This is a genomic window from Micrococcus sp. Alg238-R198 (genome assembly GCF_900537135.1).
Lineage (GTDB): Bacteria > Actinomycetota > Actinomycetes > Actinomycetales > Micrococcaceae > Micrococcus > Micrococcus luteus.
Genome location: NZ_UNRH01000004.1, coordinates 111,596 through 169,266, shown reverse-complemented (window position 1 = coordinate 169,266; position 57,671 = coordinate 111,596). Strand labels below are relative to the sequence as shown.

Sequence of the window (57,671 nt, the reverse complement as noted above, 5' to 3'; positions counted from 1 at the left end):
GGCGACGGCCGCCTGATCATCACCTGGGACGGCGAGGTCATCGTCGACGTGGACCCGCGCACCGTGGCCCACGACGGCCCGGTCTACGAGCGCCCGTACGCGCGTCCGGCCTGGCAGGACGAGCTCCAGGCGGACACGTTCCGCTCCTCCGAGGCCGGTCAGGACCTGCCCGCCACGGGCGAGGAGCTGCGCGCCGCCGTCGTGGAGCTGATGAGCTCCCCGAACCTGGCGGACACCTCTTGGATCACCCGCCAGTACGACCGCTACGTCCGCGGCAACACCGCCCTGGCGGCCCCGGACGACGCGGGCGTGGTGCGCGTGGACGAGGAGACCGGCATGGGCGTGGCCCTGGCCACGGACTGCAACGACCGGTTCACCTACCTGGACCCGTACACGGGCGCGCAGGCCTCCCTGGCCGAGGCGTACCGCAACGTCACCACCGCCGGGGCCGTGCCCCTGGCCGTCTCCGACTGCCTGAACTTCGGCTCCCCCGAGGACCCGGACGTGATGTGGCAGTTCGCGGAGGCCGTGCGCGGCCTGGCGGACGGCTGCCAGACCCTCGGCATCCCGGTGACTGGCGGCAACGTGTCCCTGTACAACCAGACGGGCAGCACCCCGATCCACCCCACCCCCACGGTGGCGGTGCTCGGCCAGCTCGACGACGTCCTGCGCCGCACCGCGTCCGGCTTCGCCCCGGACGCGGACGGTCAGGCGATCTACCTGCTAGGCGAGACCGGGGACGAGCTGGACGGCTCCGAGTTCGCGCGCCTGCGCGGCCACCTCGGCGGCCTGCCCCCGAAGGTCGACCTGAAGAAGGAGCGCCTGCTCGGCGAGCTGCTGGTCAACATGTCCCGGGACGGCATGATCGACGCCGCCCACGACGTCTCCGGCGGCGGCCTCGCGGCCACCCTGTCCGAGATGGTGCTGCGCTTCGGCGTGGGCGCCCGCGTGGTGCTGGACGAGGTGCTGCGCCGCGACGGCGTGGACCTGTTCACCGCACTGTTCTCCGAGACGCAGGCGCGCGCCGTCGTGGCCGTGCCCCGCACCGAGGAGGTCCGGTTCACCGACATGACCACGGCCCGCGGCTACGCGGCCGTGCGCATCGGCGTGGTGGACGCCGACTCCGCGGCCCTCGAGGTCCAGGACGCCTTCACCCTGCCGATCACGGAGCTGCGCGAGGCCTGGGAGGCCACCCTGCCGAAGCACTTCGGCTGACCCCGTGGCCCCACGGGCCCCGGCACGACGACGGCCGCTCACCCCCGGGGGTGAGCGGCCGTCGTCGTGGGACGGGACGGCGGGGACGAACGCCCCCCGACCCTCGCACGGCCGTGCGCCTCAACCGTTGACGCGGCGGGCTCCGGTGACCAGAGTGATCTCAGGACAGCGCGCCAGCGCGCCGCCCGGCCCGTCCAAGAGGGTCGACGCGGTCCCGACACACGAAGGAGACCACCCATGCGCCTCATCACCCTGGGCCTCGGCGCCGCACTCGGCTACCTGCTCGGCTCCGCCGAGGGCCGCAAGAACCTCGAGAAGATGACCCAGAACGCCCAGAAGCTCTGGAACGACCCCAATACCCAGGAGAAGGTCGGCCAGGTCCAGGAGACCGCCCAGCAGAAGTTCGCTGAGGTGAAGAAGTCCGATCCGGTGCAGAAGGCCACGACGAAGGTGGAGGATGCCATGCAGGGCAACGACAAGAAGAACGACGTCCGCGACGACCGCGTGACCGAGTCCAACAACGACAACATCACCTCGGCGGCCCGCCACGGTGCCGAGCCGGACACCATCTCGGACCCGTCCACCCCGCTGGGTGACGAGGGTCCGCTGACGCGCTGACCCGCGCAGACACGGCGGCCCGCCTCCCCTCGGGGAGGCGGGCCGCCGTCGTCGTGGGCCGGGTCAGCCGTCCTGCTTCAGGACCTCGTCGGCCGGCGGGGCCTGCACCGGATCCACCTCGCCCATCTCGGAGAGGGTCACCACGGCCTTCGTGCCGGCGGACTCGGTCTCCACGGTGAGCAGGCGGCCGTCCTCCTTGGACACCGTGAACGCGGTCAGCGCCACGCCCTCCTGCGGGCCCGAGACGGGCTCGTCCAGCACGTAGCGGATCGCGTCCTGACCGCTGCGGCGGATGCCGTCCGCGTCCGCCTCGACGTCGTCCAGGCCGCCCGACTCCGGCAGGGAGCCCAGCAGCGAGCTCACCATCGCGCCCATGCCGGTGGCGCGGGGATCGCTCTCGTACGGGGTGGCGGTCCAGCGCTCCACATAGGCGGGGCGGTCCTCGCCGCTCGCGCCGGCGCGCTCCACCGTGAATCGGGAGTACGCGGTGCCGTCCACGATCCGGGACTCGTCCCGGGTGATCAGGCCGTCGTCCTGGTACACGGACACGTACCGCATGGACGAGCCGTCCACGGGACCGGAGATGTCCACCGAGTCCGGGACCGCGCGGCCGTTGGTCGGGGCCTCGGACCGCAGCTCGGTGACCATGCGGACGGAGTCGGCCTCCTCGAGCTGGGTGCGGGCGCGGTCCCAGGCGCCGGGGGCGTCGTCGCCCGAGGCGCAGCCGGTCAGCAGCAGGGCGGCCGCCCCGACGGCGGCGAGGGACAGGCCGCGGCGGGTGCGGCGGGTCTGGGTCTGGCGCTGCCTCACTCGGCCACCTCCTCCGGCGCCTCGGCCGGCTCGATCTGGTTCCAGTCGCTCAGGGCGTACTGCTGGGTGGCCCGGCCGTCGTCGACGGTGAGCGCGACCAGCTCGCCGTCGTCGTCCACCGTGAAGGAGTGCACCCGGGTGGCGTCGCCCTCGGCCATTGCGGCGTCGGCGACCTCCTCGGGCACGGCATAGCGGTAGGCCGTGCCGCCGTCCCAGTCGACCTCCTCGGCGCGCACCTGGGCGCCGTCGAGGGCGTCCGCCGCGGGGAGGCCCACCTGGTCGAGGAGGGACTTCAGGGGCGGCTCCTGCCCCTCGCCGGCCGAGACACGGCGCCACTGTGGGTCGGAGTACATCATCTGGACGTCGTCCGGGACGTCGGACCCGTCCACGTCGACCCGCACGAACACGTCCTCGCCGACCTGGCGCGACTCCATGGTGATGTGCGAGTCGCGGCCGACCTGCATGACGCCCTTCGACTCGGCGTCGCCGCCGTCGAGCCGGCCGGCGATGTCCCAGCGGACCGACTGCGGGCCCTGACGGCCGGTGGTGTAGGCGGTCTCGAGTCGGACGGTCTCGGCCTCGTCCAACTGGGTGCGGGCCTGATGCCAGGCCTCCCCCGCCGACTGCGGCTCGGATGCGCACCCGGCCAAGGCCAGGGCGCCCACGACGCCGAGCCCGGCCGCGCGGACGGCACGTCTGCGCTGCATGTTCTCCTCCTGGGGCTGCTGCCGGCCGAGGCAGGGCGCCGCGGCCACTGGCGTCACCCTACCGGCGGCGCAGGGCGAAGGATGCGCCGTGGTGGTTCTGCGGCAGGTGGTCGCCGCGGCCGAAGAGCTTGTGGCGCAGCGTGCCGTCCGTGTACGCGGTCTTGTAGCGGCCGAGCTTCTGCAGCTCCGGCACCACGAACTCCACGACGTCCTCGAAGGTGCCCGGGGTGATGTGGTAGGCGAGGTTGAAGCCGTCCACGTCGGTCTCGTCGGCCCACTCGACGAGCTGGCGGGCCGCGGACTCGCCGCCGCCCACGATCACGGGGCCGAAGCCGCCGATGCCCACCCACTCGGCGAGCTTGCGCACGGTCCACTCCTCGTCCGTTCCGGAGGCCTTCTGGAAGGTCTCCACGGTGGACTGGATGGCGTTCGACTTCACGTCCCCGATCGGCTCGTCCAGGTCGTACTGGGACAGGTCGATGCCCATCCAGCCGGACATGAGCACGAGGCCGCCCAGCGGGTCCACATACTGCGCCAGGTCGTTGTACTTGGCCCGCGCGTCCTCGTCGGTGGCCCCGGTGACGATCGTCTGCATCGCGAAGATCTTCACGTCGTACGGGTCACGGCCGGCGTCCACCAGGGACTGGCGGATCTTCTTCACGGTGGCGGCCGCCAGCTCCTTCGTGGGGGAGTTGATGAACACGGCCTCGGCGTGCTTGCCGGCGAAGGCGCGGCCGCGCGTCGAGGCGCCGGCCTGGTAGATCACGGGGGTGCGCTGCACGGACGGCTCGGTGACGGCGTGGCCGGGCACGGTGAAGTACCGGCCCTCGTGGGCGATGTCGTGGACCTTGGCCGGGTCCGCGAACACGCCGGACTCCTTGTCGTAGACGACGGCGTCGTCCTCCCACGAGCCCTCGAGGAGCTTGTAGACGACGTCGAGGTACTCGTCGGCGTGCTCGTAGCGCTCGTCGTGCTCCATCTGGTCGTCCTGGCCCATGTTCTGGGCGGCGGAGGGCAGGTAACCGGTGACCACGTTCCAGCCCACGCGGCCGCCCGTGAGGTGGTCGAGCGTGGCGAGGCGGCGGGCGAACGGGTAGGGGTGCTCGTAGGCGGTGCCGGCGGTGACGCCGAAGCCGAGGTGCTCGGTGACCGCGGCCATCGCGGAGACGAGCAGGAACGGGTCGTTCACGGGGGTCTGCGCGCCGGTCCTGATGGCGGCCTCGGAGGTGCCGCCGTACACGGAGTACGGGCCGAGGACGTCGGCGATGAACAGGCCGTCGAACAGGCCCTTCTCCAGCGTCTGCGCCAGGTGCGTCCAGTAGCCCAGGGTGTTGTAGTCGCGGGCGTGGTCGTCGGGGTGACGCCAGAGCCCCGGGGACTGGTGGGCGACGCAGTTCATGTCGAATGCGTTGAAGAGGATCTCGCGGTGCTCGTCCGGGCGGGTGGGTGCTCCGGCCCCGGCGTTCTCGGCGGTGCTCATGGGTCTCCTTTCCAGGGCCGCCCGGTCGCAGGGGCGCGGCCGGGCGGGCGACGGTCCCGCACCATGCAACGCCGACGCGGCCGGCGGTGGAAGTGGGTCCGGCCCAGGGGTTCATGACGGCCCCGCCGGGCCCGGCCACGCGTCCGGCGCCCGGTTCGTGACATGCCCTGACCATGACGGAGGACACGTCCGTGGGTGGCGGCCCTGCGGCGACTCAGCGGCACCCCAGCGCTGAGCCAGCGGCGCACCAGCGCTGAGCCAGAGAAATCTGCTGCATCCACCCCGCGGAGACGACCGAAACGTCTGGCTCAGCGCTGGCCCAGCCCGGCCCCGGGTGCTGGACCGGCCCGGCACGCGGGCGGCGGTGGGCCTGGCCGCGCCCGCCGTCCTCCTGGTGCTGTGGTGGGCGGTGACGGCCGCCGGGCTGCTCTCCGCGGTGCAGCTGCCCTCCCCCGGCGCGGTGCTGAGCGCCGGCGTCAACCTGCTGGAGCGGGGCGACCTGTGGCTGCACGTGGGGATCTCCACCCAGCGCGTGCTGTTGGGCTTCCTGCTCGGCGCCGCACTCGGGCTGGCCGTGGGGTCCGCGCTCGGGCTGTCCCGGTGGGCGGACGCGCTGTTCGCCCCGCTGATCGGGGCGCTGCGCGCGGTGCCCTCGCTGGCCTGGGTGCCGCTGCTGATCCTCTGGATGCAGATCGGCGAGGAGTCCAAGGTCACCCTCATCGCGATCGGCGCGTTCTTCCCGGTGTTCACCACCGTCTACGCCGCCCTGCGCCACGTGGACCCGCACCTGGTGGAGGCCGGTCGGGCCTTCGGCTACCACGGGCTGTCCCTGCTGCGGACGGTGCAGCTGCCCGCCGTGGTGCCGGCCGTGTTCTCCGGCCTGCGGCTGGCCCTGGCCCAGGCCTGGCTGTTCCTGGTGGCCGCGGAGCTGATCGCCTCCTCGATGGGCCTGGGCTTCCTGCTCACCGACTCGCAGAACAACGGAAGCACGGACCGCCTGATCCTGGCGATCATCCTGCTCGCCGTGCTCGGCAAGCTCACCGACTGGCTGCTCGGCCTGCTGGAGCGCCGGGCCCTGCGCCGCTGGGCCTGAGCCCGGCACGTCCGGCCGCCCGGTCGTCGGGTCAGTCCCCCTCGGGGACCTCGCCGGCCGACGTGTAGGCGGTCGGCGGGGTGCCGTTCACGAGCCAGTCGCCGGCCATGCGCACCTTGAACGCCGCCGGGTCGTGGGTGGCGAGGGTGCGGGCGTTGCGCCAGTGCCGGTCGAGCCGCAGCGTGGCCGACGTCGCCGACGCGCCGAGCGTGTCGAAGATGCGGGTGCACACCTCGAGGACGGCCTCCGGCACCACGGCCTGGGCCCGGTACGCGGCCGCCATCGCCTCGGCGGACGCCGCCACGACGTCGGCCTCCGCCGGGCCGGCCCCGTCGGCGCCGTCCTGCCCCTCGTCGAGCAGCCGCCCGATCTCGCGCACCATCAGCTCGGCCGCGGCCTGCCGCCCGGCCAGCTGCCCCATGATCTCGAGGAGCTGCGGGTCGTCCTTGGGCAGCGCGGCCGTGCCGGTGTTGAAGGTGCGGCGCCGCTGCCGCAGCAGCTGCGTGCCCTCCGTGAGCGCCGCCCGACCGATCCCGGCCTGCAGCGCCAGCAGGGTCGCCTCCATGAGCACGGGCACCGGTCCGTCCTGCCGCGGCACCTCGAGCAGCTCCTCGGCCGCGGCGTCGTCGAGCACCACGGACCCGGTGGCGGTCAGGCGCTGGCCGAACCCGTCCCAGTCGTCCTTGATGCCCACGCGCGGCTGACGCACGCGCACGACGGCGACGGCCCGGTCCGGCTCGCGGACCGCGCCCCCGGCCCGCTTGGAGTTCCGGCGGGAGACGAGGTCCGCCCCCTCGATGCCCACGGTCGCGGCGGTCCACGTCGCGAAGGCCGAGCCGGTCGCGTAGTACTTCTGCCCCCGCACGACCCAGGTGCCGCCCTCGTCCCGGCTGGCCAGGGTGGCGGCGCGGCCCGGCGCGGCCCCGCCGGCGCGTTCGGCCAGGGCGGAGCCGGCCCAGTCCCCCGCGACGATGTGCCGCAGCCACCGGTCCCGGCGGGCGGGCGCCTGGTCCATGGCCGTGGCGATGAACACGAGGTGGGAGCGCCAGACGTGCGCGGTGTTCACGTCCCGGGCGGCCAGGTCCATGAGCAGGCGCAGCACGGTCTCGCTGCCGCCGCCCTCGCCGCCCGCGTCCACGGGGACGCCGACCTTGCCGAACCCGGCGGCCTGCAGCTCCCCGAGGGCGGCGAACGGCAGGTGCCGACCCGCCTCGCGGGCCCGCTCGCCGTGGGCGACGGAGTCGAAGGCGTCGGCGTACCGGGCGGCGAGGGTGGCGTAGGTGGTCATGGCCCTACTCTGACACGCGCGGGCGGGCCGGCGGCCGGGGCGACCCGGCCGTGGGACGGGGTCCACACCGGCCGCCGTCGCCCTGGCCCGCGCCGGACGCCCGCGGGGCCCCGGCGGGCCGAGCATGACCGCCGGTGACGACGGCGGGCGCGGCGCCGTCGTCGGCGTCCCTACCCTGGTCGGACCCGCCGACCAGGAGGACCGCCGCCCATGACGCCCACCGAGGACCCCGCCCGCCCCGACCCGGCCGAGGAGGGCGCCTCCGGGACCGTCCGCGGACCGAACGACGGCGTGCCCGCCGCGGCCCTCGCGACGCTGCCCGGCCCCCTGCCGCAGGCGCTCGTCGACGCCGCCGACCCGGACGTCCACCCCGGCCGCCCGGCGGACCGGCTGCACGGCGGGCGCGGCGACGGCCGTCCGGTGGCCGAGGCGGACCGGCTCGCGTTCTGGGAGGCGGCCGGCCGACGTCTGAGCTGGGAGCGACCCTTCACCCGGACGCACTCCCTCACCGCCCCGGACCCGGCCGCCGAGCGCGGCCCGGAGATCCGCTGGTACGAGGACGGCACCCTGAACGTGGCCGTGAACTGCGTGGACCGGCACGTGGCGGCGGGGCGCGAGGAGAAGGTCGCCCTGTACTTCGAGGGCGAGCCCGGCGACCGCCGCGCCGTCACCTACGCGCAGCTGCAGCGCGAGGTCGCCCAGGCCGCGAACGCCCTCGAGGAGCTGGGCATCGGGGCGGGCGACCGCGTCGTCGTGTACCTGCCCGTGCTCGTCGAGACGATCGTCATCACGCTGGCGTGCGCGCGGATCGGCGCCGTGCACTCGCTCGTGTTCGGCGGGTTCTCGGCGGAGGCGCTGCGGTTCCGCGTGGAGGACACGGGCGCCAAGCTGCTCGTCACCACCGACGGCCAGTTCCGCCGCGGCACCGCCGTCCCCGTGAAGGCCAACGCGGACGAGGCCGTGTCCGGGGACAACGCGATCGAGCACGTCCTCGTCCTGGACCGCACGGGCCACCGGGACATCCCGTGGACCGAGGGCCGGGACCTGTGGTGGCACGACGTCGTGGACCGCCAGCCGGACACCCACACCCCGCGCGCCTTCGACGCGGAGCACCCGCTGTTCATCATGTACACCTCCGGCACCACGGGACAGCCCAAGGGGCTCGTGCACACCTCCGGCGGGTACCTCGCCGCGGCCTCGTGGACACACGACTTCCTGTTCTCCCACCCGGACCCGGCACGGCGCGACGACGACGTCCACTGGTGCACCGCGGACCTGGCCTGGGTCACCGCGCACACCTACGAGATCTACGGTCCGCTCTCGAACGGGGTCACGCAGGTGATCTACGAGGGCGTGCCGAACGCCCCGCACCCGGGCCGGCACTTCGAGGTGATCGAGCGCTACCGGGTGACGAGCTACTACACGGCGCCCACCCTGATCCGCTCGCTCAAGGGCTGGCATCCGGACGGGATCCCGGCGCACGCGGACGGCGGCCCGGACCTGTCCTCGATCCGCCTGATCGGCACCGTGGGCGAGTCCGTGAACCCGGAGGCCTGGACGTGGGCGCGGACCCAGATCGGCCGGGACACCCCGGACCTGCCGATGGTGGACACGTGGTGGCAGTCCGAGACGGGCGCCACCGTGCTCTCCCCCCGCCCCACGGACACGGCCTTCAAGCCGGGCTGCGGCTCCCGGCCCCTGCCGGGGGTGGACGTGGCCGTGGTCGACGACGACGGCACCCCCACGCCCGAGGGCCTGCAGGGTCGGATCGTGGTCACCCGCACCTCGCCGTCGATGGCCCGGACCGTGTGGCAGAACCCGGCCCGCTACTTCCACTCGTACTGGGAGGACTACGCGGACCAGGGCGAGGCGGGCTGGTTCCTCGCCGGCGACGGCGCCAAGCGGGACGAGGACGGCGACGTCTGGATCCTCGGGCGCGTGGACGACGTCATCAACATCTCCGGGCACCGGCTGAGCACCATCGAGATCGAGTCCGCCCTCGTGGCGCACCCGGAGGTGATCGAGGCGGGGGTGTGCCCCGTGCCGCACGAGACCACCGGGCACGCGGCCGTCGCCTTCGTGGTGGCGCACGAGAGCTGGCTGGCCGGCGACGACGGCCCCGGCGCCTCCGCCGCCGACCGTGCCGAGGAGCTGCGGCGGCATGTGGGGCGGGTGATCGGGCCGGTGGCCAAGCCCGCCGAGGTGGTCTTCGTCCCCGACGTGCCCAAGACCCGTTCGGGCAAGATCATGCGGCGGCTGCTGACGCAGCTGCACCAGGGCACCGCGCTCGGAGACACCACGAGCCTGCAGAACGAGCCGTGCGTCGGGCAGATCGCCGAGGTGCTCCGGGCCGGCCGCCGCGCTCAGGACGCCGGCCCCGGCGCCGTCCGCAGCGCCAGCTCGGCCAGCACCTGAGCGGCCCGCGGCACCACGGCGTCGTCGAACACGGCCTGCGGGGAGTGGTTGACCGGGGCCTCGTCCGGGTCCATGCCCTCCGGGACCGCCCCGAGCAGGACGTAGGCGCCGGGCACCCGCTGGAGGACCTCGGAGAAGTCCTCGCTGCCGGGCTCGGGCTCGGGCAGCTCCCGGTAGGCGTCGGCCCCGTAGAGGTCCTCCACGACCCCGCGGACGAAGGCCACCGCGTCCGGATCGTTGGCCGTCACCGGGAACGCGCAGTCCGTCCGGACCTGCGCGCTCATGCCGTGCGCCGCGGCGATCCCATGCACCAGGCGCTCCACGGCCGAGAGCAGCCGGGCGCGGGCGTCCGCGGAGAAGGTCCGCAGGGTGAGGGCGAGGGTGGCGCTGTCCGGGATGATGTTGGCCGCCGTGCCCGCGCTCAGGTGCCCGACGGTCGCGACCACCGGGTCGAAGGCGTCGAACTGCCGGGTGACCACGGACTGCAGCGCCAGCACCATCTCGGCGGCCACGGGCACCGGATCCTGGGCCAGGTGCGGCACCGAGCCGTGCCCGCCTCGACCGTGCACCGTCACCACCAGGTCGTCGCAGCCGGCCTGGATCGCCCCCGGGCGGCTGAGCAGGACGCCGCGCGGGTACGTGCCCGAGGAGACATGGATCGCGTAGGCGGCGTCCACCGGTCGCCCGGCCGCCTCCAGCAGCCCCTCCTGGATCATGTGCAGGGCGCCGCCGCCGGTCTCCTCCCCGGGCTGGAACATGGCCACCACGTCGGCGGTGAGCTCCCCGCGACGGCGCACCAGCCACGCCAGCGCGCCGTAGAGGCCGGCGGTGTGCAGGTCGTGGCCGCAGGCGTGCATGGTGCCCGGCACGGCGGGGGCGTACTCCAGCCCGGTCTCCTCCGTGACGGGCAGGGCGTCCATGTCCCCCCGCAGCAGCACGACCGGCCGCCGGGCCCCCTCCGGCAGCGGGGCCCCGCCGCGCAACACCACGACGACGGAGCTCAGCGCCCGGCCCACGCTCGTCTCCAGCGCGGGGCGACCGGTGGCGGCATCCTCCCCCGCCTCAGCGCGCAGGGCCTCAAGCCGCTCGAGGACGGCGGCCTGGGTGCGGGGCAGGTGCAGGTCCAGCTCCGGATGTCCGTGGAGGAGGCGGCGGAAGGCGATCGCCTCCCGGGCGATGTCCTCCGGCAGGTCCGGGGCGAGGGCGTTCGCGGGCGGGGTGGGGGCGGTGCGGTCCATCAAGACATCATGCCGTGGCGGCCCGCCGGCCCACCCGGATCGCGCAGCGGGTCAGCCGGCCAGCTCCTGCAGCTCGGGCAGGTCGAAGACGTCCTCCGAGGCGGGGGCCTCGTGCGCCTCGACCGCGTTCCACTCGGTGAAGGTGGCGTCCGCGGCGGGCCGGAGGCGCAGCCGCGGATGTGCCGAACCTGTGCGGGTCGGCCGCCGGTGGCGCCGTCCTCGAAGATCTGCCCCACCGGGGTCTGCTTCTCCGCCTGGAACACATCCTCGGCACGGCCGTAGGCCCAGTACGCGCTCACCGACAGCTGTCGCCGGTCCACGCCGCGCACGTCCGTGAGGTACGCCCGGACGCGCTTGACCTGCTCCCGCTCGCCGTGCACGAACGCGTGCACCCGTCCGTCCCGCCACGCCGCGCCCCCGACGGCGGCGGCGAACCTCGTCGTCTCCGGGGTGAAGGGGCCGCCGCGGTGCAGCCAGCGCACCTCGACGCCGGCCGGCGCGGTCAGGGGCACCTCGTCCCCGGCGTCGGTCACCTCGATCAGCGCGACGCCGGCCGCCGCGGCGTCCGTGGCGGCGAGGTCCTCGAGGGCGGCGGCGATCGCCGGCAGCGCGGCCTCGTCGCCGGCGAGCAGGTGCCAGTCGGCGGTGGGGTCGGGCCGGTAGGCGCCGCCGGGACCCAGGAACGCGACCTGCTGCCCCACCGGCTCGGACGCCGCCCACGCCCCGGCCAGGCCACCGTCGTGCCCGGGGGCGGCGCCGCCGTCGGACGCACCGTGGACCACGAAGTCGACATCCATGGTGCGGGCGGCCGCGTCCATGTGGCGCACCGTGTAGGTGCGGCGGACCGGCAGCTGCTCCGGGGCGAGGCGCTCGCGGAGGGCGTCCAGGTCGTACGGGGGCTCGAGGCCGAGCGCGGGGTCGGCGAAGAGCAGCTTCACGTACTGGTCCGTGGCGCCCTTCTCCGCCCAGCGGGCATGGACGGCGTCGAACTGCTCACCGCCGAGGGTCAGGCGCACGAGGTGCGGGGTGAGCCGGCGGGCGGCCACCACGGTGAGGACGGTCTGGGGCCGGGCCATGCGGGCCTCCTGGGGTCGGGGCGGGGTCTGCGCGGGTACGCGTCCCCCACTCTCCCACGACGAGACGGATTAGCGCACGTCAGCGTGACGTTTTCCCGTGGCGTCGGGGTCAGCGGAACCGGGCCCCCCGGTGGCCCTCCGGCAGCAGCGGTCCCGCGCCGGCCGGGGCCGGAATGGCGCGGCGCGCCCCTAGGCTGAGCCCGTGCGTCTCGTCCTGCTCGTCCTGCTCTCGCTGCTGAGCCAGCAGCTCGGCGCGTCCGTGGCGGGCCTGCTGTTCGACGACGTCGGCGCGTCCGCCATGGTCGCCCTGCGCGTGGTGTTCTCCGCGGCCGTGCTGCTGCTCGTCACCCGGCCGAGCCGCGCCGCCCTCGCCGGCCTGGGCCCCCGGGGGTGGGCCGCCGTCGTCGGGCTGGGCGCGGCCATGACCGGCATGAACCTGGCCATCTACGAGGCGTTCGCGCGGATCCCGCAGGGCGTGGCCGTGACGTTCGAGGTGCTCGGGCCGCTGGCGCTGTCCGTGGCGGCGAGGCCGTCGTGGCGGTCGGCGGCGTGGGCGGCCCTCGCGCTCGCCGGGATCGGGGTGCTCGGCCGGGAGGGGTTCAGCGCGGGCGGCGGGATCGGCGGGGCGGGACTGGACCCGGTGGGGGTGGCGCTCGCGCTGGCCGCGGCGGCGTGCTGGGCGGGGTACATCCTGCTCTCCCGGCGCGCGGGGACCCATCTGCCGGGGGTGCAGGGGCTGGCCCTGGCGACGGCGGCCGGGTCCCTCGTGGCGCTGCCGGTCGGCGTCGCGACGGCGGGGGCGGCCCTGCTCTCTCCCGTGGTGCTGGGCGTGGGGCTGGCCGTGGCGCTGCTGTCCACGGCGGTGCCGTACGGGATCGACCTGCAGGTGCTGCGCCGCATGCCGACCGCGCTGTTCTCCCTGCTGACGTGCCTGTCGCCGATCGCGGCGGCGCTGACCGCGTGGGCCGTGCGCGGGCAGGAGCTCACCCCGCTGGACCTGGCGGGGATGCTGCTGGTGATCGCGGCGTGCGCGGCCGCCGTCTGGACGAGCCGGTCACCGGGTGTGGCGGGCGGGGGCCGAGGCTAGCCTGGGTCGATGCCCCACCCGTCCCGTCCCACCCCCGACGACGTCCCCGCCGCCGAGCGCGCCGCCCTGCGCCGTGGCCGGCTGCGTCCGTGGCTGCCGTTCCTGCTCGCGGCCGTGCTGTGCCTGGCGCTGCTGGGGTGGGCCCTCGTCGCCCTGCCGGGCCTGCCGGAGCGCGTGCCCACGCACTGGGGCGTCGACGGGCGGCCGGATGCGTGGGAGGACACCTCGTTCGGCACGGTGGCGGCGGGGCCGCTGATCGGCCTCGGCATGACGGGTTTCCTGGCGCTGGTCTCCGCTATGGTCACCGCCCTCACCCCCACGGATCCGGGACTGTCCCCGTGGCGGCGCGTGCGCCAGGCGGGAGTGCACCGCGGGGTCCAGGAGTGCCTCGGGTGGTCGTGCGTGCTCATCGTGCTGGTGCTGGCCCCGACAACGGCCGAGGTGCTCGCCGCCGGGGCGTGGACGATGCCGTGGTGGATCCTGCCCCTCACGCTGACCGTGCTCATGGTGGGCGTCTTCCCGGCGATGCGGGCCAGCATGCGGCGGTGGACGCGCTGGTCGGACCGCGTCGCCGCGGCCCTCGGGCACCGGCCCACGGCCGCGGAACGCGCCGAGGACGAGGTGTGGACGCCCCTGGGGCTCAAGCGCGACCCCGAGGACCCGGCCGTCTTCCCCGCCAAACGCCCCGGCTACGGCGTGGGCGTGACGATCAACCTCGCCACGCCGGTGGGCCGGTGGCTGGTGCGCGGATTCGTGGCGGTGTTCATCATCGGCCTGCCGCTGGCGCTCTGGCTCGGCGCGTTCGCCGCGCGGTGAGGCGGACCGTGTCCGACGACGTCGCCGTCCGCCTGCTCCTGATCGCCGACACCCACATCCCGCGGCGTGCCCGCGCCCTGCCCGCGCAGGTGTGGGCCGGGGTGGCGCGGGCCGACGTCGTGCTCCACGCCGGCGACTGGGTGACCGAGGACGTGCTCGACGACCTCGACGCACGGGCCGCCCGGCTGGTGGGCGTGTGGGGCAACAACGACGGGCCGGGGCTGCGGGCGCGGCTGCCCGAGGTGGCGCGCGTGGAGATCGGCGGGGTGCGGATCGCGATGGTCCACGAGACGGGCCCGGCGGCCGGCCGCGAGCGCCGCATGGCCGCGGCGTTCCCGGACGCGGACGTGCTGGTGTTCGGGCACAGCCACATCCCGTGGGACACCGTGGCCGGGCCGGAGACCGCGAACCCGGGCCTGCGGCTGCTGAACCCCGGCTCCTGCACGGACCGGCGACGGCAGCCGGTGTGCACGCTCATGCGCGCGGTGGTGCGGGGCGGGCGGCTCGAGGACGTGGAGCTGGTGCCCGTGGACCGCACGCCGTGACCGACGGGCCGGCCGCTCCCCCCTGCAACGCTGGTTGAGTTATCACGGGTCCAGGCGGCTTGCACCCGTGATAACTCAACCCGCGTCGCGCCGGTGCCACCATGACCGGCGGGTCGGCCGCTCCTGCACAGCCACCACGACGACGGCGGCCCTCCCCAGGGCGCGTCGGTCCGGTCCGTCGCAGGGCCCGGGGGCGGCAGGCTCACCCCATGACCGCGCGCACGCCCCTGCCGTCCACCCTCGCCGCGGGCGCCTTCACGACGGCCGAGCTGCACGCCGCCGGCCTGCCGTGGCGCCGCACCCTCGCGGCAGACCTCGCCCGGATCTGCCGCGGCGTGCACACCGCGGGCGTCCCCGACCCGTGCGCCCCGGACGGCGCGGCCGCGCTGGTCCGCCTCACGGGCGGGGTGGTCTCCCACGTCTCTGCCGCCCTCTGGCACGGACTGCCGCTGCCGCCCCGCCTCACGCGGCCAGCCGGACTGCACCTGACCTTCGACCGGTCCGCGCGCACGCACCGGACCGACCTGGGCGGCGTCGTCAGCCACCGGGTGCGACTGCCCTCCGACCACGTGCTCGAGCTTCCCGACGGCCAGCGCGTCACGACGGCGGCGCGCACCTGGTTCGACCTCGCCGGGATGCTCCGCCCCCACGAGGTGGACTGGCTCATCGCGGCCGGCGACCACCTGGTGCGTCCGCCGTGGACGCCGACGGGCCGGGCGCACCCCGTGGCCACCGTGCCCGGGCTGTCGGAGGTGCTCGCCCGCTGCCGTGGCCGGCCGGGTGTCCGTCTCGCACGTGCCGCGCTGGCCGAGGTGCGCGTCGGGGCCGACTCCCCGCCCGAGACCTTCCTCCGGCTCGCGCTGATCCGGGCCGGGCTGCCGGAGCCGGAGCTGCAGGTCGCCGTCGACCCGGCCGACCCGGCCTCGCCCGTCGTGGACCTCGGGTACCGGGGGCGCGCCTGGCCCTCCAGTACGACGGCGCCGGCCACCGCACGGCTCAGCAGCAGGCGAGGGACGCCCGTCGGGACGCGTACTGCCTCGAGCGGGAATGGACGACCCTGCGCTGCACCTGGGAGGACCAGCGCGCTGGGTTCGGGCGGATCGTGGGGCTGGTCCGGCGTCGGCTCGCCCGCACGCGCTGATCCGCCCCCGCGGCCAACACGGGTTGAGTTGTCACGGGTCCCGTCCAACGCGGGTTGAGTTGTCACGGGTCCAGGCCCGCGTAACCGGTGATAACTCAACCCGCGTTGCACGGCACCGGCCGGCCCCGCGTGACGCTCTGCGACGCGCCCACCCTGCCCCCGGCGCACCTCGCCCGGGACAATGGGACGGACTGTCCCGAAGCCTCCATCGAAAGGACCCCCGTGGCTGACCACGAGTTCGGCTTCCGCACCCAGGCGCTGCACGCGGGCGCCGTCCCGGACGCCGTCCACGGCTCCCGCGCGGTGCCGATCCACCAGACCAGCTCCTTCGTGTTCGAGTCCGCCGAGGACGCCGCCAATCTCTTCGCGCTGCAGAAGTACGGCAACATCTACTCGCGGATCGGCAACCCCACGGTCGCCGCGTTCGAGGAGCGGGTCGCCACGCTCGAGGGCGGGATCGGGGCCGTCGCGACGGCGTCCGGCATGGCCGCCGAGTTCGTCACCTTCGCGGCCCTCGCCGGGGCCGGCGACCACATCGTGGCGTCCTCGAAGCTCTACGGCGGCACGATCACCCAGCTGGACGTCTCCCTGCGCCGGTTCGGCGTCGAGACCACGTTCGTGGACTCCGCCGAGGCCGCGGACTTCGAGGCCGCCCTCCAGCCCAACACCAAGGCCGTCTACACGGAGATCGTCGCCAACCCCTCCGGTGACGTCGTGGACCTGCCGGGCCTGGCCGACGTCGCCCACCGGCACGGCGTGCCGCTCGTCGTGGACGCGACCCTCACCCCGCCCTACCTGATCCGGCCGATCGAACACGGCGCGGACATCGTCATCCATTCGGCCACGAAGTTCCTCGGCGGGCAGGGCACCACGCTCGGCGGCGTCGTGGTGGAGTCCGGCCGCTTCCCGTGGGACAACGGCAAGTTCCCGTCCATGACCGAGCCCGTGCCCTCGTACGGCGGCGTCTCCTGGTGGGGCAACTTCGGCGAGTACGGTTTCCTCACCAAGCTCCGCTCGGAGCAGCTGCGCGACTTCGGCCCGTCGCTGGCCCCGCAGTCGGCGTTCCAGCTGCTGCTCGGCGTCGAGACGCTGGCCCCGCGCATGGACGCCCACCTGGCGAATGCGCAGGCCGTGGCGCAGTGGCTGGACGAGGACCCGCGCGTCTCCTGGGTCCGCTACGCCGGCCTGCCCGACCACCCGCACCACGCCCGCGCGCAGCAGCTGCTGCCCCGGGGCGTCGGCTCGGTGTTCAGCTTCGGCGTGGCCCCGGCAGCCACGGACACCGACGACGGCGCCTCCGGCCCGGAGGCCGGGCGCGCGACGGCGTCGCGCTTCATCTCCGCGCTGCAGCTGGCCTCCCACCTGGCCAACATCGGCGACGCGAAGACGCTGGTGCTGCACCCCGCCACGACGACCCATCAGCAGCTCACCGCCGAGCAGCTCGTGGCCGCGGGCATCCCGGCGGACCTCATCCGCATCTCGGTGGGCATCGAGGACCTCGAGGACATCCTCTGGGACCTGGACCAGGCCCTGACCGAGGCCACCGGCCGCGCCCGCGACGGCGCCGTCGTCCCCGCAGAGCAGGAGGCCTGAGCCATGAGCACCACCCACCCCGAGCGCACCTGGACCGGCCCCGGCGCCCCCGAGCGCCTGGCGATCCTGCGGCGCACCCGGTCGATCGCGATCGTCGGCGCCTCGGACAAGCCGGCCCGTGCGTCGTACTTCGTGGCCACGTACCTGCTGAGCTCGACCACGTACGACGTCTACTTCGTCAATCCCGTGCTCGCCGCGGCCGGCAAGGAGATCCTCGGCCACCGCGTGTACGCCTCGCTGGACGACCTGCCCGTCACCCCGGACCTCGTGGAGGTGTTCCGCAAGTCCTCCGACGCCCCCGAGGTGGTGGCGGACGCCGCCCGCGTGGGCGCCCGGACCGTGTGGCTGCAGCTGGGCATCTGGAACGAGGACGCCGCGCGTCAGGCCGAGGCCGCGGGCCTGGAGGTCGTGATGGACCGCTGTGTGAAGATCGAGCACGCCCGCTTCCACGGCGGGCTCAACCTCGCCGGCTTCGTCACCGGCGTGATCAGCTCGCGGCGCCAGGAACTGGACCGCTAGGCGGACGACGCCCCGTGTCGGGCGTCGTCCGGCCCTCGTTGCGCACCCGCCCGTCGATGGCGTGGGATGGGCCCATGACCTCCGAGCTCCCCTCCTCGTCCCTCTCCCCCGCCTGGACCGGCCGCACCGACGGCGACACCCCCGAGCACCTGCGCTGGCACCAGGTCGTCCGCCCCGCCGACGGGCGCGGCGAGCCCACGACGACGCAGCGCCACCCCGGTGCCGGTGCTCCGACGTCGGGCGCGCGGTCCACGGCGCTCATCGGCTTCGCCTCGGACGAGGGCGTGCGCCGGAACCACGGCCGCGTGGGCGCCGAGGACGGCCCGGAGGCGCTGCGCGGTGCGCTCGCCTCGCTCGCGTACCTCGAGGGCACGGGCGCGCTCGTGGACGCGGGCGACGTGTCCGTGGACCGCGGCGACGACGACGCCCCGGGCGAGCTCGAGGCGGGCCAGGCCGAGCTGGGCACGGTGGTCAGCGGGCTGCTGAACGCCCACGACCTGGCCGTGGTGCTCGGCGGCGGACACGAGACCGCCTACGCCTCGATCACGGGCCTGACCGGCTCCACGCGCGTGGGCGCGGGCACGCGCGTGGGCATCCTCAACCTGGACGCGCACTTCGACCTGCGCGAGGCGCCGCGGCCCAGCTCCGGCACCCCGTTCCTGCAGGCGCTGCGGGACGCCGAGGGGGCGGAGCATCAGCTCTCCTACGCGGTGGTGGGCATCAGCGAGGCCAACAACACCCGGGCCCTGTTCGACACCGCGCGCGAACGCGGGGTCACGTGGGTGACCGACGAGCAGGCCCAGACCGCCGACGTCACCGGCGTCCGCCGCTGGGTGCGCTCGTTCATCAACGCGGTGGACGTGCTCTACCTGACGATCGACCTGGATGTGCTGCCGGCCGCCGTCGCCCCGGGGGTGAGCGCACCGGCCGGCTTCGGCGTGCCGTACGAGGTGATCCACGCGTGCGCGCTGGAGGCCACCCAGTCCGGGAAGCTGGCCCTGGCCGACGTCGTGGAGCTCAACCCCGCCCTGGACGTGGACGGCCGCACGGCGAAGGCCGCGGCCCGGCTGATCCACACGATCGTCAGCCGTCACCGGACGGACGCGTCGCTGCTGGCCTGAGCGGGCCGGGGTCCATTCGGGCGCGGGGGCCGCACCGCGAGGGCCGCGGTGCGGCTGATCCACACGATCGTCGGCCGCCACCGCCGCTGAGGTAGCGAGGTGCGTTGAGGGTCACTCAGCCTCTGTGATGATCAGAAAGCAGACTCTGCATCTTCCAGAGCTTCTTTAAGAACCTCCACGCCTGATTTTGGCTGAGCCGGGCACACCTCCGGCCTCGGGCAGAGCACAGAGATGAGCATCCAGATCGCCAAACGAATCTGCCCAGTCGGATTGATCCCCTCCACGGCTCCCGCTGCAATCTTCTTTGTCGCTGCGATTGCCAAGGCGACGACCGGTCGAGGAAGACCTGCCGTGGTGAGGGCTGTTCTGATGCTATCGGCTGCTTCATCGATGTATTCGCCTGGATCTAGCGCATTCGCCACCTCGGCAAGTACCTGGCAGATAGCATGGCTCCGCGCTCGTCCACGCCCCTGTTCGTCATCGGCTACGGCAAAATCAAGAAGGTGCGTACGGACTTCCCGAATGCTTTCCGCGACCAGAAGGTCACCAGCCAACTGAAGCACTTCATCGATTCGACGACGGCGCTCACATTCCATTGAGGAAGTCTGCCTATCGACACCCTCCGGCCCTGGGGGCAGAGCGATCAATGTCTCTGTTGGTGGGGTAACGCCCGGACCTGGGGAAGAGCCACAGTGCGGACAACGTGCACGAGCAGTCTCTTTCCTGTGGCCTCGCTTGGGGGCCCTGGGGCAGGTGACGGGAGTCATGTCTGAACACTACGTGAGCAGTCATAGAAACTGGAGGCTCGCAGAAGGGCGGATATCACGACTCGGCTCACCGTCCGGTCAGGTCATGCGACGACGCCGCGCGCCTCGTCCCCGCCCGCGTTCGCTTCTGGTCCCGGCACCATCGCAGACGTCCGGACGAAGTCCAGCCGCTCGCGCAGGGAGTACACCTGCGCCTCCTCGAACAGGCCGAACGGCCCCTCGGGGGCGTCGTCCGTGTAGGGGGACTCGAACAGCCGGCCGGCGTCCAGGACGCCGTTGGCGGTCAGCTCCTCCACCATGTGACCCAGGAAGCGGATCTGCGCCTGGGTGAGCGTCCGGTCCTGGACGAAGTCCGCGACCACACCCTGCGCGGCGGCACGATCCATCCCCACTAGCATGCGCACGAACAGGCCCAGCTGTCCCTCGCCCTCGGACTTCGCCGCGGCCAGGTGCACGTCCTCGGCCCCGATGCTCCGGAGCAGCTGTTCGAGCGACTCCAGGTCCTGCTCGGTGAGCTGCTTGCCGTGGCGCAGCTTCTGCAGCGCCAGCGAGGACTCGTTGCGGCGCAGCGGCTCGCTGACCTTGGCCCAGAACCGTTCGATGTCCACACCGGGCGTCGGCCGCACGACGTCGACCTCCTCAAGCTGCGTGAGCGTGTCCGCGAAGTCCGTGTATACGCGGGAGCGGCGGACCTTCTCGATGAACTGGACGAGCCCGCGCAGCTTCTTCCGGGCGTGCTCGAGCATGCCGAGAGTGACGCCCTCCCACCATTCCTCCCCGGCCACGGCCTCGAGGAGGATGATCTGTTCCTTGACGGCGGGGATGGCGTCCTTGGAGAGCAGGTTCTCCGCGAGGGACTGCACCGTGGCCCGGATGCGCTCGGACGTGCCGGCCTCCCCGGTGAGGTCTGCCAGCTGCCGGCGCACGATGAGCAGGTCGAAGCGCTTGGCGTCGACGTCCTCCCCCGGCAACCCGGTGACCACCCCGGCCAGCGCGCGTGCCCGTTCGGCGGCCTGGGCGCTCAGGGACGTCCACGCCTCAGGCCGCTGGAACTCCTCGACCTCCCGGCGGAGGGGGCGGGCCAGGACGTTCTCGAGGGTCAGGCGGGCGATGGCCGCCTGCAGCTCCTCGGCGGCGGTGCGGCGCAGCTCGCGCACCGCGCGTTCCTCCGGCCCGGCGGTGGCGGGCGCCCCGGCGTCGTCGTCCAGGGCGTCGAGGGCGACGACGAGCGCGAGCCGGTCCTCGAACAACCGCTGGGTGAGGGACTTCTGGGTGGAGCCGTCGGACTCCGGGAGATCCTGGTTGAAGAACTCGAGGTTCTGGCACCAGTCGAAGACGAGGAAGTCCTCCTTGTCCCTCCCCGGCCCGTAGAGGTCCGGGCGCAGGCGGGTGCCGCGGCCGATCATCTGCCAGAACTTGGTCTTGGAGCGGACGAGCTTGAAGAACACGAGGTTGACGACGTCGGGCACGTCCACCCCCGTGTCCAGCATGTCCACGCTGATGGCGATGTGCGGGGCCTTGCCGGGGGTCTTGAAGTCGTCCAGCAGGGCGTCCGGGTAGCGGCTGGCGTGGGTGATGATCTGGGCGTACCGGCCGCCGAGCTCCGGCCACTGGGCGTCGAACCGCTGCAGGATGAACTCGGCGTGCGGCTGGTTCTTGGCGAAGACGATGGTCTTGCCGAGCCGTTCGCCGTCGGCCACCTTGTGGCCGTGCTCCATGAGGGTGGAGAGCACGCGGTCCACGGTGTCCGCATTGAAGAGGAACCGGTTGATTTCCTCGCTCGAAACCTCCTCGGGCGCCTCGTCCTCGCCCCAGTCCAGCGCGTCCCAGGCCTCCTGCTCCTCGGCGGGAAGCTGGTCGTACCGGATGCCGCGACGCAGGAAGGTGGTGCCCACGGAGACGCCCCGCGGCGGCACCAGGAACCCGTCCGCCACGGCCTCGTCGAGGGTGTAGGCGTCGGTCGGCACGCCGGGCTCGAGGCCGAAGAGGCCGTAGGTGTTCCGGTCGATCTCGTCCTTGGGGGTGGCGGTGAGGCCCACGAGGAGGGCATCGAAGTGGCGGAAGATCTCGCCGTACTTGGCGTATACGGACCGGTGGGCCTCGTCCACGATCACCAGGTCGAAGTATCCGGGGTCGAAGCGGGCGCCCTGGCCGGTGGACTCCTGGATGAGGCCGAGCATGGTGGGGTAGGTGGAGGCGTAGATGCGTCCTTCCCCGTGCCGGTTCTTCAGCAGGTTCACGGTGGTGCCGGCGAAGCCGTGCTCCACGAAGGCGTCCGCGGCCTGCTTCACGAGGGCCTGCCGGTCCGCGAGGAAGAGCACGCGCTTGACCCATCCGGCGCGGGCCATCTGGTCCACCAGGGCGACGGCGGTGCGCGTCTTCCCGGTGCCGGTGGCCATCACCAGCAGTGCGGCGCGGCGCTTGTTCTCGAAGGCCTCCCCGATCGCCCGGATGGCGCGTTCCTGGTAGGGCCGTCCAGCGATCTCGGCCTTGACGGGGGTCTGCGCGAGCGGCCTGCGGCCGGCGCGCCGCTGGATGAGGGTGTCCAGCTGGGCGGGGGTGTAGAAGCCGCGGACCTGGCGGGGCGGGTAGCCGGCGGCGTCGTCCCACAGGTAGTGCTCCACGCCGTTGGTGTAGAAGATCACGGGCCGGCGGCCGAAGCGGGCCTCGAGGGCGTCGGCGTAGCGGGCGGCCTGGTCCTGGCCGAGCTGCACGCTGGCGGTGGTCCGCTTCGCCTCGACGAGTGCGACCGGCTTGCCGTCCGCGCCCCACAGCACGTAGTCCACGAACCCGTCGCCGGTGGGGGTGGGCATGCCGGTGACGGGGAACTCGCGGCCCCGGGTGTCCGTGAGCGGCCAGCCGGCCTCGTTCAGGAGCTGGTCGATGAACAGGTCCCGGGTGTCGTTCTCCGTGTAGTCACGGGGGTCGACGACGGCGCCCGCGGCCTCCTTGACCGCGGTCAGTTCGGCGCGGGCGGCGGCCAGGTCGGCTTCGAGCTGTGCCCGGGCCTGTTCGGAGGCACCGAGGGCGGCGGCAGCCTCGGCGTCCCTCTTCTCGATCAGGTCGTTGAGCTGGACGACCTCCTCGCGCGTGAGCGGGGCGGCCTGCGGAGCGAGGGCCGGGTCGAAACGAGCCTGCATGTCCAGGGCAGGACCGGCGGCGGAGTGCCGGAACGCCGCCCAGAGGAGCACGTGATGGAGCTCGGTGAGCACGAATGCGGCGGTGCGGGGGTCGATGTCCAGGAGCTTGTGGACGGCGTCGTTGCCGCGCTGGCGGATGACGTTGAGCTTCTGCACGATCCGCGGGTCCGCCTCGTGGAGGAACGCGTCCGCGTTGATGCGGGCCGCGAGGTCCGCCTTGTACGGCTCCGGCAGGCCGCGCAGCCGGTAGATGCCCTCGACCACGAGCTCCATAGTGCGCCGCGCGTAGAAACAGGCCGAGCGAGGGTCCGTATGCAGGTAGGACTCCGCCCGCACGGCGTTCTCGTGGACCCGCGGCCACACGGGGGCGAGGAAGTCGAAGTTGCTGCTCATGCTCGCGGCTCCGTCCGGTCCGTTCTCAGGCGAATGGGATCAGGATCTCAGAGTTCGCCCCGGAAGGCACGGGACTGGAGGGAGGCGAAGAGCTGACGCTCGGCCTCCCATGCCGCGACCAGATTCGAGCGCACCCGGGAAACAATAGAGGCGACCCGCGCAAACTCTTCTTGAACCTCAAAGGGAGCGACAGGAATCAGCAACTCTTCGAACTTCGATTTGGCAAGAATTGGCATCGTCGTAGAAGACCCTCGAGCCGCCACCACATCCGACTGAGCGCGCATCGTAAAGTACCCATATAGGTCATCCATGTCCGGGCCCCATTCGATCGCATTGATCTGTTGATTGAATGCAGACTGTTCGGCCACAATGCCCACCTTCCCGATGGTCGCTCCTATGCAACAGACCATCGTCGCTCCTGCTCGCACTAGGCGGCTCTCCTGTGCACCAAGATCGGTAAGAGTCCGCTTCGCGCTGACCAGACCACCCAAATCGCCTGGGGCGACAAATGGGATCACCCCGCCGAAGTAGTCAGCTTTCGACGTCGCAGGGGTCTTGCCCGTCGACACCTCACCTAGTGAACGAATGGGCCGCCTTGGGATATCACCAGAACGTAAAGTCGAGTTGTATACGTTATCCAAGAAGTCATCTATCCATATACAGGCCCTTACACGGCAACCGATTGAATGGAGAGAAGTCCCTAGTATGGCGGCGATGCGGCGCTGCTCGTCGAGCGGCGGGAGGGCAAGAGTCAGTCGGTAGGCATCCTCGCGATTCAGTCCGGGGACCGCAGCGGCCTTGTTCAACGTCTTCAGGGGCAGCCACCGCAGTGCCAGGTAGAGCCAACGAAGATCAACATTGGCTCGTCTCGGTAGGGCGAAATACGTTGTGTCGATCGGCCAGAAGTCGTCCTCGGACCAATGCACCTCTCCGATCGACCCCTTTCGGCCAACGATGATGCCCGGCCCACGTTGGATGGCCTTCTCATGTGCCCCGACGAGGCCGCTCGACCCGAAAACGGGGAACCCCTCGCCAGAGCGAGCCTTGGCGGGTAGGCTCTTCCCGTATTTCAGCTCACACAGTTCCCCCAACGCCACCGTCGTCCAGCCAGGCTTCACTTGAGCATCTCCTTGAGCTCGGCCAGGCCGGCGCGGATCTCGTCGTCGAGCTTCTCAAGCTTCGCGATGATCTCCAGGGGGTCACGGTGCTCGGCCTCCTCGAACTCGATCTCCTTGTACCGATTCAGGGAGAGGTCGTAGGCGTTGTCCGCGATCTCCTGCTTCGGCACGAGGAAGGACTGCTCGGTGCGCGCCCGCCCGGCCTCACCTTCGCGGTTCCGCCACCGCTCCAGCACGTCCGGCAGGTCGTTCGCCTCAACCGGGTTCCGCTTGTCATCCAGGGAGAACCCGTCCGCCTGGACGTCGTAGAACCACACGTCCTCCGTGCCGCCGGTGCCCGTCTTCGTGAAGAAGAGCACCGCCGTCGAGACCCCCGCGTACGGCTTGAACACACCGGAGGGGAGCTTCACCACCGCCTCTAGCAGGTGCTCCTCCACCAGCAGCCGGCGGATCTCCCTGTGGGCCTTGGTGGAGCCGAAGAGCACGCCGTCCGGCACCACCACCGCGGCCCGGCCGCCGGGCTTGAGCAGGCGCAGGAACAGGGCCATGAAGAGCAGCTCGGTCTTCTTCGTCTTCACCACCCGCTGCAGGTCCGCCGCCGTGGAGTCGTAGTCCAGTGAGCCCGTGAACGGCGGGTTCGCCAGGATCAGCGTGTACTTCTCCGCGTCGGCGGATGCCCCCTCGGAGAGAGAATCCCGGTACCGGATGTCCGGGGACTCCACACCGTGCAGCAGCATGTTCATCGAGCCGATGCGCAGCATGGTGGAGTCGAAGTCGTAGCCGTGGAACATGGAGCGGTGGAAGTGCCGACGCTGCGTCGCATCCACGAGCGCTTCCGGGTGCTCCTCGCGGACGAACTCCGAGGCCGCCACCAGGAACCCGGCGGTGCCGCACGCCGGATCGCAGATCTCATCGGCCGGCGTCGGCGCCGTCATCCTCACCATCAGGTCGATGATGTGCCGCGGCGTGCGGAACTGCCCGTTCACCCCCGAGGACTGCAGCTTGGAGAGCAGGTACTCATACAGATCTCCGTTGGTATCCCGATCCGCCATGGGCAGCTGGTCCACCAGGTCCACCACCGTGGCGAGCAGTCCTGCGTTGGGGATGGTGAAGCGGGCGTCCTTCATGTGGGACGAGTACGTGGAGTCCTCCCCGCCCACCTGCCGGCCGTACTCGCGCAGGAACGGGAACACGGAGTCCGAGACCGTGAGGAACATGGTGTCCGGGTCGAGCTCCTTGAAGCGAGACCAGCGCAGGTGGTCCTGATGCGGCGCGAACTTGGCGTCCTCGATCGGCCGGCCGGTGAACTCCGCACGCCGCTGCGCCGCCGTGTGCAGCTCGTCCAGCCGACGCAGGAACAGGAGGTAGGTCATCTGCTCGATGACCTCCAGGGGGTTAGAGATGCCGCCCGTCCAGAACGTGTTCCAGACGCGGTCCACCTTGGTCTTCAGCTCGCCGGTGATCACCGGATCAGCGTAGGCGATGGGGTGCATCACGTGGCAAAGTGACGCGTGGCACCCCCGGCACATCTGACGACAGGAGAAGTCATGGCGGTTGGATATCGGGCGATCTTCGCAGTCAGCCCACGCGAAGACGCTCTGGCCATTGCCCGGGAGTCTGTGCACTCCTGGCTCGTGGACAAGTTGAATCGCGCGCGCCCGGAAGTCCGTCAGCAAGCTCTGGAGTTGGATTTCAACGCGCCCTTCGCCGTGCAACTCAGTGACGAGATCCATGTGTCCAACACGCGAGCTCATGGAGACAACGGCCAACTTCAGCAGCTGATACGCCTGGATGAAAGCTCCGCCCCGGGTGAGACATGGCGCGTGAACATTACTGCAGACCGGAACGACGTTGGGGGCGTCCGTCAGCAGACCATTATGGTCGAGCTCGATCCCCTCCACCTCGATGCCGAAACTGCTGTCATGCGGGCTGCGCCTCCGCGGTTTGTCCGCGAAATGCTGACTCAGCACGTACTTCGCAGCGGCACCACCGTTCTGACAGCCACCCCCAAGGCCCTTCGTGGAAGTGAAGGCGGCCGCGAGGCCTACCGGGCCGTCATCGACCCACTGCGCCAAGCGCAGGCGGTCATTGCGGCCCAGCCCCCCGGCAGCGACATGACGATTTGGCAGGCGGCAGTTGCCTCGCTCACTCGCCAGGCCATGGGCATCACAACTGCTCTGACGCTCGACAAGGATGCGTTGGACCAGTTCAATCGCCGCCTTCCCCGCAACCTGCAACTGCAGCCTGGCGAGGTACGCACTTTCGCTCCGCATGTGGACCTTGACGATCCGGCGGACTCCCTGCGTCATCGCAGTCTCGGACCAGGGACCTTCGCGCGGCACATCAAGCCTCGTGTGAAGGACGGCGTGACCGTCCCAGAGGTCGACCCGACCTTCGCAAGTGTCCACGCTCGCCGTGCACGCATGTATGCCCTAGAGCAGCCGCTTCCGGACTCCATTCGGAGCATGCGTCAGCAGGTACGAACGGGTGAGCTCCGCGAAGAGCGCGACCGCGCTGCCGGCCTCGTAACCGGATTCTCCACCGTCCGCGTTCGCCCGGCTGCTCCGGCTCCAGCAGCCTCACCCCACCGCCCGGGAGCGGGCAAAAGGCCTTCACCTACACCTACAAGTGGACGGCTAGGGGCTTCAGGCGCCATTCCTGTGCCGCGCCCACTGCCACCGAGCCAGGAAAAGGTGGCCGAGGCGTCCAGCGCAACTCCTGTGGCTCCTGCAGAGGCCCCCCAGGCAAGCGCGCCATCTTCAATCACACCGGTACCTGCGTGGCAGAAGACGTTGGTCCAACTTGTGTGGAGCACGCTCGGCACAGAGGAAATCACGAAGGAAGCCATCGAGTTGCTGGCCGAACAGCTGGCAGCGTCGGGTCGGCGCGAACAGGTCGCCGACGAGCAGATCGCCAATGCTGTTCGGGAGGCGGAGATCGCCGCCGCGCAGCACGATGACCTCCGCGCACGCCTTGAGGATGCCGAACTCGCCGCCGCCGCAGAGCAGGAGGAGCGTGAGAGCCTCGCTCGCGAGGTAGAACACCTACGACGCAAGGCCATCGAGGCGGAACGCTACGAAGACCTGGTGGTCCCCGAGGCCACGGACGAGGAGGCCAAGCCCTCCACCTTCGACGATCTCATCGAAAGGATCCAATCCGAGCGATTTACAACGCACGAGTACGTGGTCTTCACGGGTGATATGAAGAAGGTCAACGAAGTGGAAGCTATCGACATAGTGGGCCGCCACCTCAGTTCCTGTTGGGAATTCGTGTTGACCCTCGAGGGATACGCGCGAGCTAAGAAGGACGGCTTCAATGGTGGCGTCCATCAATATCTTACAAGCGGTGAAGTCGATGGAAAAAGGTGCAGCCCGGGCAAGCACGCTTCGCTAGAAAGCGAATCGGTAAAGAGCAACGCGGCACAGCGCCGGGAGCGCCTTCTGCCCGTTCCCAAGAACGTGGACCGTAGTGGAGCCGTCCATATGTGGGCCCACTTTAAATGCTCCAAGGATGGGACAAAATCCCCCCGGATGCACTATTACGACGACACCGACAACACAGGAAAAATCTATATCGGGTATATCGGCCCTCACCTGACGAATAGGCAGACCTCATCCATGTGAGCAAGAACGGCACACAGCCTGGGCTGGCCACACGTCGGCGCCCGCCCCACGCTCCGTGGGCACTTCCTGATGCATCAGCGCGGGCGGATGCGTCAGGAAGTGACTAGGGAGCACCCGGGGCCGGGCTCAGTGCCCCTCGGCCTCAGCACCCTCGGCCGGATCGGCCAGGTCCTGGGGCTCAGCGTCGACGGCATCCGCGCCATCGCCCGCCTGCTGTAGGGCCTGGCGCACGGCGGCGAGATGGGCACCTCCGTGACCTACCTCGTGGAGCGGGCGCCGCAGGGTCGGCGCGGGCTGTTCGGGGCGACGTCGTGGGTGTCCGTGGTGGTGGGCACGATCCTGGCCACGCTCGTGGGCCTGGCCGTCAACACGCTGCTCTCCCCCGAGCAGGTGGCGTCCTGGGGCTGGCGCGTGGCGTTCGGCATCGGCGGCGTCCTCGGCCTCTACGCGCTGTACCTGCGACGGAGCCTGACGGAGTCGGAGCACTTCACGGCGGCACAGCAGGTGGTGCCCACTGCCGACGACGCTCCCCGCCGGGAGCTGGGTGCGGTGTGGCGCGGCCTGCTGACGATCTTCCTGGTCTCCGCGGGCGGCTCCCTGATGTTCTACACGTGGCTGATCTACCTGCCCACGCACGCGCAGGTGGCCCATCAGATGGACAAGTCCACCACCCTCTCGGCCTCGCTCCTGGCCCAGGTGATCTTCCTGGCCGCCATCCTCGGGGCGGGCCTGCTGGGCGACCGGGTCGGCCGCCGTCCGCTGGTCATCGCCTTCGGCCTGCTCTTCGTGGTGCTGCCGTTCCCGCTGTTCGGCATGCTGGACGGCACCTTCGCCTCGTTCCTGCTCGTGCAGACCATCGCCCTGCTGGCGGTGGCGCTGCTGTTCGGCGTCAACGGCGCCGTCTGGTCCGAGGTGCTGCCCACGGCGGTGCGCGCCAAGGGCGTGGCCACCATGCTCTCGCTGGCCACCGCGATCTTCGGCGGCACGGCGCCGTACCTGATCACGTGGCTGACGGCGCAGGGGTGGGCCAGCGCGTTCCCGATCTACCTCATGGTGGTCGGCGGCCTCACCGGCCTGACCGGCCTGTTCATGAAGGAGACGAAGGACGTGGACCTGGCGGCCTGAGCCGGGGCCAACCGACCCGACCCGCAGGCCGCCCCTCCACACACAGAGTGGTCACGACACGCCGTCTCGCGCAGACGCACGCGGCGTGTCGTGACCACTCTGTGGCGTCGGATGACGCTGTGGCGTCAGTGCCCCTCGGCCTCGGCGCCCTCGGACTCCTCGGCCAGGTCCTGCGGCTCGGCATCGGCGGATACGCCCGCGAGCGCCTCCGCCACGGCGGCCAGCACGGACCCGTCGCGCAGGGCCTGCTCGGCGGCGGCCAGCTGCGGGGCCATGTACTGGTCCGGGCCGGGGCCGGGGACGCCGGCCTCGCGGATCACGCGGACGGCGGCACCGGTCGCGGCGGAGGGCTGCAGCGGGGCGCGCAGCTCGATCGCGCGGGCGGCGGCCACGAGCTCGACGGCGAGCACGCGGCGGAAGTTCTCCACGGCCGAGCGCAGCTTGCGGGCGGCGTGCCAGCCCATGGAGACGTGGTCCTCCTGCATCGCGGAGGACGGGATGGAGTCCACGGACGCGGGCACGGCCAGACGCTTCATGTCCGAGACGAGCCCGGCCTGCGTGTACTGGGCGATCATCATGCCGGAGTCCACGCCCGGGTCGTCCACGAGGAACGCGGGCAGCCCGTGGGAGCGGGCCGGGTCCAGCATGCGGTCGGTGCGGCGCTCGGACATGCTGGCGACGTCGGCCACCGGGATGGCCAGGAAGTCCAGCACGTACGCCACGGGCGCCCCGTGGAAGTTGCCGTTCGAGCTCACCCGGCCGTCGTCGAGCACCACCGGGTTGTCCACGGTCGCGGCGAGCTCGCGCTCGGCCACGGTGCGCACGTACGCGAGGGTGTCGCGCAGGCCGCCGGCCACCTGCGGGGCGCAGCGCAGCGAGTAGGCGTCCTGCACGCGGGAGTCGCCCTCCTTGTGGCTGGCCACGATCGGCGAGCCCGCCAGGATCTTCAGCATCCGGTCGGCGGAGGTCGCCTGGCCCGGGTGGGGGCGCAGCGGCAGGTGCAGCTCCGGCACGAACACGCGGTCGGTGCCGAGCAGCGCCTCCACGGACATGGCGGCGGTGAGGTCCACGGTGTCGGCGAGCTCCTCGAGGTCGGCCAGCGCCATGATCAGCATGCCGAGCATGCCCTCGGTGCCGTTGACGAGGGCCAGGCCCTCCTTCTCCCGCAGCTCGACCGGCTCGATCCCGGCCTCGGCGAGCGCCTCGCCGGCCGGACGCAGCGCGCCGTCCGTCCCGACGACGTCGCCCTCGCCCATCAGCGCCAGGGCCACGTGGGAGAGCGGGGCGAGGTCGCCGGAGCAGCCCAGCGAGCCGAACTCGCGCACGGCGGGGGTGATGCCCGCGTTGAGCATGGCCACGAAGGTCTCCACCACCACGGGGCGCACGCCCGTGCGGCCGGAGGCCAGCGTGGTGGCGCGCAGGAACATCAGCGCGCGGACGACCTCGCGCTCCACCACGGGGCCCATGCCGGCGGCGTGGGAGCGGATCAGGGACTTCTGCAGCTGCGCGCGGGACTCGAGCGGGATGTGCTTGTCCGCGAGCGCGCCGAAGCCGGTGGAGACGCCGTAGGTGGGGGCCTCGGCCAGCGCCTCGACGTGGCGGCGCACCGCGCCGACGGTCTCGAGCACGTCGTCGGCGAGCACCACGCGGGCGTCGTGGCGGGCCACGGCGACGACGTCGTCCAGGGTGGCCCCGGACGTGCCGAGCGTGACGGTGACGGGAGGGGTGGTCATGGTGATGCGTTCTCCTTGCTGTCGGTCGATCAGACGGCCCGGCGGCCCGCGCGCCAGACCGCGTGGGTCAGCGGCATGCCGGGGCGGTAGGCCAGGTGGATGGCGGCGGGGGCGTCGAGCACGTGCAGGTCGGCGCGCTTGCCGACCTCGAGGCTGCCGACGCGGTCCTGCGCCCGCAGGCCGATGGCCCCGCCGAGGGCGGCGGCGCGCACGGCCTCGGCGAGGGTCAGGTGCATCTGCAGCACGGCGGTGCCCACGTTGAAGTTCATGGACGTCGTGTAGCTGGTGCCCGGGTTGCAGTTCGAGGCCAGGGAGACCTCGATGCCGGCGTCGAGCAGGCGACGCGCGGGCGCCAGCGGGGCGCGGGTGGACAGGTCGCACGCGGGCAGGCAGCCGGCCACGGTGCCGGGCGTGCCGGTGGCCGAGGCGCGGTCCCAGCCGGTCCAGGTGCCGGCGAGGGCCTCGACGTCCGCGTCGGAGAGGTGGTTGACGTGGTCCACGGAGGCGGCGCCGAACTCCACGGCCACGCCCACGCCCGGGCCCTGCTCGATCTGGTTGCCGTGCAGGCGCACGCCCAGGCCCGCCGCCACGCCCGCGGCGAGCACGCGGCGGGTCTGCTCGGCGTCGAAGGCGCCGGTGTCGCAGAACACGTCCACCCAGCCCGCGTGCTCCCGCACGGCCTCGAGCATCGGCCCGACGACGTCGTCGAGGTAGTCCTCCGCGTCCCGGCCCGGGGGCACGAGGTGGGCGCCGAGGAAGGTCACCTCGTCGACGAGGCCCTCCTCGCGCAGCCCGGCCAGCAGGCGCGCGTGGCGGGCCTCCTCCGCCACGGTGAGCCCGTAGCCGGTCTTGGTCTCGAGGTAGGTGGTGCCGCCGGCCACCGCGTCGGCCACCCGGCCGCGGACCAGCTCGGCCAGGCGGTCGTCCGAGGCGGCGCGGGTGGCGGAGGTGGTCACGCCGATGCCGCCGGCCGCGTAGGACTCCCCGGCCATGCGGGCCTCGAACTCGGCGGAGCGGTCCCCGTCGAACACGAGATGCGTGTGGGAGTCCACCCAGCCGGGCAGCACGGCACGGCCCCCCACGGACACCCGGTCGTCCGCGTCCGGGGCGTCCGCGGCGGCACCGATCCAGGCGATGCGCTCGTCCTCGACGACGACGGCCGCGTCCTGGAGCACCCGCCCTTCGGGGTCGACGGTGGTCAGCTCGGCGATGTCGGTGATGAGCGTGGAGCGCATGGGGGCCTCTCTCTGCGGGACGGACGGGACGGGACGGCGGGGCGGGGCCTCAGGTGAGCGCCGCGACCAGATGGGCGACCGGCGTGGCGAGCAGGATGGTGAGGGCCACACGCTCGGCCCAGATCACCACGAGCTTCCACAGCGGGATGGGGATGTCCGTGGCCAGGATGGCAGGCACCACCGCGGAGAAGAAGATGATCGCGGAGACGCAGACGACGCCGATCACGAACCGGGCGACGAGGTCCTCGTGACCGGCCGCCATCGTGGCCGGGATGAACATCTCGGCGATCGAGGTGGCGGAGGCCGAGGCCAGCAGGCCGGGATCGGAGTAGCCCAGCGCCCAGAACAGCGGGTAGAAGATCACGCCGATCCACTCGAACACGGGCGTGTAGGTGGCCAGGACCAGGGCGATCAGGCCCACGGACATGATGGAGGGCAGGATCTGGAGCACCATCACGAGGCCGTCCCGGAAGTTGACCCAGATGTTCTTCGGCAGGGACGGGGCCTCGGCGAGGGTCTGCTCGGCGGCGCGACGGGCCACCCGGAAGCGGTCCCGGGTGACGGCCAGCTCGGGCGAGTGGGTGACGCCCGGGTAGCACTCGTCCGGGATGCGGCTCAGCGGCGGGATGCGCACCGTGATGGCGGTGACCGCGAACGTCACCGCGAGGGTGCCGAAGAAGTACCAGAGCCAGATGTCCATCAGGCCCAGCGTCTTGGCCACGATCACCATGAAGGTCGCGGACACCGTGGAGAAGCCGACGGCGATGATCGCCGCCTCGCGGGCCGTGTAGCGGCCGCCGGTGTACATGCGGTTCGTCAGCAGCAGGCCCAGGGCGTAGGAGCCCACGAAGGAGGCGACGGCGTCGACGGCGGCGCGGCCGGGCACGCGCCAGATCGGCCGCATGGCCGGGCGCAGGTAGACGCCCACGAACTCCATGAGGCCGTAGCCGATCACGAGGGCCAGGAAGACGCCGCCGATGGGCACGATCAGGCCCACGGGCACCACGAGCTTGTCCATCAGGAACGGACCGATGCTCTTGTCCAGGATCCAGCTCGGGCCCACGCCGAACACGACCATCGCCGAGGCGACCAGGCCGAGCACGGCGAGGAACGCGAACACCGCCCGCGTGGTGCTGGTCCGCCAGCGACCCGAGGCGAACGGGTACACGGCGCCTGCGGCGATGATGGCCAGGCCCACCCAGCGGTCGGCCGGGCCGAGCAGCCCGCGCACCCAGGTCACCAGGTGGTCCAGCGGGATGGAGCTCGCCCCGTTGATCGTGATGGGCACGAAGAACATGACGATGCCGATCGCCGAGTAGACGATCATGCGCCAGCGCGCCGGCGGGCGGGGCGCGTCGGCCTCGATCGCGGCCATCGCGGTGGTGTCGGTGTGCAGCTCGTGGTCTGCGGGGCGGGACGAGTCCATCGTGGTGTCCTTTCGATCGCGAGCCGGACGAGCGGATGCCCGTCCGGCTCGCGGCGGTGAAGTCGTCGGACGGCGACGGCGCGGCGGCACCGTCGTCGTCCGACGACGTGACCGGGGTCAGTCCCGGATCGTGGCCTCCATGGGCACACGGACGCCGCGCTCCTTCGCCACCTCGGCGGCGCGGGAGTAGCCGGCGTCGACGTGGCGGATGACGCCCATGCCCGGGTCGTTGGTGAGCAGCGCCTCGAGCTTGGCCGCGGCCAGCTCGGTGCCGTCGGCCACGCCCACCTGGCCGGCGTGGATGGACCGGCCGATGCCGACGCCGCCGCCGTGGTGGATCGACACCCAGGTGGCACCCGAGGAGGTGGCGGTCAGCGCGTTCAGCAGCGGCCAGTCGGCGATCGCGTCGGAGCCGTCCAGCATGGACTCGGTCTCGCGGTACGGGGAGGCCACGGAGCCCGAGTCGAGGTGGTCGCGGCCGATCACGATCGGCGCCTTGACCTTGCCCTCGGCCACGAGCTGGTTGAAGAGCAGGCCGGCCTTGTGGCGCTCGCCGTAGCCCAGCCAGCAGATGCGGGCCGGCAGGCCCTCGAACTCCACGAACTCGGCGGCGCCGTCGAGCCAGCGGTGCAGGTGCTCGTTCTCGGGGAACAGCTCCTTCAGCGCCGCGTCGGTCACGCGGATGTCCTCCGGGTCGCCGGAGAGCGCGGCCCAGCGGAACGGGCCGAGGCCCTCGCAGAACAGCGGGCGGATGTAGGCCGGGACGAAGCCCGGGAACTCGAACGCGCGGGAGTAGCCGGCCTTGCGGGCCTCGTCGCGGATGGAGTTGCCGTAGTCGAACACCTCGGCGCCGATGTCCTGGAAGCCGACCATGGCCTCGACCTGGCGGGCCATGGACTCCTGGGCCTTCTTCGTGAAGGTGTCCGGGTCGGCCTCGGCCTCGGCGTGCCAGTCCTTCTCGTCGATCTCGATCGGCAGGTAGGACAGCGGGTCGTGCGCGGAGGTCTGGTCGGTGACGATGTCGATCTCGACGGTGCCGGCCTTCTGGCGCTCGAGCAGCTCGGGGAACACCTCGGCGGCGTTGCCCACGAGGCCCACGGAGACGGCCTCGCCGTCGCGCTTGGCCTGCATGACGCGCTCGACGGCCCTCTCGATGTCCGTCTCCACCTCGTCCAGGTAGCGCTTGCCCATGCGGCGGCGCAGGCGGTCCTCCGAGACGTCCACGATCAGGCAGACGCCGCCGTTGAGGGTGACGGCCAGCGGCTGGGCGCCGCCCATGCCGCCGCAGCCGCCGGTGAGGGTCAGGGTGCCCTTGAGGGAGCCGTCGTAGCGCTTGCGGCCGATCGCGGCGAAGGTCTCGTAGGTGCCCTGCAGGATGCCCTGGGTGGCGATGTAGATCCACGAGCCGGCGGTCATCTGGCCGTACATCATCAGGCCCTCGGCCTCGAGCTCGCGGAAGGTCTTCCAGTCGGCCCAGTCGCCCACCAGGTTGGAGTTGGCGATCAGCACGCGGGGGGCCCACACGTTGGTCTTGACGACGCCGACCGGCTTGCCGGACTGCACCAGGAGGGTCTCGTCCTCCTCGAGGTCCTTGAGCGTGGCGACGATGGCGTCGTAGGCCTCCCAGGAGCGGGCCGCGCGGCCGGTGCCGCCGTAGACGACGAGGTCCTCGGGACGCTCGGCGACCTCGGGGTCCAGGTTGTTCATGAGCATCCGCAGCGGGGCCTCGGTCTGCCAGGACTTGGCGGACAGCTCGGTGCCGCGCGGGGCGCGGATGGTGCGGGACGGGTCGTGCTGGGTGAAGCCCACGGCCATGGCAGTTCCTCTCGACGGGGTGCGTGCGCCGCCGGGACGAGTGGCCCCTGTGATTTCACGGCTCGGCATGCACTTTCCGAACATTGAAACAGTGACTCGGCTCACGCGCAAGCCCGATCCGTGTGTCCCGCACCCGTTACGCTCCCTGTCATGACCACCACCCCCACCGCCTCGACGCGCACCGTGGACCGGGCCCTGGACCTGCTCGCCGCCGTCACCGAGCAGCCCCGGCTGAGCCTGACCGAGGCCGCCCGTGCCACGGAGCTGCCGGCGTCCACGGCGCTGCGCCTGCTGCGCAGCCTCGAGGGATCCGGCTTCGTGGCCCGCGACGACGACGGCGCCTACCGCCCCGGCGTGCGCCTCATCCAGCTCGGGGCGCGGGCCTTCTCCCGGGACTCGCTCGTGCAGCTGGCCCGCGGGCCGATGGACCACGTCGTGGCCGCCACGGGCGAATCCGTCTACCTCTCGGTGACGACCCCTCCGGACTCCGCCGTCTACCTGGCGATCGTGGAGGGCACGCATTCGGTCCGCCACACGAACTGGGTCGGACGCACCGTCCCCCTGGCGGGCACGGCCGTGGGCGACGCCCTGCGCGGCAGCGTGGCCGCGGGGGACTACACGCTGCGCACCCGTTCCGTCGAGAAGGACGTCACCTCGCTGTCCGCCCCCATCAGCGTGGCGGGCACGGTGGTCGGTGCACTCAGCACGCTCGTGCCGGCCTACCGCTGCACGGACGAGCTGGCGGACCGGTGCGGGGCGGCCCTCGTCGCCGCCACCCACGAGCTGGCGCACCTGCTCGGGGCGGCCGACACTCCCAGGGAACGCCCAGCCGACTCCCCTGGAAAGCCCAAGGCGAGTTCGTAGGCTGAAGCCACCTCATCGAAGGTGCGAGTGATGACGGAGAAGGCCCCGGGCCCGGCGAGAGCCGGAACCGGGGCCTTTCTCTGCGGCCGGCGCCCGAGGCGCCGGTTGCGGGGATCAGCGGCGGGAGGAGACGACGCCCGCCCAGAGGCCGCCGAGCAGGCCCGCCACCGGCAGCATCCAGAACAGGTGCAGGCCCGCCCCGTAGAGGACGGTGTTGGAGAACACCGCGAACAGGCCCACGGCACCGAGGAAGCCGCCGACCACGCCACCGACCACGTAGCGCACGACGGAGCGGGCAGCCCCGCCCATCAGCAGCACGACCAGGTAGCCGGCCGCGCCCGCCAGGGCGCCGCCCACCAGGCCGAACATGAACGACTGCACCAGCACGACCCAGCCGTGGCCGGTCTCGCCCAGCGCCACGGAGCCGTTCGGATCACCCAGGTCGCCGGTGAGCACGCGCACGACGTTGCCGATGATCACGACGAGCACCGAGACGAGGATGACGCGGTTGGTGAAGCCCCAGCCCTCCACCGGGCCCAGCGGCTCGAGCACCTCCTCCTCCACCACGGCGTGGCGCACGGGGCGGGCCGGGGCGGTGTGGGCGTTCGCGGCGTGGGGCTGGACGGCGTGGCTGCCGTCGGCGTTGATGGTCATCTCTGATCTCCCGTCCCGCCCCGGGCGGGGCGCGTTCCGAGCGCCGGGGCGCCCGTCTGGTTGCACGTCTGACGTGATTTTAGGCTTTTCCCAGCCCGAGGGGGTAATGGTGACCCGTCCGCCGGGCGGGGGGCGGCTCAGAGGACGTCGGTGCGGCGGTTGGCGAGCGAGGGGAGGAACTCCCGGACCTCGTCGATCCGCTCGCGGGTGACCTCCGCGGTCACCACGGCCTCCCGCTCGTCGGCGAGCTCGGCGACGGGCAGCGCCAGCGGGTCCACGATCATCGAGTGGCCCACGGTGCCGTCCGAGCACGTGTCGGCCGCGGCCACCCACACCGTGTTCTCCACCGCGCGGGCCTTGAGCAGGGTGCGCCAGTGGTCCACCTTGTGCTCGCCGGAGAACCACGCCGCGGGGATCACGAGCACGTCCGCGCCCTCCACCGCCAGACGCCGGGACAGCTCGGGGAAGCGCAGGTCGTAGCAGGTGAGCAGGCCCAGGCGGAGCCCGCCGAGCTCGATCGCCGCGACGCCGCCGTCGCCGGGGGTGATCCGGTCCGACTCGCGGTGCGCGAACGCGTCGTAGAGGTGGAGCTTGCGGTACGCGCCCAGCCGGGCGCCGTCCGCGCCCACCGCCAGCAGCGTGTTGTAGGGACGCCGGTCCGGTCCCGGCTCGTAGCCGCCCGCGACGACGGCGATCCCGTGCTCACGCGCCAGCGCCGCCAGGCCCGCGGCGAACGGCTCCCAGGCCGCGGCGACGGCGTCGGGGAACTCCTCCCCCACCTCGCGGGCCCCGAGCATGGCCTCCTCGGGCAGCACCAGGAGGTCCGCCCCCTCGCCCGCGGCGCGGGCGGCGAGGCGGGCCATCACGGCCAGGTTCGCCTCGACGTCGCCCACGGGTCCGAACTGTCCGACGCTGATCCTCATGCCCCCAGGGTAGCCAGGCCCCTGCCGGTGGCCGTCATCCCTGGTCAGCGCCGCGGCCAGCCGCCACGCTGGGGACCGGGCACGACGTCGGCCCGCATCGGCCGCCGTCGTCGTCCGCCCCCGATCCGCGCGGCACCGCGCGGCACGTCGACACCACAGGAGCAGACGCGATGACCACCCAGCAGCCCGACATCCCCGGCACGCCGGGGCCGATCACCCCCGACCTCGAGGAGCACACCGCCCTCACCCACCCGGACCAGCCCGTGGCCGTCCCGGCCCCGGACCAGCGCGGTCCGGCACAGGTCTCCCCCACCGGCCAGGACACCGGCGCCGACCCCGCGACCGCCGCGCAGGGCTGCCCGTACCTGACCACCGCGCACGGTGTGCGCCTGCAGGACTCGGACCACTCGCTCAAGGCCGGCCGCCGCGGCCCCACCCTGCTGCAGGACCACCACCTGCGGGAGAAGCTCAGCCACTTCGACCACGAGCGCATCCCCGAGCGCGTGGTCCACGCCCGCGGCGCCGGCGCCCACGGCGTGTTCCGCGGCTACGGCACCGCCGCGAAGATCAGCCGGGCCGGACTCTTCGCCAAGGACAAGGAGACGGAGGTGTTCGTCCGCTTCTCCACCGTGGCCGGCTCCCGCGGCTCCATGGACCTGGCCCGCGACACCCGCGGCTTCGCCACCAAGTTCTACACGGACGAGGGCACGTGGGACCTGGTGGGCAACAACATCCCCGTGTTCTTCGTGCAGGACGCCATCAAGTTCCCGGACGTGGTGCACTCGGTGAAGCCGCACCCGGACCGCGAGATCCCGCAGGCGCAGTCCGCGCACGACACGTTCTGGGACTTCGTGTCCCTGCACACCGAGGCCCAGCACCACACCCTGTGGAACATGTCCGACCGCGGCATCCCGCGCTCCTACCGCATGATGGAGGGCTTCGGCGTCCACACCTACCGCCTGATCGCGGCGGACGGCTCCACCGTGCTGGTCAAGTTCCACTGGAAGCCGATGCTCGGCGTGCACTCCGTGACCTGGGAGGAGGCGCTGCTCACCAACGGCATGGACCCGGACTTCCACCGGCGTGACCTCGCCGACGCGATCGAGGCCGGCGCCTTCCCCGAGTGGGAGCTCGGCGTGCAGGTGTTCGAGGACAACGAGGAGCAGATGTTCGAGGGCATCGACCTGCTCGACCCCACGAAGCTGGTCCCGGAGGAGCTCGCCCCCGTGCAGCCCCTCGGCCGCATGACGCTGAACGCCAACCCGTCCAACTACTTCGCGGAGACGGAGCAGGTGGCCTTCAACCCGGCCAACCTCGTGCCCGGCATCGACGTCACCAACGACCCGCTCCTGCAGGGCCGCCTCTTCTCCTACCTGGACACGCAGCTCACCCGCCTCGGCGGGCCGAACTGGAACCAGCTGCCGATCAACCGCCCGCACGCCCCGGTCAACGACATGCTGCGTGACGGCTTCCACCAGAGCGCCGTGCATCGCGGCGTGGCGCCGTACCGGCCCAACTCGCTCGACGGCGGCCTGCCGTACGAGACCCCCGCGGACGACCACGCGTTCATCGAGCACCCGGAGCCGCTGCCGGCGTCGGTGAAGGAGCGCGCGCACGCCGCCTCCTTCGACGACCACTTCTCGCAGGCGCGCCTGTTCTTCCTCTCCCTCTCCGAGGTGGAGCGCGAGCACGTGGCGCAGGCGTACACGTTCGAGCTGGGCAAGTGCTACGAGCAGACCATCCGCGAGCGCCAGCTGGCCCACCTCGCCGCGATCGACACGCGACTGGCCCAGCAGGTCGCGGACGGCCTGGGCATCCCCGTTCCCGCGCCGACCGAGACCCCGGCCGACGTGCAGCCCTCCCCCGTGCTGTCCCAGATCGGCGGCGCGTGGCCGCTCGACGGCCGTCAGGTCGGCGTCGTGGTGGGCGAGTCCGTGGACGAGAAGGAGCTGGACGCCCTCGTGCAGGGCATCCACGGTGCGGGCATGGTCCCGCTGGTCATCGCACCGAAGGGCGGCCCCGTGGCCGGGGAGATCGTGGCCCAGCGGACCTACCTGACCGCCGCGTCCATCGAGCTGGATGCCGTGGTCGTGGCCTCGCCGGCGGCCCCCGCCGCAGACGCCGCCCCCGGCCTGGACCAGAAGGCCGGCGCCGCCGACTCCGAGGCGGTGGACCCGCGCGTCGTCAAGGTGCTGCAGGAGATGTGGCGCCACTCGAAGGCGATCCTCGCCCTCGAGCCGGCGGAGGCCGTCCTCGCGGCCGCCCAGGTGTCCGGCAAGGGCGTCGAGTCCGCGGCGGACGGCGCCTCCGCCGTAGCGGCGCTGAAGCAGCTCCTGCCCGCGCACCGCGTGTGGGACCGTTTCCCGACGACGGGCCGCCTGGCCGACTGACCGGCGGACCCCCAGGCGCTTTCGAACGTGAGATAGGGCCTATCTCACGTTCGAAAGCGCCCATTCGCCCTCTTTCACGTTCGAAAGTGCAGGCCAGGGCGGGCCCGGGACGGGGCGGCGGGCCGGGTCAGTCCTCGATGAGGTCGCGGACCTGGACCACCTGGTCGCGGCCCGGGCCCACGCCGATCGCGGAGATCCGGCACCCGGAGAGCTTCTCGAGGGCCTCCACGTAGCGCTGGGCGTTCAGCGGCAGATCCGTGAACGCGCGGGCGCCCGAGATGTCCTCGGCCCACCCGTCGAAGTGCTCGTAGACCGGCTTCGCGTGGTGGAACTCGGTCTGGGTCATGGGCATGCGGTCGTGGCGCACGCCGTCCACCTCGTAGGCCACGCACACCGGGATCTTCTCGATGCCGGTGAGCACGTCCAGCTTGGTGAGGAAGTAGTCCGTGAAGCCGTTGATCCGCGCGGCGTAGTGGGCCATGACGGCGTCGTACCAGCCGGTGCGCCGCGGGCGGCCGGTGTTCACGCCGAACTCGCCGCCGGTGGTGCGCAGCTGCTCGCCCATCTCGTCGAAGAGCTCCGTGGGGAACGGGCCGGCGCCGACGCGCGTGGTGTAGGCCTTCACGATGCCGATGGTCCGGGAGAAGCGGGTGGGGCCGATGCCCGCGCCCACGGCCGCGCCGCCGGCGGTCGGGTTGGACGAGGTCACGAACGGGTAGGTGCCGTGGTCCACGTCCAGGTAGGTGGCCTGGCCGCCCTCCATGAGCACCACCTTGCCCTCGTCCAGGGCGTCGTTGAGCAGGTTCACGGAGTCCACGACCATGGGGCGCAGGCGGTCCGCGTAGCCCAGGAAGTACTCGGCGATCTCGTCCACGGTGACGGCGCGGCGGTTGTAGAGCTTCACCAGCAGCTCGTTCTTCTGCCGCAGGGCGCCCTCGATCTTCTGGCGCAGGATCGACTCGTCGAAGATGTCCTGCACGCGGATGCCCAGGCGGGCCACCTTGTCCATGTAGGTGGGGCCGATGCCGCGGCCGGTGGTGCCGATCGCGCGCTTGCCCAGGAACCGCTCGGTCACCTTGTCCATGGTCTGGTGGTACGGCGCCACGAGGTGGGCGTTGGCGGAGATCTTCAGGTGCTCGCACGAGTGGCCGCGGGACTCGAGCCCGTCGATCTCCTCGAACAGCGCCTCCAGGTTCACCACCACGCCGTTGCCGATCACCGGCACCGCGTTGGGCGAGAGGATGCCGGCGGGCAGCAGCTTGAGCTCGAACTTCTCCCCGTTGACGACGACGGTGTGCCCGGCGTTGTTGCCGCCGTTCGGCTTGACGACGTAGTCCACTCGCCCGCCCAGCAGGTCGGTGGCCTTGCCCTTGCCCTCGTCGCCCCACTGGGCTCCGACGATCGCGATCGCTGGCATCTGCATCTCTCCTCAGGGCCGTGGGTCGTCCCGGACCGGCCCGTACATGGAAAACGCCCCCTTGCGGTGCGCACGGAGGCCGTACCCCCGAATCCTACCAGCGTGACGGATGCCACCCTCTGGCTACGCTGGCGCCATGAGCACCGCAGCGCCCGGCACCCAGCACTCGGAGTTCGCCTCCCCGGCCCCCGCCCGCAAGGGCCCCAGCGTGGGCACGTGGCGACCCTGGGCCGTGCTGCCATGGGCGCTGGCCCTCCTCGCCCTGCCCCTGATCGCGCTCGCCCTGCGCTCCGACTTCGGCGCGAACGGCTGGATGACGGTCATCTACATGGTCTTCGGGGCTCTGCCCCACGAACTCGTCCTCATGGTCCTGGTGGGGAGCCTGTTCCTCCTGCCTCGCGTGAACCCGCAGGATGAGCAGCGGGGCGGCCTCCGGCTGGGGCGCCTGCTGCACACGCTGCTGGGCGTCTCCTGGGGGTCCTTCGCGCTGGCCGCGATCATCTTCCCCGACGGCGGCGACCACCCGGAATCCGGCGCCACGACCCCGGTGCTCATGGGCCTGCTCGGCACGAGCACCGCGATGGACGTCGGCATCGTGGGCGGCCTCGCCCTCGTGGCCGTCAGTGCGCTCACCGGTCTCGCGGTGATCGTGGTGTGCGTGGTGCGGCGGATCCGCGCCGTTCGCTGAGCACGCTCCCGACGACGGCGGTCAGTGAGTTCCCGTTCCTCATCGTGAACCAGGCCCGCGTGATCGACTACTTCGCCGAGTACGCCGAGCGCGGCCCGCAGGGGCAGGAGCGCACGGTGCGCGCCAAGTACGTGGTGGGCTGCGACGGATCGCGCAGCCGGGTCCGCGACTGCACGGGCATCGAGGTCGTGCGCGACCCCTCGGCCCATGCCTGGTCCGTCATGGACGTCCTGCTCGAGACCGACTTCCCGGACAACCGCCAGAAGTGCGGCATCCAGTCGGACAAGGACGGCACGATCCTGCTGATCCCCCGCGAGGGCGGCTTCCTCGCGCGCTTCTACGTGTCCCTGGGCAGCATCGACGACGCCCCCCGGCCGAGGTCGGGCGGCGGAATCCGCGCGTGTTCATCGCCGGCGACGCCTGCCACACCCACTCCGCCAAGGCCGGCCAGGGCATGAACGTATCCATGCAGGACGGCTGGAACCTGGCCTGGAAGCTCGGCCAGGTCCTCGAGGGCCGCAGCGACGCCTCGCTGCTGGCCACCTACTCCGAGGAGCGGCAGCAGATCGCGGAGAACCTCATCGAGTTCGACAAGGCCTGGGAGGGGATGATGTCCAAGCGCCCCGACGAGCTCGAGGACCCCCAGGCCGTCGGCCGCTTCTACAAGGACAACGCGGAGTTCCCCAACGGCTTCGCCACGCAGTACCCGGCGTCGTCCGTCACGGGCGAGGACACGCATCAGGCGCTGGCCGCCGGGGTCCCGATCGGCAAGCGGTTCGAGTCGGCCGCGGTGCGCCGCGTGGCGGACACGTCCCCGCGCCAGCTGGGGCACCTGTTCGAGGCGGACGGCCGGTGGCGGCTCTACGCCTTCGCGGACGAGGACCGGACCGCGGTGGGGGAGCTGGCGGACTGGCTCGCGGACTCCCCCGACTCCCCGGTGCGCCGCTTCACCCCCGAGAGCGCGGACCTCAACTCCGTGTTCGACGCGAAGGTGGTCTACCAGCAGCCCTACCAGGAGGTGGAGCTGGCCGACGTGCCGGCGCTGTTCCTGCCCAAGATGGGCCCGTACCAGCTCACGGACAAGGAGGTGGTGTTCGCGGCGGACCTGGCCGACGACATCTTCGAGGCGCGCGGCATCGACCGCGGCGGCGCGCTGATCATCCAGCGCCCGGACATGTACGTGGCGCACGTGCTGCCGCTGAGCGCGCGCGAGGAGATCACGGCGTTCTTCGAGCAGAACATGGTCAGCGCCTCGGTCTGAGCCGCGCCGGCTCGGCCTGACCGAGCACCCGCCGGACACCGCGCCGGCCGCCCCGTCGATCCGGGGCGGCCGGCGCGGTGCCGTCTGTCCTCCTGTCCGTCCGTCCGGGGGTTCAGGCGCGGGTGCGGCGGGCCCGGCGGGCGGCGGCCCGCTCGACGGCGTCCAGGTAGGCGAGGCCCTTCGCGCAGCAGCCGCCGAGGCAGCAGTCCTCGTCGAGGTCGAAGTCGGCGGGGTCCACCTCGTCGATCGGCCCGTCGTCCCCGGCGCGGTGCTCGGCGCTGATGCGGTCGGCGATGGCGCGCCAGGAAGGGACGCCGGCGCGTCCGTCCGCGGCGTCCTGCTCGTCGGTCATGACGGTCCTCCTGCGCGGGGCGCGGCCGGGGCGGTGTCGGGCGGCCCCACGCTAGCCGATCCTGCGGCCGGCTCCGGAGTCGGCCGGCTCTCCCGATGCACGCGTTTTGACGCGCGATCTTGAAACAGTTATCAACTCGGAGGACTTGCCCGAATCAAAAACTTTGTCCCCAAACATTCACACAACTTAACTGGGTCAGACTACGCGGAGGGAGGGCCGGGGCCCCGGCTCCGGGGCCGCCGAAGAGCCGCCCACGCTCGCCACAGGCGTCACCGCATGACCGAACGTTAGTTCGTGTATTTCCTGGGGACATACGCCGAGTGCCTGAGCAATCTCCTCGGTGCCAAGGCCCAGCCTCTGACGAGCCAAAGAAAGGGTCAGACCAAAAACTCGGGATGTCTCACGGTGGATACCACCTGGCTCGCTCGACCTATAACCACGCCGAGTCAGGTCTATGCACATTTGCCGATGCGCCCACTCAGAGAGCAATCCATTGCGAAACAGTGCGTAAGCCATGGCCATCGCGGAAACGCCAAATGACACCTTGGCCTTGAGAACCGCCTCCGTGGAGGGCTGTCGCGGCATTGCTCCACGCAAAACTTCACCCGGGAGAAGGAATTCCGAGGCGAAGGCATCGGCCTCTCGCTCTGCATCTCTCTCGACGCTGTCCCCGTTACCCAGGCCAGAGTGCAAGACCAAATGCCCGATCTCATGGGCAAGATCGAATCGAGAACGCTCGGCCGTCTTCCGCTGAGACAGGAAGATGTAAGGAACTCCCTTCTCCCACACACTGAAGGCGTCAACTTCATCTGTGGTTCCGGGTAAACTCATTACACGAAGGCCTCGCGACTCGGCCAACTGGATTAGGTTGGGCAACGGCCCAGCCCCCACCTTCCAGTGGGCCCGCAGCTGACGAGCGGCGATCGCTGGCCCCATGCCGACCAGATCTGGGAGGTCAACCTCGGGCAACTTGAAATGCTCGGCAATGAGCGAATAAAACTCCACACCTGTTCGCCCCGCTTCAGACGCAGCATGCCGAACGGCAGCGCTGGTTCGCCGACGCGCACGGAAGAAGACTCGATCTTCTTCAAGGGGAGAAGTTGCGGGCATAGAGAAAAATGTGGGATCAACGTTCAACACGTCAGCAAGGGTTGCAGCAAGTGCATCAGGCGCGCCCCGCGTCTCATAGTTGGAGATTGTCCGCGGGGTTGCCCCGATCAGATCCGCTAAGCGCTTCTTCGAAATCCCTGCCCGCCGCCTCGCCCGTACGATTCGTGAGGGCTCGAGGCTCATGACGTCTGACTAATTCCGAAGTAGACGTCATCCTCTGCGATCACGTCAAAGTCGCTGAGGTCGAACTGGTCCAGGGAAATCTCCGGAAGGAGTATCCGTTCCTTCCAGGCAACGACGTCACCCCTGTCCATGCGGGAGGGGAGAGACAGCTCCGCCCGGATGACAGGCTCCGCGCGCGACCATCGATACAGCAACACCCAGGTCCTGATGTCATCAGTCGCAGGCGTAGCGCCCCACTTGAAGAGCTCCAGCTGGCCGTTCACTTCCACCGCTCGATGAGTGGCAGGTCCCCGCCGTCGCGCGAGCCCAGGCGCGAAGTCCAGAGAACGCCCAGTGCTGTCGTTCCCTCCCATGATGACCAGGGCGTGTTCTCCGTCGGGAGATACGACGCGAGGAACGTTGAGGCGGTCGTCGTTGATCCATCCCCTCGCCGTCAGGGAACTGCGCAAAGCCCCGACGCTGTCTGCCCAGAGGATGTAGCCCCGCGCTGTGACCGGATGATGCGGGGAGACGTTCCGAGCCCCCTGGACGCCACTCATCAGAGAATCGCTGAGGACCTCGACATCCAGACCCAGGGCCGCCAGCCTCTCGGCGGCAGGGACAGAGGGCTGAATTGAGCTGAAAGACTTCGCGCCTGCCACCATGGTTGGCTCCTTCCGACCCCCTCATCCTACTGCACAAAACCGGAAAAGTGACTACCGTCGGGTGCATCGCTCCCGATCAGCGGAACAGTGAATCACCGACGCACGCACACTCATGCATTCGCAGCCGCTCCTGTGCCAGCCCCTCTGCGACGAAGGACGGGCTTGCTTGGCGTTGCCGCCGCACCATTCTTGCTGTTGTCGTGGGTTCCGACGCAACCCCCGCCGCAGCAGCCCGCCGGGGCGCCGTCGTCGGCCGCGGCCTGCTGCGCACGCTCCTCGGCGCCGAGCACGGTGAAGCCGGCATCGGCGATCATCTGCAGATCCGCCTCGGCGTCCTGGCCCTCGGAGGTGAGGTAGTCGCCGAGGAAGATCGAGTTGGCCACCTGCAGGCCGACCGGCTGCAGGGAACGCAGGTGCATCTCGCGGCCGCCGGCGATGCGCAGCTCCTTGTCCGGGCAGGCCAGGCGGACCATGGCGAGGATGCGGAGGCACTCGAGCGGCGTGAGCTGCTGGTGGCCCTGCAGCGGGGTGCCGTCGAAGGGCATGAGGAAGTTGACGGGGATGGAGTCGGAGTCCAGGTCGCGGAGCGCGAGGACGGCCTCGACGAGCTGCTCGTGCGTCTCCCCCATGCCCGCGATCAGGCCGCTGCAGGAGGACAGGCCGGCGGCGCCGGCACGCTGCACGGTGTCCACGCGCTGCTCGTAGGTGTGGGAGGTGCAGATGGACTCGTAGTGGGACTCGGCCGTGTTGAGGTTGTGGTTGTAGGCGTCGACGCCGGCGTCCTTGAGCTTCTCGGCCTGACCGTCCTTGAGGAAGCCGAGGCACGCGCACACCTCGACGTCCGGGTGCTGGGCCTTGAGGTCGCCGACCATGCCGGCCACGCGGTCGACGTCGCGGTCCGTGGGACCGGTGCCGGAGGCCACCATACACACGCGCGAGGCGCCGCCGGCGATGCCCAGGCCCGCTTGGCGGACGGCCTCCTCCGGCTTGAGCCACGTGTAGCGCAGGATCTCGGCCTCGGTGCCGAGCCGCTGGGAGCAGTAGGTGCAGTTCTCCGGGCAGAGGCCGGTCTTGAGGCTGACCAGGTAGTTGACCTTGACCGTGCGGCCGAAGTGCTTCTCGCGCAGGCGCGAGGCCGCCGCGACGATGCGGAACGTGTCCGCGTCCGGGGCGTCCAGCACAGCGACGGCCTCGTCAGCGGTGAGGCGGTGGCCCGCCTCGATGCGGTCCACGAGGGCCTCGGGGTCGAGGGCGTCTGCGGGGCGGGGGTCGACGGCGGCGGCGTCCTGGGTGGCGGTCATGCGGGCCTCTCCGGTGGGCGGGGCTCGGCCCCGGGCGGGTCTGACCCGAGGGACTCTAACAGTGTTCATTGAACAGTGTTCAGGAGCGGGGGGCCATGACCCCGACGTCAGCGCCTGCGCCGGTCCAGAGGGACCGGCTCGGGCCGGGGCTGCTCCTCGAGCGTCGTCGTCGCCGCGAGGATGCCGTGGGCGGCGGCAGCGAGCGTCGCGCCGAGCACACCGGCCCCGACCGCCCGGACGCCGGCGTCGTCGATCACGTTCAGCACCAGCCCCGGAATGACCGCGGCCCCCATCAGCAGCATCACCCACGCGGTGGAGCCGGCTCCGGCGTAGAACACGTTGCGGCGAGCCCGCTCCGCCTCGACCCGGTGATGCACCCCTCGCAAGGCGAGCATCGCCCCGAGGGCCGTGGAGGCCACCAGCGTCAAACCCCACCCCAGTCCCAGATCCTGCCGCAGTCCCGCGAACACACCGGCCGAACCCACCAGGGCAGACGCCACACCGATGCGCCACCGCCACTCACGCTCATTCCCCACCCGGCTCACAGCCCCATGCTGGCACACGGCCCTCGGAGGCGGAGCGGCAGATCATGCGGTCCCGGCCGGCGGGATCACTCCTGCGTAAGGGGCGAATGGAACTCCGAGGCGAGCATCGCGTAGGTGGCGCCATCCACCCAGCCGCGCGTGAGATGCAGAGACTCCTCCTTGAACGTGCCCTCGTGACGCATCCCCACCTTCTCCATGATGCGCAGGCTCGGGGCGTTGTCCGCGAAGGCATGAGCCTCCACGCGTCGCACACCCAGATCGTTGAACGCGAAGCCCAGCAGGGCTCGAGCAAGCTCCGTGCCATAGCCCTGCCCCGCCTGGCGCGGATCGATCGTCCAGCCGATCTCGGCCTGGGCGTCCCGGGCTTCCTCCCGCGGGCCGCCCTGACTCCACGCGTCCTGCACCGCGACCTTCCCGACACCGACGATGACGTCTCCGGCCCGCACGGTGAGGCGGTCCCCCGCCCCGAGGTAGGACTCGCGCAGCGCGTTCTCACTCTCCGGGCGGCCGGAGGTCCACGACCACACCTGCTCGAGACGGCAGAAGCTCCACACGGCGGGTGCATCGAGACCCCGGAACGGGGTGAGGGTCAGCCGGCGGGCTCGCAGCGGGAAGCAGACGCCTCGACTCGCGGCGAGCTCCAGGAGAGGGGTGGCCATGACAGACAGGGTACGAACAAAAGTCCTCGAGTCAGCCCCCGGACAGACCAGTGCCCACACCCTGCGTCGATGTCAGATCCACGCGGCCTCTCAGGGCCCGTTGACCTCGGGCAGATCCCGCCACGGAGTCCCGCACCTGCACCGGTAGATGATCGCTTCGACCATCGTGCGGGCATCCGAGAAGGGCCGGCCCTGCCGGCCCGTGCGATCTGGAGCAGCGGGGCGATCAGCTCCGATCGGGCGTCGAAGACGACCTGGAACCGGGACATGGCTCCCCGGATCTCAGCGGGTCCCTGGAGCCATTCTCAGACACGCCCTAGGCCATCTCCAGCGCCGAGGCCCGCCTCACATCCGAGGAGGTCCTCCACGCTCAGGTGACGCGGCTCAGACACGATGCAACAGTCGATCGAGGGCCTCCCGCCCGGCGGCCCGCTCACGGACGTCGTCGGAGTCCATGAGGTCCAGCGCCACGACTGTTTCAGTGCGAAGCAGGGCGGAGGGATCCACGGGGGCAGGTATGTGTCGGATCACCACTTCCCCCGCCGCCGAGGCGTCGAGGCGGAGCCGCGACTGGAGAGCCTCCAGGTCGCCGAGCAGATAGCCCTCCTCCCGCTGGTTCCCTTCGACAGCGGCGAGCCCGAAGCGGCGGGCGAGATCCGACTGATCCAGGGCGGACACCCCCGAGGGCACGAGAACGTCGGCGAGCTTGGCTCGGGCTCGAGGCGAGGCGTGGAACCGGTGGGGCCGGGCCCTGTTCTCAGCCAGTCGGTGCATCTCGGCAGCGGTGAGCGTTCGCAGCCGGGAGCGCAGACGGGAGATCCGCGGCTGGTCGAGGAAGGCCCGTCCGTTTCCTCCGGCAAGGAGGTCGACGGCGGCCCAGGCGGTCCGCGGAGCCCAGGTGCGGCCGATACCCGGCGCCCTGCGGGCACGACGGGCCAGGGCACGCTCATCGATGAACCAGGATTCTCCGAGGCGGCGGGCCGGCACATCACCGTCCTCGACGAGGCGCCGCACATAGCGGTCGGAGACCTTGAGGCGCTCGGCGGCCTCCCCCACCGTCAGAAGAGTCATGCAAGAAGAGTACCGGAGCCGGACCTGTTCATGCATGCCCGGGGAGCCCTGACTTTGAGACCCTGTCATGCCATGCACCGAGAGCGCGTGGCCCTCTCACCAGAGCCGTACTCCACCAGAGCGGAGACGGAAGGGCCATCGACAGCAGCGCCTGGAAGGGGGCAACACACCCTGGGGCGATCCCTTCGGCCTGACGCTCCTTGATCCTTCGACGCTCGAACTCAGCGAATGCGGCCTTGATGCCGAGCATGAGTCCGGCTACGGGGGAAGTGCCGGGCCTGGGCACCGTGATCCCACTCGGTCGAGACCCGTACGGTGCATCCCTTGTCGGTGAGCTCGTCCACGCTCGCGTACAGATTCCGGGTGACCCGGCCGAGCCGGGCCACGACGTCGTCGACCGCTGGGGAATCGACCGCCGACGCACTCTCGTCGTCTAGCGCCCGGCCAGAGACGTGGCCCAGGCCCTGCCCACGACGATCGAGCGCCTAGAGTGATCCACATCACTCTCGCCGTGGCCTCTCACCCTGAACAGGAGCCTCATGTCCGCCACGTCCACACGTCCGCCCACACCCGGACCCTCGGGCCGTACCGCCCGCGAGGGCACGTTCTTCAGCCGCGCCATGCGCCCGCTGAACACGACGATGGAGCGGTTCATCCCGTCCTCGCTCGTGTTCACCATCGTGCTCACGTTCGCGGTGGCAGCCCTGTGCCTGCTGCTCACTCCGGCCGGGCCGGCCGACGTCGTCGTGGGCTGGGGTGACGGTCTGTCCGGACTGCTGGCGTTCATCACGCAGATGGCGCTCGTGCTCATGCTCGGACACATCCTGGCGAACACCGGCCCGGTGCGCCGTCTGCTCGCCAGGCTCGCCAGCATTCCCCGCACGCCCCTGGCCGCCTACATCTTCGTGTTCGTGGTGGCGGCGGCGGCCTCCCTCATCACGTGGGGCCTGGGCCTGGTGGTCGGTGCGCTGCTGGCCAAGGAGGTCGCGGCGCAGGCCCGTGAGCGCGGGCTGGTCCTGCACTTCCCGATGCTGGTGGCCGCCGGGTTCTCCGGGTTCGTGGTGTGGCACATGGGGTACTCGGGCTCCGGCCCGCTGACGGCCGCCACCCCCGGTTCGTTCCTCACGGAGAGCCTGGACGGCCGGACGGTCCCGGTCTCGGAGACCACCTTCTCCTGGTGGAACATCACCGCCGCCGTGGTGACCGTGCTCGTCGTGGCCCTGGCCCTGTTCCTCGTCGCCCCGCGCGCCGGGGACCGGATCGTGGAGCTGGAGATCGACGCGCGGGACCAGGACGCCGTGCCCGCACCGGAGATCGAGACGCCGGCGGACCGCCTCGACGCCTCCCGTGTCCCCACGCTCCTCGTGGGCGCCATGCTCGTGGTCTATCTGGTGATGCACTTCGTCGGCGGCGGCACCCTCACCCTGGACATCGTCAACTGGTCCTTCCTCGCGCTGATCCTGCTGCTGGTGCGCAGCCCGCACGAGCTGATCGGCCTCACCCAGTCGGCCGCGTCCAACGTGGGCGAGATCCTGCTGCAGTTCCCCCTCTACGCGGGCATCCTCGGCATGATGACGACCACCGGCCTGGTGGCGGTGCTCTCGGACGCCTTCGTGGCGATCTCGAACCCGGTGACGTTCGGCCTGCTGGCATTTCTGGCCGCGGGCCTCGTGAACTTCTTCGTCCCCTCCGGCGGCGGACAGTTCGCCGTGCAGGGCCCGATCATGCTCCAGGCCGGCGACGCGCTCGGCGTGGACCCGGCCATCACCATCATGGCCGTCTCCTACGGCGACCAGTGGACCAACATGATCCAGCCGTTCTGGGCAATCCCCCTTCTGGCGATCGCCGGGCTGAAGATGCGCGACATCCTGGGGTACACCACGGTCGTGCTGCTCGCGTCGGGGCTCGTCTTCGGCGGCACGCTCCTGCTCGTCTCGCTCTGACCCGATCGGCCGATGCCGGACGTGGCAGGACAGACGAAGGGCCCCGGGATCACCGGGGCCCTTCGCCTGTCATCACTCGCACCTTCATCACTCGCACCTCGATGAAGTGGTTCCACCGTACGAACCGAGCATGGGCGCAGCCGTCACGCAGCCTGGCAGTTGCCTGGCAATGGCCGCCTCAGCCCAGGGCACCGCCGGACTCCGCCAGGTAGCACGTGCCGCACAGGGACTCGTAGGTCACCTGGACACCGTCGATCGCCACCTGGTCCCCCTCGAACACGAAGTGCTCGGCGCCCGTGGCCGGGTCAACGACCTTGCGCGTGTTGAACACCGCCTTCCGGCCGCACCGGCAGATGGTCTTCAGCTCCTCGAGGGAGTGCGCCAGCTCCAGCAGCCGCGCGGAGCCCGGGAAGGAGCGGGTGCGGAAGTCGGTGCGCAGTCCGTAGGCGATCACGGGGACGCCGTCGAGCACGGCGATGCGCAGCAGGTCGTCCACCTGCGCCGGCTCGAGGAACTGTGCCTCGTCCACGAGCAGACACGCCACGGGCGGGGCCTCCACGTGCCCCACGAGGGCGTCCGGGTCGTCACCGGTGGCGTGCCGGCGGAACAGCTCCCGCACGTCCGCGCCCGCCGGGACGAGGAAGTCCACGGCGCGGGTCACACCGAGGCGGGAGACGACGTCGCCCTCCCCCTTCACGTCCACCTCCGGCTTGGCCAGCAGCACCCGCTGGCCGCGCTCCTCGTAGTTGAAGGCGGCCTGCAGCAGGCCCGTGGACTTGCCGGAGTTCATGGCCCCGTAGCGGAAGTAGAGCTTGGCCACGGCCCCGCTCAGCCCCGGGCGCGGCCCTGGCCGGCCTCGATCTGCTCTGCGGCCGTGGGGTCCGAGTCCCGCAGGAAGGTGCGGATGCGCTCGACCTCCTCGGACTCCCCGATCCCGGCGGCCGCGCGGCCCAGCGCGTACAGGGCGCGCAGGAAGCCGCGGTTGGGCTCGTGGGCGTACGGCACCGGGCCGGCGCCGCGCCACCCCGCCCGGCGCAGCGCGTCCAGACCCCGGTGGTAGCCGACGCGGGCGTACGCATAGGAGTCCACGGTCCGGCCCTCGGCCCACGCGTCCTCCGCCATGAGCGCCCACACCAGGGAGGACTCGGGCGCCACCGGCACGATGTCCTCGGGCAGGTCACCTGCCTCGAGCCGGGCCAGCACCTCCGGCTCCTCCGGCAGGCGCGTGGCCGGCGGCTCCATCAGGTTCTTGCCGATCAGGGACTCGGACATGGGATGCCTCTTCTCCTCGCGGACGATGCGGTCGCGGCCGAGTCTATCGACGGCGCCGGACGCCGGACGGATCGCCGTCCCCGCGTCCAGGACGGTCCGGTACCGTAGGCGCAGCGTCCGTCCGCAGCCCCACGCTCCCGGGGCCGGGCCGCCGATGCCGTCGAAGGAGCCTCCATGACCCACCCCGCGCCCGCCCGCCGCCGTGCCCCGCTGGCCGTCGGCGTCGCCGCCCTCGCCCTCGCCCTGGCCGGCTGCGGCTCGGCCGGCCAGTCCGGTGAGCCCGCCTCGTCGACCGCCGCGGCGCCCAGCGGATCGGCGGCCTCGGCCGCGGCCGGCTCGGCCACGGAGAGCCCCACCGACCCCGCGTCCGCCGCGGCGTCCCGCGTCCGTGAGGCCCTCGCGTCGGAGTCCGCCGAGGGCACCCCGCGCGCCGAGCCGCGTCAGGCGTTCGAGACCGTCGGCCCGGGCATCAAGGACGGCGCCGCCACCGAGGCCTGGAAGAACACGGCCGCGGTCCGCAACGACACCGTCTCCGTGATGGACTGCACGCGCGACGTCCTGGACCAGCGCACCCTGGACGCCGTCGCCACGCACATCCCGGACAGCTCGAACATCGAGATCGTGCAGCTGTTCGCCTCGCAGGACGAGACCCACGAGTTCCTCACCTGCGTCTACAACGGCTACTTCGAGTACAGCCCCGGCATGCCCCTGGCGCAGGTCCACTACCAGCACAACCTCGACGGCTCCCGCCTGGAGTGGTGCCAGGAGGAGCCCGCCGCCGTGGCGGACGAGTACACGTTCGACCCGAAGACCGGCAAGGGGCTGCTCGCCCTGCTGCGCCCCGGCATGGTCGGCGGCCAGGACGGCGCCCCCCTGCTGCCCCAGCGCACCGCGTGGGCCTGCTCCGAGGACGGCAGCGAGATGGTCTCCGTGACCATGGGCTCCATGGAGGGCTTCGGCGACGCCAACGGCGGCCTCACCCAGGTGAAGAACTCGCCGGTCGCGCAGAGCACCACCCTCGTCACCGAGACCCGCGACCACCTCGCGGACACCGTGCTGAAGGACGCCGGGGACTTCCAGGAGGTCATCAAGCTCAGCTCGCCGTTCTTCCTGAACGCGCAGATGGACGAGGAGACCCTGGCCCAGGCCCGGGAGATCCCCACCGGCCGCGTGCCCGACGAGCTGCTGAACAACCAGTCCACGATCGACCGCCCCGAGGGCGCCCCCGGCCCCGTGGCCCCCGGCCAGCCGCCGCGGCCGTTCCAGGGCGCCGCGCGGGAGGCCGCCGAATCCCAGCGGGCCGCGGAGGCGTCCGCCTCGGCGTCGGCCAGCCCGTCACCGACGAAGTCGGCTTCGGCCTCCCCGTCCCCCTCCACGTCCGGGGACTGACACCCGGCACGACGACGGCCGGTCACCTCGTGAGGTGACCGGCCGTCGTCGTGGGGCCCGGCGGATCAGGCCTTCGCCGCGGCGTCGTCCTGACCGGCGAAGTGCCGGCGGTACGCGCCCAGGGTGAGGAACGCCGGGTACTCCGGCGGCAGGGCCGACTCGCAGAACACGCGCACCGCGTCCTCGAACCGGTGGCCCTCGGGCAGCGGGCCGGCGAGGATCCGAGCGTGCTCCTCGCGGATCAGCTGCTCCATCCAGCCGCGGTTGGCGGTCCGCACGCCGCCCTCGGTCAGCTGCACACCGGTGCCGTTGTGTGCCCACTGCCAGATCTGGGACCGGGAGATCTCCGCCGTGGCGGCGTCCTCCATGAGTCCGTGGATCGCGGCGGCGCCGTTCCCCCGCAGCCAGGACTCGATGTAGCGGATCCCGACCTCGATGTTCATCCGCACGCCGGCCTCGGTCACCGAGCCCGTGGTCGCGGCGACGTCGAGCAGGGCGGCCTCGTCCGGCACCACGTCCTCGCGGCGGCGGGTGCGGATCTGGTTCGGGGCCTCGCCGAGCACGGCGTCGAACTCCTCCCGGGCGACCGGCACGAGGTCCGGGTGCGCCACCCACGAGCCGTCGAAGCCGTCGCCGGCCTCGCGGGCCTTGTCCGCGCGCACCTTCTCCAGCGCGGCGGCGTTGGCCTCCTCGTTCCGGCGGTCCGGGATCACGGCAGACATGCCGCCGATCGCCGAGGCGCCGCGCCGGTGGCAGGCCCGGACCAGCTGCTCCGTGTAGGCCCGCATCATCGGCTGGGTCATGGTCACCTCCGAGCGGTCCGGGAGGACGAACTCGGCCCCGCGGTCCCGGAAGTTCTTGATGATGGAGAAGATGTAGTCCCAGCGGCCGGCGTTGAGGCCCGCGGCGTGGTTGCGCAGCTGGTACAGGATCTCCTCCATCTGGAACGCCGCGGTGATCGTCTCGATCAGCACGGTGGCCCGGATGGTGCCCTGGGGGATGCCCAGCTCGTCCTGCGCCGCCACGAACACGCAGTTCCACAGCCGCGCCTCGAGATGGGACTCGAGCTTGGGCAGGTAGAAGTACGGGCCGTGGCCGCGGCGGATCAGCTCGTCGGCGTTGTGGAAGAAGTACAGGCCGAAGTCCACGAGGGCGCCGGCCATCGGCTCGCCGTCCACGCGGATGTGGTCCTCGAGGAGGTGCCAGCCGCGCGGGCGGACGATGATGGTCGGCCGGTCCGTGAGCTCGCGCTCGCGCAGCCGGTACTCCTTGCCCTCGGGGGAGGTGAAGTCGATCTGGTCGCGGATCGCGTCGAACAGGTTGACCTGCCCGTCCAGCATCCGGTCCCAGGACGGCGTCGAGGAGTCCTCGAAGTCGGCGAGCCAGCCCGAGGCGCCCGAGTTGAGGGCGTTGATCGTCATCTTCCGATCCACGGGGCCGGTGATCTCCACGCGGCGGTCCTGCAGGCCGGGGGCCAGCGGCGCCACACGCCAGGAGTCGTCCTCGCGGACCCGGCGGGTGGACCGCAGGTAGTGCGGGTTCCAGCCGTCGGTGATGCGGCGCCGGGTGTACTCCCGCTCCTCGAGCAGCCGCCGGCGGCGGTCCTCGGCCAGCCGGTGCAGGCGGCCGAGGAACGCCAGCGCCTCGTCCGTGAGGATCTCGGCCTGCCGCCCGTCGACCGGCCCGTGGACGGTCACCACGGGGGCGGCGCCCTCGGGGATGACGACGGGGATGGCCTGGGTGCTCACGTCATGCGGCAGGGGCGTGTGCTCCCGAACGTCGTCGGCATGGATCTCGTGCAGGGTGGGGGTCGTGGTCTGCGGGCTCATGGGACTGCCTCCTCGCGGTCTCGGCTGAGCGGATCAGTGGAACTGGCCGGACTCCGTGGAGCCCGCCAGGGCCACCGTGGAGCTGTCCGGGTTGATGGCGGTGGACACGGCGTCGAAGTAGCCGGTGCCGACCTCGCGCTGGTGCTTGGTCGCGGTGTAGCCGCGGGCCTCGTCGGCGAACTCGCGCTCCTGCAGCTCGACGTACGCGGACATCTGGCGCTCGTTGTATCCCTTGGCCAGGTCGAACATCGAGTGGTTCAGGGCGTGGAAGCCGGCCAGCGTGATGAACTGGAAGGTGTAGCCCATGGCGCCCAGCTCGCGCTGGAACTTGGCGATGGTGTCGTCGTCGAGGTTCTTCTTCCAGTTGAAGGACGGCGAGCAGTTGTAGGCCAGCATCTGGTCCGGGAACTCGGCCTTGACGGCCTCGGCGAACTTCCGGGCCAGCTCGAGGTCCGGCGTGCCGGTCTCCATCCAGATCAGGTCCGCGTGGGGGGCGTAGGCCTTGGCGCGGGCGATGCAGGGCTCGACGCCGTTGCGGACCTTGTAGAAGCCCTCCGCGGTGCGCTCACCGGTGATGAACTCGGCGTCGCGCTCGTCCACGTCCGAGGTGATCAGGGTGGCCGCCTCGGCATCGGTGCGGGCGATGATCACGCTGGGCACGTCGGCGACGTCGGCGGCCAGGCGGGCGGCGTTGAGCGTGCGGATGTGCTGGCCGGTGGGGATGAGCACCTTGCCGCCGAGGTGGCCGCACTTCTTCTCGGAGGCCAGCTGGTCCTCCCAGTGGACACCGGAGGCGCCGGCGGTGATCATCGACTTCATGAGCTCGTAGGCGTTGAGCGGGCCGCCGAAGCCGGCCTCGGCGTCGGCCACGATCGGCACGAGCCAGTCCTCGACGCTGCTGACGCCCTCGGCGTGCTCGATCTGGTCCGCGCGCAGCAGGGCGTTGTTGATGCGGCGCACCACCTGCGGCACGGAGTTGGCCGGGTACAGGGACTGGTCCGGGTACGTGTGGCCGGAGAGGTTGGCATCCGCGGCGACCTGCCAGCCGGAGAGGTAGATGGCGCGCAGCCCGGCCTTGACCTGCTGGACGGCCTGGTTGCCGGTGAGGGCGCCGAGGGCGTTGGTGAAATCACCGCGGGCGTTCTCGTCCTTCAGCTGGGTCCACAGCTTCTCGGCGCCGCGGCGGGCCAGCGTGTGCTCCTCCTGGATCCGGCCGCGGAGACGGACGACGTCCTCGGCGGTGAAGCTGCGCTCGACGCCGGCCCAGCGGGGGTTGTGCTCCCAGTCGTGCTGGAGCTGCTCGGCGGAGGCGGGAGTGGAGTGGTGGGGCTGGGTGGTCATGACGTCCTCCTGAGGATCGGTCCGGTTCGGTGAGGGGTTCGGTGCGACGTGTCCGTCGCTGCCGTTGACATCCACCTTGGCCCCGGGCAAGGCCCTCTGGAGCACAAAATCGGTGGAAACTCCGGCTGTTCCTGCCACTGGGTCAGAACGTGACGGTCCTTGCGCCCCGGTGTGGTCTGGGTCACGACAACGGCCCCCCGCTTGTCAAGAATGTGACTTTCTTTCCGTCACACGTGATCTCCTCCCCGGTTCCGTCTACAGTTCCGCGCATGATGACCCGCCCGCTTCCCGAGGACAGCGCGACCGTGGACACCGTCGCGCTGGGCCGCCGCGTCCGGCACCTGCGCAAGCAGGCCGGCCTCACCCTGGACCAGCTCGCGGAGCGCACGGGAGTGAGCGGCTCCCACCTGTCCCTCGTGGAGAACGCCCGCCGCGAGCCGCGGCTCTCGCTGGTCCAGCGGATCGCGGAGGTCCTGGGCGTGCCGGTCGAGGACCTGCTCACCGGCCGGGCCCCCACCCGGCGGGCCGAACTGGAGATCGAGGTCGAACGGTTCGCGCGCTCGGAGCACTACGCCTCCCTCGGCCTGCCGCCGCTGCGCATCGGGCCCCGCACCCCCACCGAGGTCCTCGAGGTGATCGCGGGGCTGGAGGCCGAGCTGCGCCGTCGCCTGGAGGAGCAGGCCGCCACCCCCGAGGAG

At 71.5% G+C, this 57,671-nt stretch carries 45 protein-coding genes and 4 pseudogenes (2 of these 49 running past the window's edge); 20 read left to right on the top strand and 29 right to left on the bottom strand.

Translation table 11 applies throughout. The features are described 5' to 3' along the window. On the top strand, window positions 1-1,215 hold the 3' portion of the coding sequence (gene purL, locus G6R13_RS05805; protein WP_020621440.1) for a phosphoribosylformylglycinamidine synthase subunit PurL. The gene continues 1,092 nt to the left of window position 1, outside the view; only the last 1,215 of its 2,307 coding nucleotides appear in the window; the start codon falls outside the window, past its left edge; it ends in the stop codon at window positions 1,213-1,215. 237 nt (window positions 1,216-1,452) lie between these two features. After that, on the top strand, window positions 1,453-1,833 hold the full coding sequence (locus tag G6R13_RS05800) for a YtxH domain-containing protein (RefSeq protein WP_163721208.1): 381 nt from the start codon (window positions 1,453-1,455) through the stop codon (window positions 1,831-1,833). A 63-nt stretch (window positions 1,834-1,896) separates the two neighbouring features. Here G6R13_RS05800 and G6R13_RS05795 read toward each other — a convergent pair whose 3' ends face one another. The 3 genes from G6R13_RS05795 to G6R13_RS05785 are packed head-to-tail and all read right to left on the bottom strand — an operon-like array spanning window position 1,897 to window position 4,830. Next, complete coding sequence (locus G6R13_RS05795; RefSeq protein WP_020621438.1) at window positions 1,897-2,643, bottom strand: hypothetical protein; 747 nt, start codon at window positions 2,641-2,643, stop codon at window positions 1,897-1,899. Further along, complete coding sequence (locus G6R13_RS05790; protein ID WP_205805017.1) at window positions 2,640-3,350, bottom strand: Tat (twin-arginine translocation) pathway signal sequence; 711 nt, start codon at window positions 3,348-3,350, stop codon at window positions 2,640-2,642. The genes G6R13_RS05795 and G6R13_RS05790 overlap by 4 nt, the downstream gene beginning before the upstream one ends. Before the next feature lie 58 nt (window positions 3,351-3,408). Continuing rightward, window positions 3,409-4,830: an LLM class flavin-dependent oxidoreductase gene (locus G6R13_RS05785; protein WP_163721206.1), complete on the bottom strand. Its 1,422-nt coding sequence runs from the start codon at window positions 4,828-4,830 to the stop codon at window positions 3,409-3,411. Window positions 4,831-5,098: 268 nt separating this feature from the next. Between G6R13_RS05785 and G6R13_RS05780 the strand changes: the two genes are divergently transcribed. Continuing rightward, entirely contained in the window at window positions 5,099-5,923 is an 825-nt protein-coding gene (locus G6R13_RS05780) for an ABC transporter permease (RefSeq protein ID WP_073116410.1), read from the top strand. Between the two features lie 31 nt (window positions 5,924-5,954). Here G6R13_RS05780 and G6R13_RS05775 read toward each other — a convergent pair whose 3' ends face one another. Further along, complete coding sequence (locus G6R13_RS05775; RefSeq protein ID WP_163721204.1) at window positions 5,955-7,211, bottom strand: acyl-CoA dehydrogenase; 1,257 nt, start codon at window positions 7,209-7,211, stop codon at window positions 5,955-5,957. Window positions 7,212-7,421: 210 nt separating this feature from the next. Here G6R13_RS05775 and acs point away from each other — a divergent pair, with 210 nt between their 5' ends. Then, window positions 7,422-9,626 (top strand): acetate--CoA ligase, encoded by a 2,205-nt coding sequence (acs, locus tag G6R13_RS05770; protein WP_163721202.1) that lies wholly within the window; start codon window positions 7,422-7,424, stop codon window positions 9,624-9,626. Here acs and G6R13_RS05765 read toward each other — a convergent pair. Together G6R13_RS05765 and G6R13_RS05760 are read right to left on the bottom strand one after the other, a co-directional pair. After that, complete coding sequence (locus G6R13_RS05765; protein WP_044658670.1) at window positions 9,575-10,864, bottom strand: M20 family metallopeptidase; 1,290 nt, start codon at window positions 10,862-10,864, stop codon at window positions 9,575-9,577. The two genes, acs and G6R13_RS05765, sit on opposite strands and share 52 nt — an antisense overlap. A gap of 200 nt (window positions 10,865-11,064) precedes the next feature. Then, a pseudogene (locus G6R13_RS05760) lies at window positions 11,065-11,940 on the bottom strand (siderophore-interacting protein); the annotation flags it as partial. Between the two features lie 202 nt (window positions 11,941-12,142). Between G6R13_RS05760 and G6R13_RS05755 the strand changes: the two are divergent. The 7 genes from G6R13_RS05755 to hutG all read left to right on the top strand — a co-directional run bounded on the left by G6R13_RS05755 (window position 12,143) and on the right by hutG (window position 18,762). Next, window positions 12,143-13,027, top strand: a complete 885-nt coding sequence (locus tag G6R13_RS05755) for an EamA family transporter (protein WP_119217588.1) — start codon at window positions 12,143-12,145, stop codon at window positions 13,025-13,027. Window positions 13,028-13,036: 9 nt separating this feature from the next. After that, window positions 13,037-13,843, top strand: coding sequence for a DUF1648 domain-containing protein (locus G6R13_RS05750; RefSeq protein WP_119217589.1), 807 nt, complete (start codon window positions 13,037-13,039; stop codon window positions 13,841-13,843). An 8-nt stretch (window positions 13,844-13,851) separates the two neighbouring features. Beyond that, window positions 13,852-14,388 carry a metallophosphoesterase gene (locus G6R13_RS05745; protein WP_095695243.1) on the top strand — a complete coding sequence of 179 codons (537 nt, stop codon included), beginning with the start codon at window positions 13,852-13,854 and terminating at the stop codon, window positions 14,386-14,388. Window positions 14,389-14,597: 209 nt separating this feature from the next. Then, the gene (locus tag G6R13_RS05740) at window positions 14,598-15,587 is read left to right on the top strand and encodes a hypothetical protein (protein ID WP_240335709.1); all 990 of its coding nucleotides are present in this window, start codon (window positions 14,598-14,600) and stop codon (window positions 15,585-15,587) included. 164 nt (window positions 15,588-15,751) lie between these two features. Further along, window positions 15,752-17,122, top strand: coding sequence for an O-acetylhomoserine aminocarboxypropyltransferase/cysteine synthase family protein (locus G6R13_RS05735; protein WP_036315810.1), 1,371 nt, complete (start codon window positions 15,752-15,754; stop codon window positions 17,120-17,122). Between the two features lie 3 nt (window positions 17,123-17,125). Continuing rightward, entirely contained in the window at window positions 17,126-17,641 is a 516-nt protein-coding gene (locus G6R13_RS05730) for a CoA-binding protein (RefSeq protein ID WP_041104443.1), read from the top strand. 74 nt (window positions 17,642-17,715) lie between these two features. Then, window positions 17,716-18,762 (top strand): formimidoylglutamase, encoded by a 1,047-nt coding sequence (gene hutG / locus G6R13_RS05725; protein WP_041104441.1) that lies wholly within the window; start codon window positions 17,716-17,718, stop codon window positions 18,760-18,762. A 131-nt stretch (window positions 18,763-18,893) separates the two neighbouring features. Here the strand turns inward: hutG and G6R13_RS05720 are convergent, their stop codons facing one another. From G6R13_RS05720 to G6R13_RS05705, 4 genes are all read right to left on the bottom strand, one after another. Then, window positions 18,894-19,358, bottom strand: a complete 465-nt coding sequence (locus G6R13_RS05720) for a hypothetical protein (RefSeq protein ID WP_163721201.1) — start codon at window positions 19,356-19,358, stop codon at window positions 18,894-18,896. 254 nt (window positions 19,359-19,612) lie between these two features. Further along, window positions 19,613-23,062 carry a DEAD/DEAH box helicase family protein gene (locus tag G6R13_RS05715; RefSeq protein ID WP_163721199.1) on the bottom strand — a complete coding sequence of 1,150 codons (3,450 nt, stop codon included), beginning with the start codon at window positions 23,060-23,062 and terminating at the stop codon, window positions 19,613-19,615. A gap of 47 nt (window positions 23,063-23,109) precedes the next feature. Then, entirely contained in the window at window positions 23,110-24,180 is a 1,071-nt protein-coding gene (locus tag G6R13_RS05710; RefSeq protein WP_163721198.1) for a restriction endonuclease subunit S, read from the bottom strand. Next, window positions 24,177-25,673, bottom strand: a complete 1,497-nt coding sequence (locus G6R13_RS05705; protein ID WP_338039609.1) for a class I SAM-dependent DNA methyltransferase — start codon at window positions 25,671-25,673, stop codon at window positions 24,177-24,179. Before G6R13_RS05705 ends, G6R13_RS05710 begins: the two co-directional genes overlap by 4 nt. A 141-nt stretch (window positions 25,674-25,814) precedes the next feature. On the opposite strand from G6R13_RS05705, the gene G6R13_RS05700 reads away from it, so the two are divergent. Both G6R13_RS05700 and G6R13_RS05695 read left to right on the top strand, forming a co-directional pair. After that, a complete protein-coding gene (locus tag G6R13_RS05700) occupies window positions 25,815-27,803 on the top strand; it encodes a hypothetical protein (RefSeq protein WP_163721196.1) in 1,989 nt (662 codons plus the stop codon). A gap of 222 nt (window positions 27,804-28,025) precedes the next feature. After that, a complete protein-coding gene (locus G6R13_RS05695; RefSeq protein ID WP_275898396.1) occupies window positions 28,026-28,928 on the top strand; it encodes an MFS transporter in 903 nt (300 codons plus the stop codon). 125 nt (window positions 28,929-29,053) lie between these two features. Here G6R13_RS05695 and hutH read toward each other — a convergent pair whose 3' ends face one another. From hutH to hutU, 4 genes are all read right to left on the bottom strand, one after another. Beyond that, a complete protein-coding gene (gene hutH, locus G6R13_RS05690; RefSeq protein ID WP_163721194.1) occupies window positions 29,054-30,661 on the bottom strand; it encodes a histidine ammonia-lyase in 1,608 nt (535 codons plus the stop codon). Window positions 30,662-30,690: 29 nt separating this feature from the next. Further along, the gene (gene hutI, locus G6R13_RS05685) at window positions 30,691-31,896 is read right to left on the bottom strand and encodes an imidazolonepropionase (protein ID WP_163721192.1); all 1,206 of its coding nucleotides are present in this window, start codon (window positions 31,894-31,896) and stop codon (window positions 30,691-30,693) included. A gap of 49 nt (window positions 31,897-31,945) precedes the next feature. Next, window positions 31,946-33,322, bottom strand: coding sequence for a YjiH family protein (locus G6R13_RS05680; RefSeq protein WP_163721190.1), 1,377 nt, complete (start codon window positions 33,320-33,322; stop codon window positions 31,946-31,948). Window positions 33,323-33,439: 117 nt separating this feature from the next. Beyond that, window positions 33,440-35,137 (bottom strand): urocanate hydratase, encoded by a 1,698-nt coding sequence (hutU, locus tag G6R13_RS05675; RefSeq protein WP_163721188.1) that lies wholly within the window; start codon window positions 35,135-35,137, stop codon window positions 33,440-33,442. 150 nt (window positions 35,138-35,287) lie between these two features. Here hutU and G6R13_RS05670 point away from each other — a divergent pair, with 150 nt between their 5' ends. Beyond that, entirely contained in the window at window positions 35,288-36,001 is a 714-nt protein-coding gene (locus G6R13_RS05670) for a helix-turn-helix domain-containing protein (protein WP_060973530.1), read from the top strand. 114 nt (window positions 36,002-36,115) lie between these two features. Here G6R13_RS05670 and G6R13_RS05665 read toward each other — a convergent pair whose 3' ends face one another. Both G6R13_RS05665 and G6R13_RS05660 read right to left on the bottom strand, forming a co-directional pair. Further along, the gene (locus G6R13_RS05665; RefSeq protein WP_036315779.1) at window positions 36,116-36,655 is read right to left on the bottom strand and encodes a hypothetical protein; all 540 of its coding nucleotides are present in this window, start codon (window positions 36,653-36,655) and stop codon (window positions 36,116-36,118) included. A 137-nt stretch (window positions 36,656-36,792) separates the two neighbouring features. Next, complete coding sequence (locus G6R13_RS05660) at window positions 36,793-37,578, bottom strand: carbon-nitrogen hydrolase family protein (protein WP_098093794.1); 786 nt, start codon at window positions 37,576-37,578, stop codon at window positions 36,793-36,795. 170 nt (window positions 37,579-37,748) lie between these two features. On the opposite strand from G6R13_RS05660, the gene G6R13_RS05655 reads away from it, so the two are divergent. Next, window positions 37,749-39,968, top strand: coding sequence for a catalase (locus G6R13_RS05655; RefSeq protein ID WP_163721186.1), 2,220 nt, complete (start codon window positions 37,749-37,751; stop codon window positions 39,966-39,968). A 127-nt stretch (window positions 39,969-40,095) separates the two neighbouring features. Here G6R13_RS05655 and G6R13_RS05650 read toward each other — a convergent pair whose 3' ends face one another. Then, window positions 40,096-41,385 carry an adenylosuccinate synthase gene (locus G6R13_RS05650; RefSeq protein WP_163721184.1) on the bottom strand — a complete coding sequence of 430 codons (1,290 nt, stop codon included), beginning with the start codon at window positions 41,383-41,385 and terminating at the stop codon, window positions 40,096-40,098. Between the two features lie 136 nt (window positions 41,386-41,521). Here G6R13_RS05650 and G6R13_RS05645 point away from each other — a divergent pair, with 136 nt between their 5' ends. Both G6R13_RS05645 and G6R13_RS05640 read left to right on the top strand, forming a co-directional pair. Further along, window positions 41,522-42,073 (top strand): hypothetical protein, encoded by a 552-nt coding sequence (locus G6R13_RS05645; RefSeq protein WP_163721182.1) that lies wholly within the window; start codon window positions 41,522-41,524, stop codon window positions 42,071-42,073. A 14-nt stretch (window positions 42,074-42,087) separates the two neighbouring features. Then, window positions 42,088-43,334, top strand: a pseudogene (locus tag G6R13_RS05640) (FAD-dependent monooxygenase); the annotation flags it as partial. Window positions 43,335-43,446: 112 nt separating this feature from the next. On the opposite strand, the gene G6R13_RS05635 reads toward G6R13_RS05640, so the two are convergent. From G6R13_RS05635 to G6R13_RS12280, 8 genes and pseudogenes are all read right to left on the bottom strand, one after another. Then, window positions 43,447-43,686, bottom strand: a complete 240-nt coding sequence (locus G6R13_RS05635; protein WP_036384417.1) for a hypothetical protein — start codon at window positions 43,684-43,686, stop codon at window positions 43,447-43,449. A 1,289-nt stretch (window positions 43,687-44,975) separates the two neighbouring features. Next, window positions 44,976-45,623, bottom strand: coding sequence for a hypothetical protein (locus G6R13_RS05625; protein WP_036384361.1), 648 nt, complete (start codon window positions 45,621-45,623; stop codon window positions 44,976-44,978). Between the two features lie 110 nt (window positions 45,624-45,733). Next, entirely contained in the window at window positions 45,734-46,924 is a 1,191-nt protein-coding gene (gene bioB, locus G6R13_RS05620) for a biotin synthase BioB (RefSeq protein WP_163721181.1), read from the bottom strand. A 107-nt stretch (window positions 46,925-47,031) separates the two neighbouring features. Beyond that, window positions 47,032-47,343 (bottom strand): hypothetical protein, encoded by a 312-nt coding sequence (locus G6R13_RS05615; RefSeq protein WP_240335712.1) that lies wholly within the window; start codon window positions 47,341-47,343, stop codon window positions 47,032-47,034. Between the two features lie 191 nt (window positions 47,344-47,534). Next, a complete protein-coding gene (locus G6R13_RS05610) occupies window positions 47,535-48,128 on the bottom strand; it encodes a GNAT family N-acetyltransferase (RefSeq protein ID WP_240335707.1) in 594 nt (197 codons plus the stop codon). A 105-nt stretch (window positions 48,129-48,233) separates the two neighbouring features. After that, window positions 48,234-48,397 (bottom strand): annotated as a pseudogene (locus G6R13_RS05605) (transposase); the annotation flags it as partial. A gap of 115 nt (window positions 48,398-48,512) precedes the next feature. Next, window positions 48,513-49,199 carry a helix-turn-helix domain-containing protein gene (locus tag G6R13_RS05600; protein WP_020626743.1) on the bottom strand — a complete coding sequence of 229 codons (687 nt, stop codon included), beginning with the start codon at window positions 49,197-49,199 and terminating at the stop codon, window positions 48,513-48,515. Window positions 49,200-49,374: 175 nt separating this feature from the next. Beyond that, window positions 49,375-49,467: pseudogene (locus G6R13_RS12280) on the bottom strand (recombinase family protein); the annotation flags it as partial. A 352-nt stretch (window positions 49,468-49,819) separates the two neighbouring features. Here G6R13_RS12280 and G6R13_RS05590 point away from each other — a divergent pair. Beyond that, window positions 49,820-51,142 carry a TIGR00366 family protein gene (locus tag G6R13_RS05590; RefSeq protein WP_044658673.1) on the top strand — a complete coding sequence of 441 codons (1,323 nt, stop codon included), beginning with the start codon at window positions 49,820-49,822 and terminating at the stop codon, window positions 51,140-51,142. Between the two features lie 178 nt (window positions 51,143-51,320). Here the strand turns inward: G6R13_RS05590 and G6R13_RS05585 are convergent, their stop codons facing one another. Continuing rightward, on the bottom strand, window positions 51,321-51,962 hold the full coding sequence (locus tag G6R13_RS05585) for a thymidine kinase (protein ID WP_010079593.1): 642 nt from the start codon (window positions 51,960-51,962) through the stop codon (window positions 51,321-51,323). 8 nt (window positions 51,963-51,970) lie between these two features. After that, the gene (locus G6R13_RS05580) at window positions 51,971-52,414 is read right to left on the bottom strand and encodes a DUF3151 domain-containing protein (protein ID WP_078025967.1); all 444 of its coding nucleotides are present in this window, start codon (window positions 52,412-52,414) and stop codon (window positions 51,971-51,973) included. A gap of 174 nt (window positions 52,415-52,588) precedes the next feature. Here G6R13_RS05580 and G6R13_RS05575 point away from each other — a divergent pair, with 174 nt between their 5' ends. Beyond that, window positions 52,589-53,803: a hypothetical protein gene (locus tag G6R13_RS05575; protein WP_036341081.1), complete on the top strand. Its 1,215-nt coding sequence runs from the start codon at window positions 52,589-52,591 to the stop codon at window positions 53,801-53,803. A gap of 65 nt (window positions 53,804-53,868) precedes the next feature. Here G6R13_RS05575 and aceB read toward each other — a convergent pair whose 3' ends face one another. Further along, a complete protein-coding gene (aceB, locus tag G6R13_RS05570) occupies window positions 53,869-55,632 on the bottom strand; it encodes a malate synthase A (protein WP_080772563.1) in 1,764 nt (587 codons plus the stop codon). A 33-nt stretch (window positions 55,633-55,665) separates the two neighbouring features. After that, window positions 55,666-56,973, bottom strand: a complete 1,308-nt coding sequence (gene aceA, locus G6R13_RS05565) for an isocitrate lyase (protein ID WP_119217599.1) — start codon at window positions 56,971-56,973, stop codon at window positions 55,666-55,668. Between the two features lie 269 nt (window positions 56,974-57,242). On the opposite strand from aceA, the gene G6R13_RS05560 reads away from it, so the two are divergent. Further along, window positions 57,243-57,671, top strand: the start of a protein-coding gene (locus G6R13_RS05560) for a helix-turn-helix domain-containing protein (protein ID WP_078025969.1). Its footprint extends 1,038 nt past the window's final position; 429 of the gene's 1,467 nt are visible here — the first part of the coding sequence; its start codon is at window positions 57,243-57,245; its stop codon lies off the right edge, out of view.

Bases quoted from the DNA above. Each gene is read 5' to 3' on its own strand.
- aceB (WP_080772563.1), bottom strand. From the start codon at position 55,632: ATGAGCCCGCAGACCACGACCCCCACCCTGCACGAGATCCATGCCGAC.
- G6R13_RS05645 (WP_163721182.1), top strand. From the start codon at position 41,522: ATGAGCACCGCAGCGCCCGGCACCCAGCACTCGGAGTTCGCCTCCCCG.
- hutG (WP_041104441.1), top strand. From the start codon at position 17,716: ATGACCTCCGAGCTCCCCTCCTCGTCCCTCTCCCCCGCCTGGACCGGC.
- G6R13_RS05665 (WP_036315779.1), bottom strand. From the start codon at position 36,655: ATGACCATCAACGCCGACGGCAGCCACGCCGTCCAGCCCCACGCCGCG.
- G6R13_RS05705 (WP_338039609.1), bottom strand. From the start codon at position 25,673: ATGCACCCCATCGCCTACGCTGATCCGGTGATCACCGGCGAGCTGAAG.
- G6R13_RS05720 (WP_163721201.1), bottom strand. From the start codon at position 19,358: ATGGAATGTGAGCGCCGTCGTCGAATCGATGAAGTGCTTCAGTTGGCT.
- G6R13_RS05775 (WP_163721204.1), bottom strand. From the start codon at position 7,211: ATGACCACCTACGCCACCCTCGCCGCCCGGTACGCCGACGCCTTCGAC.
- G6R13_RS05800 (WP_163721208.1), top strand. From the start codon at position 1,453: ATGCGCCTCATCACCCTGGGCCTCGGCGCCGCACTCGGCTACCTGCTC.
- G6R13_RS05680 (WP_163721190.1), bottom strand. From the start codon at position 33,322: ATGGACTCGTCCCGCCCCGCAGACCACGAGCTGCACACCGACACCACC.
- G6R13_RS05715 (WP_163721199.1), bottom strand. From the start codon at position 23,062: ATGAGCAGCAACTTCGACTTCCTCGCCCCCGTGTGGCCGCGGGTCCAC.
- G6R13_RS05600 (WP_020626743.1), bottom strand. From the start codon at position 49,199: ATGACTCTTCTGACGGTGGGGGAGGCCGCCGAGCGCCTCAAGGTCTCC.
- hutH (WP_163721194.1), bottom strand. From the start codon at position 30,661: ATGACCACCCCTCCCGTCACCGTCACGCTCGGCACGTCCGGGGCCACC.
- aceA (WP_119217599.1), bottom strand. From the start codon at position 56,973: ATGACCACCCAGCCCCACCACTCCACTCCCGCCTCCGCCGAGCAGCTC.
- G6R13_RS05655 (WP_163721186.1), top strand. From the start codon at position 37,749: ATGACCACCCAGCAGCCCGACATCCCCGGCACGCCGGGGCCGATCACC.
- G6R13_RS05670 (WP_060973530.1), top strand. From the start codon at position 35,288: ATGACCACCACCCCCACCGCCTCGACGCGCACCGTGGACCGGGCCCTG.
- G6R13_RS05785 (WP_163721206.1), bottom strand. From the start codon at position 4,830: ATGAGCACCGCCGAGAACGCCGGGGCCGGAGCACCCACCCGCCCGGAC.
- G6R13_RS05790 (WP_205805017.1), bottom strand. From the start codon at position 3,350: ATGCAGCGCAGACGTGCCGTCCGCGCGGCCGGGCTCGGCGTCGTGGGC.
- acs (WP_163721202.1), top strand. From the start codon at position 7,422: ATGACGCCCACCGAGGACCCCGCCCGCCCCGACCCGGCCGAGGAGGGC.
- G6R13_RS05590 (WP_044658673.1), top strand. From the start codon at position 49,820: ATGCGCCCGCTGAACACGACGATGGAGCGGTTCATCCCGTCCTCGCTC.
- G6R13_RS05750 (WP_119217589.1), top strand. From the start codon at position 13,037: ATGCCCCACCCGTCCCGTCCCACCCCCGACGACGTCCCCGCCGCCGAG.
- G6R13_RS05580 (WP_078025967.1), bottom strand. From the start codon at position 52,414: ATGTCCGAGTCCCTGATCGGCAAGAACCTGATGGAGCCGCCGGCCACG.
- G6R13_RS05635 (WP_036384417.1), bottom strand. From the start codon at position 43,686: ATGACCGACGAGCAGGACGCCGCGGACGGACGCGCCGGCGTCCCTTCC.
- hutU (WP_163721188.1), bottom strand. From the start codon at position 35,137: ATGGCCGTGGGCTTCACCCAGCACGACCCGTCCCGCACCATCCGCGCC.
- G6R13_RS05575 (WP_036341081.1), top strand. From the start codon at position 52,589: ATGACCCACCCCGCGCCCGCCCGCCGCCGTGCCCCGCTGGCCGTCGGC.
- G6R13_RS05730 (WP_041104443.1), top strand. From the start codon at position 17,126: ATGAGCACCACCCACCCCGAGCGCACCTGGACCGGCCCCGGCGCCCCC.
- G6R13_RS05765 (WP_044658670.1), bottom strand. From the start codon at position 10,864: ATGGACCGCACCGCCCCCACCCCGCCCGCGAACGCCCTCGCCCCGGAC.
- G6R13_RS05610 (WP_240335707.1), bottom strand. From the start codon at position 48,128: ATGGCCACCCCTCTCCTGGAGCTCGCCGCGAGTCGAGGCGTCTGCTTC.
- G6R13_RS05740 (WP_240335709.1), top strand. From the start codon at position 14,598: ATGACCGCGCGCACGCCCCTGCCGTCCACCCTCGCCGCGGGCGCCTTC.
- bioB (WP_163721181.1), bottom strand. From the start codon at position 46,924: ATGACCGCCACCCAGGACGCCGCCGCCGTCGACCCCCGCCCCGCAGAC.
- hutI (WP_163721192.1), bottom strand. From the start codon at position 31,896: ATGCGCTCCACGCTCATCACCGACATCGCCGAGCTGACCACCGTCGAC.
- G6R13_RS05625 (WP_036384361.1), bottom strand. From the start codon at position 45,623: ATGGTGGCAGGCGCGAAGTCTTTCAGCTCAATTCAGCCCTCTGTCCCT.
- G6R13_RS05650 (WP_163721184.1), bottom strand. From the start codon at position 41,385: ATGCCAGCGATCGCGATCGTCGGAGCCCAGTGGGGCGACGAGGGCAAG.
- G6R13_RS05660 (WP_098093794.1), bottom strand. From the start codon at position 37,578: ATGAGGATCAGCGTCGGACAGTTCGGACCCGTGGGCGACGTCGAGGCG.